The sequence below is a fragment of the Stenotrophomonas sp. 14P6.2.3 genome, assembly GCF_057799055.1.
The window spans coordinates 342,000-390,145 of the sequence record NZ_JBYOLA010000001.1 but is presented as its reverse complement, the minus strand read 5'-3'; the positions used below and the strand labels follow the sequence as shown (position 1 = coordinate 390,145).

Below are 48,146 nucleotides of genomic sequence, written 5' to 3'. Positions count from 1 at the left end.
ACGCGGTGCCGGCGTGCGCGTGGCGACCACGACTTCGGCTTCGTCGACCACGAAGATCGATACCGCCTCGCTGAGATGACCCGCCTGTTCTTCCATCGCCCGTGCGGCAGCAGTAGCTTCTTCCACCAGCGCGGCGTTCTGCTGGGTGGTTTCGTCCATCTGCACAACGGTCTGGTTGACCTGCTCGATGCCGGCGCTCTGCTCCTGCGAGGCAGCGGAGATCTCGGACATGATGTCGGTCACGCGCTGCACCGAGGCGACGATCTCGCCCATGGTGGCGCCGGCCTTGTGCACCAGCGCCGAACCATCATTGACCTTGCCGACCGAGTCGTCGATCAGGCCCTTGATTTCCTTGGCCGCGGCGGCCGAGCGCTGGGCGAGGGTGCGCACTTCGCTGGCGACCACCGCGAAACCACGACCCTGTTCGCCGGCACGGGCAGCTTCCACCGCGGCGTTCAGCGCCAGGATGTTGGTCTGGAAGGCGATGCCGTCGATGACCGAGATGATCTCCGCAATCTTCTTCGACGAGGCCTGGATGGCCGACATGGTGGTGACCACCTGGCCGACCACTTCACCGCCCTGCGAAGCCACGCCGTGCGCGCCGATGGCGAGCTGGTTGGCCTGGCGTGCGTGTTCGGCGTTCTGGCGCACGGTGGAGGTCAGTTCTTCCATCGAGGCGGCAGTTTCTTCCAGGTTGGCCGCCTGCTGCTCGGTACGGCGCGACAGGTCGCTGTTGCCCGAGGCGATTTCACCGGCGGCCGAGCTGATCGCGCGGCTGGACTGCTTGATGCGGGTGACGATCTCGCTCAGCTGTGCGGTGGTGGCGTTGGCATCGTCGCGCATGCGGGCGAACACGCCCTGGTAGTCACCGTGCATGCGCACGGTCAGGTCACCCTGCGACAGCGCGGCGAGCAGGCCGGAAATCTGTTCGATGCTGCCCGAGTTGGCGTCCAGCAGGCCATTGATCTGCTGGGCCAGCTGCAGGAAGAAGCCTTCCTTGTCGTTGGCATCGATGCGGCCGGACAGGTCACCGGCGGCGGCCTGGGCGATCACCCGTGCCACTTCGGCCTCGACCTGTGCTTCCTGGGTGCGGTCGCGCCATTCCACCACGTAGCCGACGGTGTCGCCGTCTTCGTTGCGGATGGTCGACACGACCTGGGCGAACTGGGCATCGCCGTACTGCATCGGGCGGCGGGCAACGCCATGCTGCTTGAGGTTGGCCAGCAGCGTGTTGTCCATCTCGCCACGGTGCTCGAGCACGGTGACCGGCTTGCCGACCAGCGAGGCGTGGGCGTCGAAGTCGGGCAGGTCGCGGCGCAGCTCGTCCTGGTACTGGACCAGGGTCTGCTGCAGGGCGCGGTTGCTGTAGACGATGGTGTTGCTGGGATCGGTCAGGTAGACGCCGGTCGAGCTGTAATCCAGCGCGGTGCGGATACGCAGGTTCTCGCGGGCGATGGCCTGGTCGGTTTCGGTGCGCTCGCGCAGGTCGCGCTGCATGCGCTGCATGGCCTGCATCAGTTCGCCCACTTCGTCCTGGCGGCTGACGTCGATATGGCCATCGAGCTTGCCACCGGCGACGTCGTTGGCAACCGAAACGGCGCCACGCACGCTGCCGACCAGGGCGCGGGCGAACAGCCACACCAGCACCAGGCCGAGTGCGGCGCCGCCGAGCAGGGCGATGACGGTCAGCACGGCCGAGGCGGAGTAGGTGGAGGCGGCTTCGTCGCGCGAGGCGCGGGCGAGGCGGTTGTCTTCGGCGATCAGCGCTTCAAGCGCGGCGCCAGCCTTGCGGTGCTTGGTACGGGTCTCGCCGACGAAGGTATCGATCGCGTCGTCGGGCAGGTCCAGCTCCAGCATCTCGGTGACGCTGTCATAGGAGGCCAGCGCGTCCTTCCAGTCCTTGGCGAAGGTATCGAACAGCTTCTTCTGCTGTGCGTTGTCGACCAGCTTCGGATAGTCCTTGATCGACGTGTCCATGCTGGTGCGCAGTTCGGCGGCCTGCTTGCGGGCGTCTGCCTTGACGTCGTCGCTGGCGCGGATCAGCTGCTGGTAGGCGCTGTTGCGATACTCGCCGAGCATGCCGCGCATCTCGCCGGCCATGCGGATGCTCTCCATGCGTGAACCGGCCAGTTCGGTGGTCACGTTGTTCAGCGAATGCAGGCCACGATAGGCGACGATGCCCTGCAGCAGCATCACCAGCAAGAGGACACCGAAGGTCAGCATGAGCTTCGGCATCAGTTTCAGGTTGTTGATCCACGGCATGGGCGTTGCGATCTCCTAAGGCAGACGCGGCCGGGCGCGGGGCCCGGTTGCAACAGCCACGCCGGCACGCTGGCCGGCGCGGTCTGACGGACAGCGGATTACTTGATGTTGGCCAGCTTCAGGCTGGACGGCGAGCTGACTTCGATTTCCGCACGCGACGCATCGCGCTGGATCTTGCCGATCACGCACACGGTCTTGCCTTCCAGGGTTTCCAGCGGGAAGGAGAACTTGCCGCGGTTCTCGCCGGCGATACGGGCCGAGAAGGTGTGGCGCGGGAAGGCGCCGCCCATGTACAGGAAAGTCGGCTGGCCTTCGGAACCTTCTGCGAAGCGGGCCTTTTCGACCTTGCCGCAGACCATGCCGTCCTTGCCGACGGCGCGCGGTGCCATCTCCGGCGGAATCATCTCGGCCGACTGCGCGAAGGCGGAGGAAGCGGTGGTGGCCAGGACGGCAGCCGAAACGAACGCAAGCAGGGACTTCATCGGGGTGATTCTCCGGGGATGGTGATGGTGGATCCGGCCTTGGCGCGTTCCTGCGCGACCGGCTTCTGTCCCCCTATCGGCGTGGATGGGGGGAACTGAAGGGCTGCGTAACAGAAACGTGAAGAAGGTCCGTTTGTTCAGGCGGCGGCGTCTTCGACGACGTGGGTCTGGCCCATGTCGGCGCTGTCGAGCAGGGTTTCGATATCGAGCAGGATCAACATGCGGTCATCGTGGGTCCCGATGCCGGAGATGAAGCGGGTGTCGACGGCGGCGCCGAATTCCGGGGTCGGGCGGATCTGCTCGGCCGACAGCGGGATCACATCGGAGACGCTGTCGACCACGATGCCGACCACGCGGTCTTCCACGTTGAGCACGATCATCACGGTGAAGGCGTCGTAGCGGGCATCTTCCAGGCGCAGCTTCAGGCGCAGGTCGATCACCGGCACGATGGTGCCGCGCAGGTTGATGACACCCTTGATGTAGTCCGGGGCATCGGGGACGCGGGTGACGGCGTCGTAGCCGCGGATTTCCTGCACCTTGAGGATGTCCACGCCGTAGTGCTCGGCACCGAGGGTGAAACTGAGGAATTCGCCATCGGCGCCGGCGGCGGAGCTGTTCTTGTCGTTCATCGAGGGGTCCTGGTTCTGCCGGAAGTGCCGGTGTCAGGCTCGATATCGGCCCCGTAGTGGGGGACTTTAGGCATCCATCCACGCGTGGCGTGGATCTACTGGGCCGGCATCCACGCGGCTCCGAGGTTGCCGTTGTGGGGATGTCAGAGCTCGCCGTTGCGGCGTGCCTTGCGCTGGCGGTCGATGCGGAAGATGTAGCGCTGGATGGCGCTGTCGCCACCGCGGGGCAGTTCGTCGAAGCGCATGCCGACGCGCTTGACCTCGGTTCCGTTGGGCAGGCGTTGCGGCAGCAGGTTGCAGACCACAAGGTCGATCTGCAGGTCCGGGCCATCGGGCATCGACAGCTGTGCCCGGTAGCGCTGCTGCAGGCTGAAGATCGCGCAATCGACGGGCACGGTCACCGCCAGGCCGCCGCCACTGATGTCCACCACCCGCATCGACAACGCTTCGGCGCGAGCCTCGCCCGGCGGCAGCAACAACTGCGGTGAATCGGTGATGGGGGTCTCCAGCCGGTACATTTCACGCCGCTGCAGGTGCACCAGCTCCTCGGGGAACGGTGCCCGGAAGGCGACGTGGCCTTCGTTGTCCACGCGCTGCAGGTCGTGCAGGCGGAAACGCACCATTACCCGTTCCAGCTGGGCGAAACAAAGCAGGTGGTCGGCCTGTTCGGCGGCGCGGTTGGAGGCTTCCTGCGGGCTGCCATCGAGCAGCAGGATGTCCTCGTCGTCGTCCAGTTCGAGCAGGGCGGTCGGGAAGGAGCGATCACGCCCGTCGATATGGGCGTTGATCAGTGATCGCTGCTCGATCAGGGAGCGCAGCAGCTGCCGCACCTGGCGCGGATTGCGGACCAGAAAGCGATCGTCGGCGGCGTCGGCCGCATGGACTTCGGGCGGTGCAGTGTCGTGGCCGTCGGACATGGAATCTGTGGTCAGGGGCGGGCGCCAACGCGTGTGGGCGCGTGGCTCGAAAGAAGTATCGGCTGCGGTGCGGATTTATGTAGCACCGGACGCGTTCGACGGCTTCGTTGTGCCATGCCGGAAGCCGCAGGGCAAGTTCGAGGCTGGGGCCGGGCATGGCCCGGCGCCACCTGTCCGCTGTCGGGGTGGCGCGGGGCCACCCCGATGCTGCTGTCAGAACTCCTGCCAGTCGCCGTCGCCGGCCAGTGCTGGCTGCGCAACGGGCTTGCGCACGCGCGATGGCGTCGCGATGGGGGCGGGCGCCGCTTTGCGCGGAGCACTGCCGGTCGTGGCCATCGCTGCACGCGGCAGCGCAGTGCCTGCACTCGGTGCGGCCAGGCGGAAGCGTGCAACGGCCTCGCCCAGCTGCGCGGCCTGGTCTTCCATCGCCCGCGCTGCAGCAGTGGCTTCTTCCACCAGCGCGGCATTCTGCTGGGTGGTTTCGTCCATCTGCACCACGGTCTGGTTGACCTGCTCGATGCCGGCCGACTGTTCCTGCGAGGCGGCAGAAATCTCGGCCATGATGTCGGTCACGCGCTGCACCGAGGCGACGATCTCGCCCATGGTGCTGCCGGCCTGGTGGACCAGGCTGGAGCCCTCGGCGACCTTGCCGACCGATTCGTCGATCAGGCCCTTGATTTCCTTGGCAGCGGCGGCCGAACGCTGAGCGAGGGTACGCACTTCGCTGGCGACCACGGCAAAACCACGGCCCTGTTCACCGGCACGGGCGGCTTCGACCGCAGCGTTCAGCGCCAGGATGTTGGTCTGGAAGGCGATGCCATCGATGACCGAAATGATCTCGGCGATCTTCTTCGAGGACGCCTCGATGGCCGACATGGTGGTGACCACCTGGCCCACCACTTCGCCGCCCTGCGAGGCCACGCCATGTGCACCGATGGCGAGCTGGTTGGCCTGGCGTGCGTGCTCGGCGTTCTGGCGCACGGTGGAGGTCAGCTCCTCCATCGACGCGGCGGTTTCTTCCAGATTGGCCGCCTGCTGTTCGGTGCGGCGCGACAGGTCGCTGTTGCCCGAGGCGATTTCGCCTGCGGCCAGGGTGATGCTGGAGGTGCTGGCCTGGATCTGGCTGACGATCTGGGTCAGCTGGGCGACCGTGGTGTTGGCATCATCGCGCATACGGGCGAACACGCCGTGGAACTGGCCGTCCATGCGTGCGGTCAGGTCGCCAGCGGCGATCGCCTGCAGCAGCTGCGACAGCTGGCCAAGGTTGCCGTCGGCGACCTGCATCATGCTGTTCAGCTGCTCGATCATCACGCGGAAATCGTGATCGAAGCGCTGTGCATCGCCACGCTGGCTGAAATCGCCGGCGGCAGCGGCCGACGCCAACTGCTGGATCTGCGTGTTGATCGCCAGCAGGCTGGCCTTGGCCGCATCCATCGATTCGTGCAGGATCGCGCGGCTGCCCGGCAGGCGGCGTGCGTCGGGGGCGAGGTTGCCGGTGGCGTACTGGTTGAGCACGTCGATGGCATCGCGGATCGCATCGAGGTGTTCGAAGATCACCGTGTTGATGCCGCCGGCAAGCTGCCCGTAGACGCCCGGGAAGTCTTCCGGAATGCGGTGGCTGATATCGGGGCCGGCATGCATCTGTGCCATCAGCTGGGTCTGCTCGGAGAAGCGACGCAGCATCGCGGTCATCTCCGCGGTGGCCGCCAGCATGCGGCCCGCTTCATCCTTGCCGGTGGCCTGGGTGGTGACGCTGAGGTCGCCGCGGGCGACGGCCTGGATGGCATGCACGGCCTTGCCCAGCGGACCGACCACGGCGCGCGAGATGACCGCGGCCAGGGTGGTGGCGACCACGACCAGCAGCACGATGGCAGCGATGATGGCCAGCATGCTGTTGCGGTGGGTGGCATTGGCGGCGTCGATCTTGCCCTGCATCAGCGAGCTGCTGTAGGCGCCCAGTGCCTTGAGGTCTTCGAAAGCCTTGCGGCGCAGCGGGCGAGACTGTTCGTCGGAGATCTGCCGGGCCACCTCACCATCGCCTGCGGTGGCAGCTTCGCGCAGCTTGGTGTTGGCGGCGAAGTAGCCATCGACGTCGGCCTGCACGGCCTGGTACAGCGCGCGCTCCTTGGCCCCGGCCGGCAGCGCGGCGTAGGCTGCCAGCTGTTCGCGCACCACCTTGGCGGTGTCGCTCATGCGCTTGTTGTAGTCGGCCACTTTCTCCGGCTGGTCCAGCATGCTCAGCTGGGCCAGTTCGTACGTGCGGAATTCACCCAGCTGCGAACGCACTTCGCCGAGGTACTGCACCGACGGAATATCGTTGGAGGCCATCGCGCTGAGCTGCGCATTGGCTTCGGACAGGCGGAGCAGGGCGAACGCACCCAGCACGACGGTCATCAGGGTGGTCAGGGTGAATCCCACAGCCAGCTTGCGGGCGATGGGCAGATCGTGGAACCACTTCATGCAGGGTGCTCCAAGGTGGGCAGAATACCGGCGGCGGCGCCGCGGGCAAAAAGGTCGTTGCAGGAGGGAACGGTCGTGCCGGGTGGGGGTTCGGTGACTGCCGTCATGTCGAGATAGCGGCGCCTGTGCGGTGGACTTTATGGACCTGTGTCACATTCGCTGGCGTAGGGAGATACAACGCAAAGCACGCCATGGCGGGGCTTTCGCATCGATATCGTGGTTTCAGGGGAAACCATGCGGACGATGGAGTTCACAGTGCGCGTTGACGGAGTTCACAGTGGATCGCGCGCACCCCTGTCAGGTCCAAGCGGGAACGCCGTTGTGCACGCGCGCAAACAAAAACCGCCGCCCCGGAGGGCGGCGGTCAGGCACAGCGCGTGGGGCGGCTCAGGCGGCCTGCGGCACCCGCAGCGAACGCACCAGGCCACCGATGTCGACGATCAAGGCGACGCGGCCGTCGCCGAGGATGGTGGCGCCGGACACACCGCCGATGCGGCGATAGTTGTTCTCGATGTTCTTCACCACGACCTGCTGCTGGCCGACCAGTTCGTCCACTTCCAGCGCGATCTTCTGGCCATCGCCTTCCACCACCACTACCAGCGATTCGCTGCCGGGGGCGCGCTGGCCATAGCCGTAGTATTCGCTCAGCGACAGGATCGGCAGGTATTCGCCACGCACGCGCAGCACGCGGCCTTCGCCGGCCATGCTGCGGATGTCGTCGGGCTGCGGCTGCAGTGCTTCAAGCACGTAGGCCAGCGGCAGGATCAGGGTTTCGCCGGCCACCGCCACGGTCATGCCGTCGAGGATGGCCAGGGTCAGTGGCAGCCGGATCAGCGTACGGGTGCCGGTGCCGAGGCCACTTTCAATCTGCACTTCGCCACCCAGCGCCTGGATGTTGCGGCGGACCACGTCCATGCCCACGCCACGGCCGGAGAGGTCGGTGACCGCATCGGCGGTGGAGAAGCCGGGCTGGAAGATCAGGTCCCAGACCTGCGAGTCGGTGGGGTTGTCCGGAACGGGCAGGCCGCGTTCGTGCGCCTTGGCCAGGATCTTCTCGCGGTTCAGGCCGCGGCCGTCGTCGCTGACTTCGATGACGATGTGGCCGCCCTGGTGCGAGGCCGCCAGGGTGATCGTGCCGGTCTCGTCCTTGCCGGCATCGCGACGCACGTCCGGCATTTCCAGGCCGTGGTCGATCGAGTTGCGGACCAGGTGCACCAGCGGATCGGCGATCTTCTCGATCAGGCCCTTGTCCAGTTCGGTACCTTCGCCGATCGTGCGCAGGCGCACGTGCTTGCCGAGGCGGCCGGACAGGTCGCGGACCAGGCGCGGGAAGCGGCGGAACACCGCATCGACCGGCAGCATGCGCACGCCGATCACCGCTTCCTGCAGGTCGCGGGTATTGCGTTCAAGCAGGTCCAGGCCAGCGAACAGGCTCTCGGCATGGACCGGGTCCAGCGCGTGCGAGACCTGCTTGAGCATGGCCTGGGTGATGACCAGTTCGCCGACCAGGTTGATCAGCGCATCGACCTTGTCGACGCTGACGCGGATGGAGGTTTCCGCTTCCTGGCTGGCGCCGGTGCTGGCCGTCGGTGCGGCAGCGGCGGGTGCGGCGGCGGCCACCGGCGCGGCAGCCGGTGCCTGCGTGGCCAGGCTTGGCGGTGCGGCCGGACGGATGTCCAGTTCGCAGTCGTCCAGCACCCAGGCGAAGGTATCTTCGATCTTGCTGCGCGGCACTTTGCCGACCAGGCCCAGATCCCACGCAAGGTGGGCTTCGAGCGGGTCGAGCTGGGCAAAGCCGGGCAGGCGATCCATGCGCGCGGCCACCTGCAGCGAACCCAGGTGTTCCAGTTCGCGGATGATGCGCAGCGGGTCGTTGCCGCTCATGAACAGCGACGGCGCCGGGGCGAAGCCGATCTGCCAGGCTTCCGGCGTGTCGTCGACCTGGCTGGCGGCAGCAGGTGCGGCGGCGGCGGGTGCCTGGCCGGACAGCACCGATTCCAGGCGCGCCTTCACCGCAGCAACCGCTGCGGGATCGGCGGGCTGGCCGTGCTCGGCTTCACGCAACAGGGCACGCAGCACGTCCACCGACGACAGCATCGCATCGACGGCGTTGCCTTCCAGTGCGCGCTTGCCGGCACGCAGCTCATCCAGCAGCGTCTCCAGCACGTGGGTCAACCCGGCGATGGCATCGAAGCCGAACGTGCCTGCGCCACCCTTGATGGAGTGGGCGGCACGGAACACCGAGTTGATGATCTCCGCGTCCTGTTGTCCCGATTCCAGGGCCAGCAGGCCAGCCTCCATGGCGTCGAGGCCTTCGCGGCTCTCCTCGAAGAAAGTGGCGTGGAAGCGTTGCAGGTCCATGCTCATGGCAGTGGCGATCCGGAAGCGAAGAGGGGGAGCAGTGCGGGGCGATCAGCCCAGCACTTTCTGCACGGTGGCGACCAGCTGTTCGGGATTGAACGGCTTGACCAGCCAGCCGGTGGCACCGGCGGCCTTGCCTTCGGACTTCTTGTCCGCGGCCGACTCGGTGGTCAACATCAGCATCGGCGTGAACTTGTAGTCGGGCAGCTGGCGCAGTTCGCGGATCAGCGCGATGCCGTCCATGTTCGGCATGTTGACGTCGGTGACCACCGCATTGAAGCGCTGGCCCTTGGCACGTCCGAGCGCGACCGCGCCGTCTTCAGCTTCTTCGACGGCAAAACCGGCCGAGGTGAGGGCGAAGGAAACCATCTGGCGCATCGACGCCGAATCGTCCACCACCAAGATACGTGCGCTCATGCAGCGTTCTCCACAGATTTCAGGTTGTCATGGGTTACGTCCAGGCCCAGGGCCTGGGTGACGCCCAACAGGCGTGCAGCGTCACGGAAGGTTGCAGTGCAACCGTGGAAGCCAGTGCCCAGGCCTGCCTCGCGGCGGGCCTGTACGAAGGCACACAGCACCTGCACGCTGGCGGTGTGGATGCGACCGACCTGGCTTGCATCCAGGGTCAGCTCGCCTGCTTCCGCCACCAAGGGCGAAAGGCGGTTCTTGAGCTCGGTGCTGCTCTCGATGCCGAGATCCTCACCCAGTTCGACAGTGCTCATCGTTGCTCCGGACAAACGGTTCCAGCATTCATAACGGCACCGCGGGGCGGTTCTTTAGGGTGGGTATCGGCGCTGAGCACCGATTCACCCCAGCAGCTGCGTGGCGTCGAGCAGGATCATCGGCCGCTGACTGATACGGGCCACGCCGCGGAACAGGTCATTGGAGATCTGGCAGATGCGGGCGGTATCGGGCGGTTCGATCTGCGAGTCGGTCAGGTTGGCGACGTCCTCCACGGCCGACACACGCAGGCCCAGGGTTTCGCCGTTCTCTTCGAGCACGACAATGCGGGTCTGCGCGTCATCCTCGGCGGACGCCGCGCCCAGGTGCAGGCCGAGATCCATCACCGGCACCACCTGGCCGCGCAGGTTCATGATGCCGAGCATTTCCGGTGCAGTGCCGCGCAATGGCAGCAACGGCACCGGCAGTACCACTTCCTGCACCTTCAGCAGCTCCAGCGCATAGGCCTGGGTGCCGCAGCGCAGGCGTAGCCAACGCGACGTGCGTTCGCCGGCGCGGCGGTTCTGCGGGTGCGGGCTGCTGGCGGGCTGATGTGCCTGCGCCTGCAGCTCCTGCCAGGTGCCGGGGCGGTTGCTGGATGGGGTGTCCACCGCGACCCGCGGCGGTGGTGCGACGGCGGCGCGGGCCATCGACGGCATCGGCGCAGGCGCGGGGCGCGCTGCGGCCTTGGCAGCTGCCGGCGCGGCGATGGCAGGAACCACCTCGCCCTCGGCGGCGGCTTCGAAAGCCGCCTGCAGTCCGGGGCTGTCGGTATGAGCGAGGCTGTCGGCGGCGTCAGTTTCGTAGATCACTTCGTCCGGCAGGTCATCCCAGGTGGGTTCCGGCGCGGGCGGTGCGGCTGGTGCAACGGCCACGGGCGCGGTTTCATGGACGACTTCAGCCGGCAGATCGTCCCAGGTCGGCTCGCGCTCGGCGTCGGCCGCAGGCGCGGTAGCGGCGTCGAAAGCGGCCTCGAGGGAGGCGTCGTCACTGGCAGGGGTGCCCGCGACGGTGTCGGTTTCGTAGATCACCTCGGCCGGCAGATCGTCCCAGGTCGGCTCGCGCTCGGTGTCGGCCGCAGGCGCGGTAGCGGCGTCGAAGGCGGCCTCCAGGGCCGCATCATCATTGGCAGGTGCGACCGCAACGGTGTCGGTTTCGTAGATCACTTCAGCAGGAAGGTCGTCCCAGGTGGGCTCGCGCTGTGCATCGGCCGCTGCACTCGTCGGGCGTGGCGTGGCATCTGCGGCGACCGGTGCGACCGGTGCCTCGGCAATGTCGCCGAGCAGCTCGTCCAGATAGTCATCCAGCATGCCGGTGGTGTTCATGCCGCCTGCTCCAGGGCACGTGCGTCCTCGCCGAGGATCCAGTTCAACGCGCGCCGATAGGCCGCCAGGCCACGGCCCGGGTAGTCCTCGCCGATGCTCGGCAGGGTCAGGCCCGCCGCATTGCTGATGCGGGTGTCGATCGGAATCGCATCTTCCCAGACGCGGCTTGCGTGGCGGTCCTGCATGGCGCGCAGCGATTCATTGCCGGTGCGGGTGCGGCGGTCGAACAGCGTCGGCAGGATCGAGATCGGCAGCGGGCGGCGGCGCGAACGCTCGACCATCTCGCCGGTGCGGACCATGCCATCCAGGCCGTGCAGGGCCAGCGGCTCGGCCTGGGTGGGGATGATCAGGCGATCAGCCGCCGCCAGCGCGTTGATCATCAGCAGGCCCAGGGTCGGTGCGCAGTCCAGCAGGATGTAGTCGTGCTGGCCCTGGTGGCGGGCGAGGGCATTCTGAAGTGCCAGGCCGAGGCCGGGCTGGTTGGCGCTGCGCCGTTCCAGCGTGGCCAGCGAGGCCTGCGCGCACACGTAATCGAGTCCGCCGATGTTGCTGGCGTGGCTGAGCGTGGACAGGTCGGCCGGTGGTGCGCCGAACAGTTCCAGCACGCCGGCCGGTGCCGGTTCGATCGGTACACCGAAGGCGCGGGTCAGCGAGGCATGCGGATCGAGATCGATCAGCAGCACGCGGTGGCCGAGCGCGGCCAGGCCGCGACCGAGGGCGAGGGTGGTGGTGGTCTTGCCGACTCCGCCCTTCTGGTTGGCGACTGCCCAGATGCGCATCGGATTACTCCTTCATTGCCGGGGGAACGGCGGCGCCGACACGGCTGCCAGCCGGCACCGGTGGCAACTGCACCGGTGCGATGGGGGAAGTGGAGGTGGTGGCCGGCGCTGCGGCGGCCTGTTCGCTCGCGTTGCGGGTGGCCCCGGTGGCGGCATTCAGGCGTTCGCCAAGCGGGTCGACCGAATGACTGGTGTCGGCCAGGATGATGACCATCACCCGCCGGTTGCGGTTGCGGCCCTGCGCGCTGTCGTTCTCTTCGCGTGGGCGGAACTGGCCGTAGCCCACCATCGCCAGCCGCGACGGCTGCACGCCCTGGTCGGCAAACAGATGCACGACGCTGGCCGCGCGACCGGCCGACAGTTCCCAGTTGGACGGGAAGGTGGCGGTGGCAATCGGCACGTTGTCGGTGTGGCCTTCCACGCGCACGCTGTTGGGCACGTCGCGCAGCACGCCGGCCAGGCTGGCCAGGGTGTCGCGCGCATGCACGTCCAGTGCTGCCGAGCCGGTCGGGAACAGGATGTCGCTGTTGATCTCGACTTCGATCCACAGCTCGGTGCGGCGCACGCTGATCATGCCGCGGTCGATCAGGGGTGCCAGCGCAGCGGTCAGGCGGTCGGCGATGCTGTTGAGCTGGCGCTCGGCACGCGCGATCTGCTCCTGGTTGTGCACCGACACCGGCATGCGCATCTGCGAGGCCATCGCCGGCAGCAGGGTGGGGTCGTGCGACGGCGCGGGAGCGGACGGCCCGATCTTGGTGCCGGACTTGATCACCGACGGGCTGTCCCAGCCGCCGCCCTGCACCTGCTTGTTGCCGACCTGCACCGGATTGATGGTGCGCGGCGCACCACCGAAGGCATCGGTGAGGGCGTCGGCCATGATCCGGTACTTGCCCTCGTTGACCGAGGAGATCGCGTACATGACCACGAAGAAGGCGAGCAGCAGCGTCATCAGGTCGGCATAGGGGATGGCCCATGCTTCGTGGTTGGCGTGCTCTTCGTGGTGCTTGCGGCGGGCCATGTCAGTGCAGGAAGCCGGAGAGGTTGGTTTCGATGTTGCGCGGGTTCTCGCCCTGGGCGATCGAGATCAGGCCTTCGATGACCATTTCGCGGTCGCGCGAGTTGTGGGCGATCACGCCCTTCAGCTTGGCGGCGATGGGCAGGAACAGCAGGTTGGCCGAGGCGATGCCGTAGATGGTGGCGGTGAACGCCGCGGCGATGCCGTGGCCGAGCTTGCTCGGGTCGGCGAGGTTCTTCATCACCGCGATCAGGCCGAGCACGGCGCCGATGATGCCCAGCGTAGGCGCATAGATGCCCATCGCCTCGAATACCTTGGCGCCGGCCTGATCCTGGTGTTCCTGGCTGCCGAGTTCGATTTCCAGCATGTGCCGGATCGATTCGGGTTCCACACCGTCCACCAGCAGTTGCAGGCCCTTGCGCAGGAACGGATCACGCTGCGCTTCCACCTGCGATTCCAGGCCCAGCAGGCCCTGGCGGCGGGCGATGTTGCTCCATTCCACGATCTGCTGGATCAGTTCACGACGGTCGCTGTGCGGCGGGCGCACGACCCAGCGCACGATCTTGAACGCATGCTTGAACACCGCCGGCGCGGTATGCAGCAGGATGGCGGCGATGGTGCCGACGATGACGATCACAAACGCCGCAGGCGACCACAACGACGCCAGGCCGGCGCCCTTGAGGATGCTGCCACCGACCAGCGAGGCCAGGGCGAGGAAAAGTCCAATGAGGCTGAGTCTATCCATGGGTCCGGTATCGGCTTGTATGAATGGGACTTGAGACACCGGGAGAATCTGGTGTAACGGAGTTCATAGTTTCCTGTGTCGCCGGGCTGGCCCGGCGCTATTGCGTGTCGCGTTCAGGAATCGGCTCAGTCGTGTGGGCTGCGCAGTCCGTCCACGTCCAGGATCAGGGCCATGCGACCATCGCCGATCAAGGTTGCACCGGCGTAACCGCGCAGGCCGCGCAGGGCCTTGGGCAGTGGCTTGATGACCACTTCCTCGCGCCCGCGCACCTGGTCCACCACCAGCCCGAAGCGTGCTTCACCGGCCTGCAGCACGACGATGGTCAGCAGCGGCGAGGCGGCCGGCGTCACATCCAGCCATTGCCGCAGGTCAACCAGCGCCAGCGTGTGCGAGCGGCGGTCAAGCACGGCGCGGCCGTCGAACCAGCCCAGCGAGGTGCGCGGTGCATGCAGCACTTCCATCACGCGGGCCAGCGGCAGCGCGTAGACGTCTTCGCCGGCCTGCACCAGCAGGGTCGGCAGGATCGCCAGGGTCAGTGGTACGCGGATCATGAAGCGGCTGCCGCGGCCCAGTTCCGACTGGATCTGGATCTGCCCGCTCAGCTCGCGGATGCGCGACTGCACCACGTCCATGCCGACGCCGCGGCCGGAAATGTCGGTGACCTGCTGCTTGGTCGAGAAGCCGGGCAGGAACACCAGGTGCAGGCATTCCTCGCTGCTCAGGCGGGCGGCGGCTTCCGGATCGATCAGGCCCTTCTCGCGTGCCTTGGCGCGCAGCTTTTCCGGATCGATGCCGGCACCGTCGTCCTGCACTTCGATGCTGACGTAGTCGCCTTCCTGCTGTGCCGACAGGCGCACATGGCCCATCCGTGGCTTGCCCTGTGCTTCGCGCAGTTCCGGCGTTTCCACGCCATGGTCGATGGCGTTGCGGACCAGGTGCACCAGCGGGTCGGCCAGCGCTTCGACCAGGTTGCGGTCAAGCTCGGTCTCGGCGCCGATCAGTTCCAGGTCCACTTCCTTCTTCAGCGAACGCGCAACGTCGCGCGCCACCTTCGGGAAGCGCGAGAACACCTTGCCGACCGGCTGCATGCGGGTGCGCATCACCGCCGACTGCAGGCGCGCAGTGGCGATGTCCAGCGTCGACACGGCGCGGTCCAGCTCTTCATCGCGCAGGCGTGCGCGCAGCGTCTTCAACCGGTTTCGTGACAGCACCAGTTCGCCGATCAGGTTGACGATGGCATCCAGGCGCTTGGTATCCACGCGCACGGTGTGTTCGGCTTCGGCGACGGGCTTGTTGGGCGCCGGCTTGCTGGCAGTTGGCGGGGCAGGCGAGGGCGCCGGTCGCGGTGCCGGTGCGGCGACAACCGCTGCGGTGGCGTTGCTGCCCGGGGCGGCGCCACCATGCAGCTGGTCGAGCAGCGCCTCGAACTCGTCTTCGCTGATCATGTCGTCGGCTTTCTTCGCCGCCGGTGCTACGGTCGTCGGCGCCTTGCCGCCGTGCAGCTGGTCGAGCAGGGCCTCGAATTCGTCGTCGGTGATCAGGTCTCCGCCGCCCGCATTCGGCGTCGCGGCCGAAGGCGCGGCTGTGCCACCGCCGTGTACATCGAACTGGGCGACCAGTTCGGGCGGGGCAAAGCCGGGCTCGGTACCCGATGACACCGCGTCAAGCATCGACTGCAGGTAGTCCAGTGACTGCTGGGCGGCATCGAAGTGATGTGCCTGCAATACGGCCTGGCCGGCACGCACGGCGCCCAGCGCTTCTTCGGCGGCGTGGCACAGTTCGACCATCGCGGTGATGCCGAGGAAACCTGCGCCGCCTTTCAGCGTGTGGTAGCCACGGAACACCGCGTTGAGCTGTTCATTGTCCTGCGGTGCCTGTTCCAGCGACACCAGCTGTTCGCCGAGGCGATCCAGGATTTCCTGGGCCTCGATGATGAAATCGGCAGTGATGTCGTCGGCTACCGCGCCCATGGTTACAGTCCCAGATCCGACAACAGGTCGTCGGCGTCGTTCTGCGAGACCGCATGGCGGTCCAGTCCCTTCAGTGCCGGCCCGGCCAGTTCCGGGTCGGTGCGATGCTGTTCCGGCGGCAGGCCGAGCGCGCCGAAGCCTTCGTGCACGCGGCGGACGATGCCGACCACGCGACGGATGATCTGCCCGGTAAGGTCCTGGTAGCTCTGGGTCAGGGCGATCTCGGTGAGGTTGTGGCGGATGCGGTCGAGCTGCACGTCCTGGCCCGGCTGCAGGCCATCGGCGCGCAGCTGTTCGGTCAGGCTGCGGCACTCTTCGGCCAGGTCCAGGGTGCGATGGGTGGCCTGTTCGGTCATCGCCACCACGTGATCCAGGCGTGCGCAGGCGTCGTCAAGCTCGCCGGCTTCATCGGGCACGGTCGGCAGTTCGCCCAGCGCCTGGCCCAGTTCGCGGGCCAGCCGCGAAAGGCCGCTCATCATCGGCTGGGTGCGGAGTGCGACCAAGCCGTCGATGCGCTGGCGCCACGCCGCTTCGTCGCCGGATTCCAGCGCGTCCAGGGCTTCCTGCAGGCGCAGGGCGAGGGCACTCTTGTCGACCGTGGTATCCATCAAGCGCTGGCCGCCAGGCGTTCGAAGATCTTGCCGAGCTTCTCTTCCAGCGTCTGTGCGGTGAACGGCTTGATGATGTAGCCGTTCACGCCGCTCTGCGCTGCCTCGATGATCTGCTCGCGCTTGGCTTCGGCGGTCACCATCAGCACCGGCAGGGTCTTCAGCTTGGCATCGGCACGGATCGCCTTGAGCAGTTCGATGCCGGTCATCACCGGCATGTTCCAGTCGGTGACCACGAAGTCGAACGGCTGGCTCTGCAGCAACGACAGCGCGGCATGCCCGTCCTCGGCTTCGGCGGTGTTGGTGAAGCCCAGATCGCCCAGCAGGTTCTTGACGATACGACGCATGGTCGAAAAATCGTCGACGATCAGGATGCGCATGTTCTTGTTCAAAGCAGAGTTCCTTTGTTGATCAGCTCTCGAGGCCGGCGTCGGCCGCCTCGAAAATCTTCAGTCGGCCACGCAGGCGCAGGACCGCCTGGCCGTGGATCTGGCAGACCCGCGACTCGCTCACGCCGAGCACTGCGCCGATCTCCTTCAAATTCAGTTCCTGCTCGTAGTAGAGCGACAGCACCAGCTGTTCGCGCTCGGGCAGGTGGCCGATGGCATTGCCCAGCTCGCGGCCGAACTCGCCGCGTTCCAGTACCTGCTGCGGGGTCGGGCCGCCCTGGGCGACGGTGTCCAGCTCGCCCTGGTCTTCAATGCGTGATTCCAGGCTCAGCACCTGCCCGCGCGAGGCGTCCTCCATCAGGCGCAGGTACTCGGGCAGCGGCATCTCCATCGCAGCGGCCACTTCGGTGGCGCTGGCGGCGCGGCCGGTGCTCTGCTCCAGGCGGCGGATGGTGGCAGCAGCATCGCGGGCACGGCGGTGCACCGAACGCGGCACCCAGTCGCCACGACGGATCTCATCGATCATCGAGCCGCGGATGCGGATCGAGGCGTAGGTCTCGAACGAGGCGCCCTGGTCGGCGTCGTAGCTGCGCGACGCTTCGATCAGGCCCATCATGCCGGCCTGGATCAGGTCGTCCACTTCAACGCTGGCCGGCAGGCGCGCGGCCAGATGGTGGGCGATGCGCCGCACCAGGTCCGAGTGCTGGGCGATGACCTCATTGGCCGCCGTGCGCTGGACCTCTCTGTACTGGGCGGCGCCTTTCATGCGGCCACCCCACGCTGCTTGATGATGCGCTCGAGGAAGAACTCGACGCCACCGCGCGGCTCGGTCGGTGCCTGCCAGCGGGCGGTGCGGCGGGCGATCTCGGTGATCGCCAGCGCCGACGGGCTGGACGGATAGGCCTTCACCACCGGCTGCTGGCGCTGCACCGACAGGCGCAGCCAATCGTCCTGCGGCACGCAGCCGAGGTAGTTCAGCGAGACATCGGCGAGGAATTTCTCGCAGACGCGGGTCAGCTTCTCGTACAGCACGCGGCCTTCGTTGGGGTCGCGCACCATGTTGGCCACCACCTGGATGCGGTCCACGCCACGTTCGCGCGACAGCACCTTGATCAGTGCGTACGCGTCGGTGATCGAGGCCGGTTCATCGCAGACCACCACCACGGTGTCCTGCGCGGCCTGGCAGAAGGTCAGCACGCCATCGGTGATGCCGGCGGCGGTGTCCACCACCATGATGTCCAGCTCGCGCTCCAGTTCGGAGAACACGTTGACCAGGCCCACATGCTCGGCCGGGGCCAGCTCGGCCATGTGCCGGCGGCCGGACGCGGCCGGGACCACCAGCACGCCGTTCGGGCCTTCGATGATCACGTCATCCAGGCTGCAACGGCCAGCGACCAGGTCGGCCAGGGTATTGGTGGGGCTCAGGCCGAGGATCACGTCGATGTTGGCCAGGCCGAGGTCGGCGTCCAGCAGCAGGGTGCGTTTACCCATGCCGGCAAGCGCTACGGCCAGGTTGGCCGACACGTTGGTCTTGCCGACGCCGCCCTTGCCGCCGGTCACGGCAATTGTGCGCACAGGGCCAAGCGGCTCGCTGCGGGTCGCCGTCAGCGGGAAGGTGGTGGTCAGCTTGGCGTACTCACGCGACGGCATGGTTCAACTCCGGGTTGCAGGGCATATCGGCCGCGCGGCGCAAATCTTCAAGGCGAAGTACAAGATTGGCTGCACTGGCCCGGTGCAGGTCGTCCGGGACGTCCTGGCCGTCGGTCACCCAGGTGATCGGCAGCTTGTGGTCCACCGCCACCGACAGGGCGTTGCCGAAGCGACCGGTCTCGTCCAGCTTGCTCAGCACCAGGCCCTGCAGGTTGGCCGCGCCGAAGCGGCGCACCACCTCGTCCATGTCACCGAAGCTGGTGTTGGCCGGCAGCACCAGCAGGGTGCGGACCTGGCGGGCAGCGCGCAGCCACTGCAGCTGGGCGGCCAGTGCACGGTCGCGCGGGCCCAGGCCGGCGGTGTCGATCAGCACCAGCTTGTAGTCCTTCAATCGCTCCAGCAGCTGGTCCAGGTCGGTGCCGCTGTTGGCCTCGTGCACCGCGATGCCGAGCTGGCGGCCGTAGCCGTACAGCTGTTCACGGGCGCCGATGCGCATCGTATCGGTAGTGACCAGGGCGACATCGCGGGCGGCATGGGCTTCAGCGAAGCGCGAGGCCAGCTTGGCGATGGTGGTGGTCTTGCCGGCGCCGGTCGGGCCGACCAGGGCGATCACACCGCCTTCCTCCATCGGGTCGACCGGAGCGATCGGCAGCTTGCGCGAGATCAGCCCCAGCATCAGGCCGCGGCCACGATGCGCTTCGGTTTCCAGCGGAATCTGCATGGCCACGTCGCGGGCGATGCCGGCGTCGAAGCCGTACTCGTCCATCAAATCCAGCGCGGTGGCGCGCACCGGGCAGCCGCGCAGGCGCTCATCGGTGAAGCGGTTCATTTCGCGCTCGATCACCTGGCGCATGCCGGCCACTTCCTGGCGCAGGTGGCGGATCTCGGCGTCGTCGGCAACCAGAGTGAGAGCGGGTGCCGGCGCCAGGGTCGGCAGCGGTGCCGGTGCGACTTCGGTCGGCTGCACGTCAACCGGTGCGTGGGCTGTGTCGTCTTCGAGGGCCGTGGTCGCCTGGAGGGCAACCGGCAACGGCGGCGGCGACGCTGCCGGCAGCTGCGTGCTGTCTTCCAGCGGCGGGTCGATCTGGAAGCGGGCGCGGTTCACCGGCGCGGCTGCGGCCGGCAAGGGCGCAACGATGGCGTCGGCAAACGGGGCGAAGATCTGTTCCGGCAGCGTCGATTCATTGACGGCGGCACGCGCCAGCGTAGCGGCGAAACCGGTGCTGCCACGGGTCGGCACGATTTCGTCGGCGCTGTCCAGGGTGCGGCCGGTCGCGCCGACGGCAGCGCGGGCGAGGGCGGCGACGGCGGAAGTGGTGGCTGCCACCGGCTCCGGTGCCGGGGTGCTGCTGCGGCGGCGGGTGACCGCGGCGATCACCGCGTCGGCGGCGGTACGCGGCTTCGGTGCGGGCGGCGGCGCCACGTCGCGACGCGACGCTTCCAGGGCGCGCTGCACGGCGCTCTCATCGTAGTTGGCGGCTGCCACGATCTCGATGCCTTCCTCGATCCGGCGGTTGGACAGGATCACGGCGTCAGGACCATGTTCCTTGCGCACCAGGTTCATGGCCGAGCGCATGTCGGCGGCGACGAATCGTTTGATTTTCATGCTGTGGTCACGGGACGAAGTCGGCGGAGTGGCGGTCGGAGAACGCGGGTGGTCGGTGGTCTGCACGGTTCGAGTTCCCCTTGGAATCTGTCTGTTGCGAGTGTTTGAAAGTGGTGTCTGTTTTCTGGCGCTTTGCAGGGCGGCGTCAGCTGATCGTTCCGACCAGCTTCAGGCGCTTGTCCTCCGGCACCTCGCTGTAAGCCAGGACCGACAGCGACGGAACGCTGTGGCGGACCAGGCGGGCCAGCGCGGCGCGCACCGGGCCTGGTACCAGCACCACCGCGGGCTCGTTGCGGGCTTCCTGCTTGCTGACACATTCGGCCAGGCTCTGGTGCAGTCGCTCAGCGAGTCCGGGTTCCAGCGCGGCGCCGTTGCCCTGCGTGGACTCCTGCAAGACACGTTCCAATTGCGGGTTGAGGGTGAACACCGGCAGCTCCGCCGACATTCCGGCGATCTCCTGCACGATGAAGCGGCCCAGCGCGGTGCGCACGGCGGCGGTCAGCGTGGCCGGGTCCTGGCTGTGCGGGGCATGTTCGACCAGGGCTTCGGCGATCTTGCGCAGCTGGCGGATCGGAATGCGTTCGATCAGCAGGTTCTGCAGCACGCGCACCACCGCCGACAGCGGCAGCGCCTTCGGCGTCAGATCTTCGACGAGCTTGGGCGCGCTCTTGGCGAGGTTGGCCAGCAGGTGCTGCACCTCCTCGTGGCCAAGCAGTTCCGGCGCGTGCTCGCGGATCAGGTGCGAAAGATGGGTGGCGACCACCGTTGCCGGGTCGACCACGGTGTAGCCCAGGGTTTCGGCCTGGGCGCGCTGGTGCGGCTGGATCCAGGTCGCATCCAGGCCGAAGGCGGGGTCCTTGCCGGCGATGCCTTCCAGCGGGCCGAGCGCACTGCCGGGGTCCAGTGCCAGTTCGCGGTCGGGATGGATTTCGGCGGTAGCCACCGGCACGCCATGCACCAGGACCCGGTAGCCGTTGGCCGGCAGTTCCAGGTTGTCGCGGATGTGCACCGACGGAATCAGGAAGCCGACATCCTGGGTCAGCTTGCGGCGTACGCCCTTGATGCGCGGCATCAGCTCGCCACCCTGGTTGCTGTCCACCAGTGAAATCAATCGATAGCCGACTTCCAGGCCCAGCGGATCGACCGGGCGAAGTTCGTCCCAGCTCAGTTCCGCCGTGGGTGCAGGGGCCGCGGGGCGGCCCAGCGCGTTCAGTGCGTTGGTTTCGCCTGCCGCGGTGTCGGCCTGCGCCGGTGCCAGGCCCTTGCGGTACACCTTCCAGGCGATGAAGCCGAGGATTGCCGCCAGCGTCAGGAAAGCGACGTTGGGCATGCCCGGCACCAGGCCGACCACGCCGAGGATGCCGGCGGTGATCGCCAGTGCACGGTACTGGCCGAACACCTGGCCGGTCATCGCCTGCGCCATGTCCTGCGAGCGCGACGCACGGGTAACCAGCATCGCCACCGCACTGGAGACCAGCAGCGCCGGCAGCTGCGCCACCAGGCCGTCACCGATCGACAGCAGGGTATAGGTGGCCGCGGCTTCACCGAACGGCATGCCATGCTGCAGCACGCCAACAGCCAGGCCGCCCAGCATGTTGATGAACAGGATCAGGATGCCGGCGATCGCATCGCCGCGGATGAATTTGCTGGCACCGTCCATCGCGCCGTAGAAGTCGGCTTCCTCGCGGACTTCCTCGCGGCGCAGCTTGGCTTCCTCGCGCGTCAGCAAACCGGCGTTGAGATCGGCATCGATTGCCATCTGCTTGCCGGGCATGGCGTCGAGGATGAAGCGCGCGGTCACTTCCGAGACGCGGCCGGCGCCCTTGGTGATGACCACGAAATTGATGATGGTCAGGATCGCGAACACCACGATGCCGACGGCGTAGTTGCCGCCGATCACGAATTCACCGAAGGCGGCGATCACCTTGCCGGCCGCTTCGTGGCCGTTCTGGCCATTGAGCAGGATCACGCGGGTCGAGGCCACGTTCAGCGCCAGCCGCAGCATGGTGGTGATCAGCAGCACGATCGGGAAGATGGTGAAGTCCAGCGGGCGCTTCACGTAGACCACCGCCAGCAGCACCATCAGCGAGATGGCGATGTTGAAGGTGAACAACGCATCGAGCACCGGCGCGGCCAGCGGCACCACGACCATGGCCAGCAGGGCCAGCACGATCAGCGGCGCGCCCAGACCCTGGCGGATCATCTCAAGCGCGCGGCGGGTATTGAAGCTGGAGGCCTGGGCGCTCATGGACGGCCCCCGTTGCCGAACTCATCAACCTGGATGTGCGGCGTGGACGGCATCGGGCCGGTCCGCCAGCTGCGCAGCTGGTAGACGTAAGAGAGGACCTGGGCGACGGCTGAATACAGTCTCACGGGGATTTCCTTGCCGAGTTGGCCTTCCCGATACAAGGCGCGTGCCAAAGGCGGGGCAGAGACGATGGCGACCTTGTTGCCGTCGGCCACTTCACGGATGCGCAGGGCTGTTTCATCCACGCCCAGGGCGACCACGGTGGGCGCATTCATGGCCCCGCCTTCGTACTTCAGGGCCACCGCATAGTGGGTCGGGTTGACCACCACCACGTCGGCGGTGGGTACCGCCTCCATCATCCGGCGGTTGGCCATCTGCTGCTGCAGCTGGCGGATGCGGCCCTTCACTTCCGGGCTGCCCTCGCTTTCCTTCATCTCCCGGCGCAGCTCTTCGCGGGTCATCTTCAGCTTGCGCATCCAGTTCCAGCGCTGGTACGGCGCGTCGATGGCGGCCAGTACCAGCATTGCGCCGGCGGTGGCCAGCAGCAGCCGCAGGGTGAAGCCCAGGCCGTCGCCGATGGCGGTTTCCAGCGGCTGGTGGATCAGCCCGCGCAGGGTGTTGAAGCTGGTCCACACGACCATGCCGGCGGCGACGCCGACGAAGGCCACGCGCAGCAGCGACTTGATGAACTCGGCCACGGCTTCGGGGCCGTACAGGCGCTTGAGCCCGCTCATCGGGTTCATGCGGTTGATGTCGGGCATCATCGCCTTGGCCGACCAGCGCAGGCCGCCCATCACCACCGGCGCCAGGAAACTTGCCAACAGGCAGACCAGCACCAGCGGCGCGATCACCCACATCAGCTGCAGCAGCAGGTCGCCGAAGTGGCCGAACAGGGCCTTGGGGTGCTGGCGCAGGCTCTGTTCGGGGCTGAGCGCATGGCGCATCCAGGCACTGGCGCCGCTGGCCATCGAGCCACTCATGGCCATCACTGCGATCACCCCGGCGCCGAACACGGCGGCCGTGCCCAGTTCACGCGAGCGTGGCAGGTTGCCCTGTTCGCGGGCGTCACGCAGGCGTTTTTCTGTCGGTTGTTCGGTTTTTTCGCCGGCGGATTCGTTCTCGGACATCACAGGCACTGCAGCAGGGGATGCCGGGGTGCGTGCAAGAATCGTTCCGTGACGGGTGCATGTGCCAACCGAAGTTGGCGCCTGCCGGAGCAGGTACCGGTAGCGCCGGGCCATGCCCGGCGAGCGGGCAGCCTGGATCATTGCATCCGCCGGGCATGGCCCGGCGCTACCCCGGGGGCTGGTCCTGCGGGCTCTGCGCCAGTTCCACCCGTGGCCGCGGCAGGTCGTGCAGCTGCATGAAGCGGGCCGCGTCCACCGGCCGGCCCAGCAGGAAGCCCTGCAGGTAGTCGCAGCCCAGGCGCTCCAGGTAGGCGCGCTGCGCGGCGGTCTCCACGCCCTCGGCCACGATATCCATGTCCAGTGCATGGCCCAGCGCAACAATGGCCGACACGATCACCACGTCTTCGGCGCTGTGTTCCAGGTCGCGCACGAATGCATGGTCGATCTTGATCTCGGTGGCCGGCAGGCGCTTCAGGTACAGCAGGCTGGAGTAGCCGGTGCCGAAATCATCGATGGAGATGCCCACGCCCAGGGCGGAGAAGCTCTGCAGCAGGCGCAGGCTGGTATCGGTATCGCGCATCACCGTGCTTTCGGTGATCTCCAGTACCAGGTTGCGCGGGGCGATCGCGTAGCGCTCGATCACTTCGCGTACGTCCTGCAGCAGATGTGGCGAACTGAACTGCACCGGTGACAGGTTCACCGACATCGTCCAGCTGTCGTGGCCGGCATCGTGCCAGTGCCGCAGCTGCTGGCAGGCCTGGTCCAGCGCCCAGCGGCCGATCTCGTTGATCGCACCGCTGCGCTCGGCCAGGCGGATGAAGCGGTCCGGCGGAATCAGGCCCTGTTCCGGGTGGCGCCAGCGGATCAGCGCTTCGGCGCCGGCCACCTTCTGCGTGGCCACACGGATCTTCGGCTGGTAATGCAGGAACAGTTGCTCGCTGCCGATCGCCCGACGCAGGTCGGCCAGCAGGCGGAACTGCTGCTCGGCGCTGTCGTTCATCCAGTCGGCGAACAGCACGAACGCATTGCGGCCCGACTCCTTGGCCTGGTACATGGCTGCGTCGGCGAAGGCCATCAGCTGGCGTTCGCTGGCGGCGTGGTCGGGGCAGATCGCGATGCCGATGCTGGCGGTCACCTGCAGTTCGTTGTCCGGCAGCAGCGGGCCGCTGCCCACCGCCTGCAGGATGCGCCGGGCCAGGGTCGGCAGGTCCTCGTCGTGCTCGATGCGCACCACCAGCACGAATTCGTCGCCGCCCAGCCGTGCCAGCAGGTCGTGCGGACGCAGCAGCTGGCGGGTGCGTTCGGCCACCGCCACCAGCAGCGCGTCGCCGGCCTGGTGGCCATAGGCATCGTTGACCTGCTTGAAGCCATCCAGGTCCATGAACATCACCGCGAAGCGGCTGCCACCCTGTTCGGCCTCTGCCAGTGCCTGGACGATGCGCCGCTGCAGCAGCAACCGGTTCGGCAGGCGGGTGAGCGGGTCGTGCAGCGCGGCCTGGGTCAGTTCCTGCTGGGCGTCGGTCAACGAGGTGCTGAGCAGTGAATTGCGCAGGCGCAACAGCTGTGCCTCCACCCGCTGGTCCAGCCAGGACACCACCAGCACCACCGCCAGGATCGCCACGGTCAGCACCACCACCAGCATCGCCAGCCAGTTGTTCTGCAGGCCATCGCCCACCGCGGCGCCGCAGATGCTGCCTTCGGGGAAACGGGCGGCGGCCATGCCGGTGTAGTGCATGCCGACGATGGCCAGGCCGAGCAGGCCGGCGGCGGCCAGGCGGTCGCCGATGCGGGTGTGCTGCGCGCGCAGGCGGAAGGCCACGTACAGCGCGGTCCACGACGCGGCCACCGCAACCAGCAGTGACAGCAGCAGCCACACCGGCTGGTAGTCGATGCCTGGCTGCATGCGCATCGCGGCCATGCCCACGTAATGCATGCTGGCGATGCCGCTGCCCATCAGCAGGGCACCACCGGCCAGGCGCGGATGGGGCAGGGTGCGCAGCGATACCAGCCACAGCGCGAACACCGACGAGCCGATCGCCAGTGCCAGCGACAGCAGGGTGATGGGCAGGTCGTAGCCCAGCGGGATGGGCAGGTCGAAGGCGAGCATGCCGATGAAGTGCATCGACCAGATGCCCAGCCCCATCGCAAAGCCGCCGCCGAGGCGCCACCACCAGGTCGCGCCCTTGCCAGGCGCGGTGACGGTGCGCCCGGCCATCGCCAGCGCGGTATAGGACGCCATCACTGCAACCAGCAATGAGGTCGCCACCAGCCACGGGTTGTACGTGCCTTCCAGCATTCGTCAGTCTCCCGGACCTGCCTGTCAACGGAAAAACTACGGTGGGGCATGCGTAAGGCGGGCGACCAGAGGCCGCCGGTTGCAGCGTCCCCCCGGTCGCTGCCCATTCACTCTAACGCGGGCACCGGGGGGGACGGCAAGCAGCAAAACGTGATGACCGCGTCAGCGGGTCACGGCACCCGCAGCCTCGAAGGCGGCATCGAACAGGCGCTGCACCGGCGGGCCCATTTCACCGACCAGCAGGGTCAGCAGGAACAGGCCCAGCAGCAGCGAGACCGGCAGGCCCAGCTGGATCGGATTCAGCGCCGGCGCCGCGCGGGCCAGTACGCCGAAGGCCAGGTTCACCGCCAGCATCGCCACGGTCAGCGGGATGGCCAGGGTCAGCGCCCCTCGCAGCACGGTCAGCAGGAAGGTCGGGGCGATGCTGAAGAAGGCGTGCGGGTCGGGCAGGGGCGCCCCGATCGGCAGGGCGCGGTAGCTGTCCACCACCAGCGAGATCAGCGCCAGATGGCCGTTGGCGGTGAAGAACAGCAGGCCGAACAGCAGATAGAACCATTGGCCGATGACACCGGAGGTGCCGCCGCGCAGCGGGTCGCTCATCTGCGCAAACGCCAGGCCGGTGCCCTGGGCGACCAGTTCGCCGGCCATCGCGCCCGCCTCGAACACCAGCCGCAGCATGAAACCGATGGCCACGCCGATCGCCAGCTCGCGCGCGATGGTCAGCACGGTGGCGGCGTCGAAGCCGGTCCAGTCCGGTACCGGCGGCAGCAGGGGCGCCAACGCAATGGCCAGGGTACCGGCCAGCATCACCCGCACCCGGCCGGGCACGGCGCGGGTACCGATCATCGGCATCGCCATGGCCACCGCGCCGATGCGCAGCATGGTCCACAGCACGGTGCCGATCATGCCGAAGGCATTCAGGCCGTCGGCAGCCATCTGGGTGGCGGCGTCCATCTGCGTGCGCGTCCGTCTAGCCGATCAGGTGCGGAATGCGCTGGAACAGCAGCGTAGTGAATTCGACCAGATGGCCGATCAGCAGGCTGCCCAGTGCGAACAACACCGCAGTGAGCGCTGCGGCCTTGGCAACGAAGGCGATGGTGGGTTCGTTGAGCTGGGTCGCGGCCTGCACCACGCCCACCACAACGCCGACCACCAGGACGGTCAGCAGCAGCGGGCCGGCCACCCACAGCACGGTAATCAGGCCGCCACGCAGTTCGGTCAGGGCAAGTTCGGGAGACATCATGGTTCCATCGGTAGCGCCGGGCCACGCCCGGCGGTGGTCAATGCGGCGGCCGGCACTGCCCGGCGTCGCCGCTGTAGAGCCGAGCCATGCTCGGCTGACCTTCGGATCAGGCCGGATTGAAGCTCGCCGCCAGCGTGCCGACGGTCAGCACCCAGCCGTCCACCAGCACGAACAGCAGGATCTTGAACGGCGCCGAGACCAGCATCGGCGACAACATCATCATGCCCATCGACATCAGCACACTGGCCACGACCAGGTCGATGATCACGAACGGAATGAAGATCAGGAAGCCGATCTCGAAGGCGGTTTTCAGTTCACTGGTGACGAACGATGCGACCAGCACCGGGAACGGAATCGCATCGGGGCTGGCGTAGGTGCCGTGCCCGGCGATGCCGGCAAAGGTCATCAGGTCGGTCTCGCGGATCTGCGCCAGCATGAAGGCGCGCAGCGGCGTGGTGGTCAGCGTCCAGGCGGTCTGGAAGTCGATCTCGCCATTGAGGTACGGCGCCATGCCGGTGCTCCAGGCCTTGTCCCAGGTCGGCAACATGATCATCGAGGTGAGGAACAGGGCCAGGCCCAGCAGCACCTGGTTGGACGGTGTCTGGCCGGTGCCCAGTGCCTGCCGCAGCAGGCCCAGCACGATGATGATGCGGGTGAACGAGGTCAGCACCAGCAGCATCGACGGGATCAGGGTGATCGCCGTCATCAGCAGCAGGGTCTGCAGCGGCAGGCTGACCGGCGCACCGCCGATCTTGCCGACGTTGATGTCCGGCAGCGGCGTGGTCGGTGCGCCCGGGGCGGCGAACGCCAGCGCAGGCAGCAGGCACAGGGCGATCAGGGTCAGCCACGGCAGCAGGGCGGCGAGACGGGAACGGGTCACACGCATGTCAGGGGTCCTTGCGCAGCCGCTGTTGCAGCAGCTGGGCGAAATTCGGCAGGTTCTTCAGATCGGGTACGCGTACCGGCGCAGGCGGCGGCAGTGGTTCGGGCAGGGTGTGCAGGGCATTGATGCCGCCGGCGGTCACGCCCAGCAGCAGCTGCTGGCCGTTGACCTCGACCACCACCACGCGCTCCTTGGCGCCAACATTCAGGCTCGCCACCAGCTTCATGCCCTCGGCCGGGCGGAAGCCGCTGCCGGGCAGACGCTTGAGCAGCCAGCCCAGGCCGATGACCAGGGCCAGCACTGCCAACAGGGCCAGCACCGCACCGAACAGGCTCGGTGCGGCCGGCGCATGCTGGCCGATCTGCGGGGCCGTCTTGGCGACGGCCAGCGCGGTGGCGGCGAGCAGGTTCAACGCAGTCTCCGGATCCGCTCGCTGGGGCTGACCACATCGGTCAGGCGCACGCCGAAGCGGTCGTTGATCACCACCACTTCGCCATGGGCGATCAGCGTGCCGTTGACGAACACGTCCAGCGATTCGCCGGCACCACGCTCCAGCTCCACCACCGAACCCTGGTTGAGCTGCAGCAGGTTGCGGATCGGCAGGCGGGCGCGACCGACTTCCAGCGACAACGTCACCGGCACGTCGAGGATCACGTCCAGGTTCAAATCCGGGCCGGTCGCCTCATCGGCCTGCAGGCTGGTGAACTGTGCCGGGGTCGGTTCGAGGGCGTCGATATCGTTCATTGCGGGTCTTCCTGGATGACGGGTACGCGCGGACGGGTGCCCGGCGGATGGGTAGCGGTGATCTTTACGGCGTTCATGCCGTTGGCGACGCCGAACTCACCGGTGAACACCGGGATGTTCTCCACGCACAGCGGCACCTGCGGGCTGAGGTCGATCGGCAGGATGTCGCCGACCTTCAGCCGGGTCAGGTCGCGCAGGGTCATGCGCTTGCTGGCCAGCACGCTGGACAGGGTGACTTCGGCCACGTTGAGCTGCTCGCGCAGGGTGCGGCCCCAGCTCTCGTCGCGGTCGTTGCGGTCGCTCTGGATGCCGGCGTCGAGCAGTTCGCGGATCGGCTCCAGCATCGAGTAGGGCAGGGTCACGTGGATGTCGCCGCCACCGCCGTCGAGTTCGACATGCAGGCGGCACACCACCACGTATTCGCGCGGCGTCACGATGTTGGCGAAGTGCGGGTTGATTTCCGAGTTGATGTACTCGAATTCCACGTCCATCACCGGCGCCCACGCTTCACGCAGGTCGGCGAAGGTCTGCTTCAACAGCAGGTGGATCACCCGCATTTCGGTGGCGGTGAACTCGCGGCCTTCGATGCGCGTCGGGTAACGCCCGTCGCCACCGAAGAAGTTGTCGACGATGGCGAACACCAGGGTCGGTTCGAACACGATCAGGCCGGTACCGCGCAGTGGCTTGAAGCGGATCAGGTTCAGGTTGGTCGGCACATACAGCGAGTGCATGTAATCGTTGAACTTGATCAGCTCGATGCCGCGCACGGACAGTTCGGCCGAGCGCCGGATCAGGTTGAACAGGCCGATCCGCCACAGGCGCGCGAAGCGCTCGTGGACCATTTCCAGGGTCGGCATGCGACCGCGGATGATGCGGTCCTGGCTGGCGAAATCGTAGGAGCGTGCTTCGCCACTGGGGGCGTCCGGCTCGGTTTCGACCGCGCCACTGTCCACGCCATGCAACAGGGCATCGATCTCATCCTGGGACAGCAGGTCATTCATCGGGGAGCCCTTACTGGGTCACGAAGCTGGTGAACAACAGGTCGTCGGCACCGTTGCTGCCGGTCTCGGCCTTCAGCACCTTCTGCACTTCGGCCAGCGAATCGGCCTGCAGCTTCTGCTTGCCGGCGATGTCGGCGATCTGCTGCGGGCTGACCTGCGAGAACAGCATCAACAGGCGTGCGCGGATGGCCGGGGCATGGGTCTTGATCGCTTCCAGCGCGGCCGGATCGCGGGTCATCAGCTGCACTTCCACCTGCAGGTAGCGCGGGCCGTCGATCGAGCCGTTGAGGTTGACCACGAACGCCGGTTCCAGTGCGAAGTACTGGGCCGGGGCCGGGGTGGTGGTCTTCTTCGGCGCCTGCGCGGTCTTGTCTTCGTGCTTGGACTGGGTGAAGAACCACACCCCGCCACCGGCGGCGCCGGCGGCCAGTACGGCGACCAGGGCGGTGATCAGGATCGGACTACGCGGCTTGGCGGTCTTGTCCTTCTCGGCGGTCTTCTTGGTTTTGTCAGCGGCTGCGGCCACGGGGTGAAGCTCCTGAGGGTTGCTTCACCGGGATATGCAAGGGGTGTGCCGGAGTGGCCGGCGAGGGGTGCGACGGAATTCTGTCGGGTGTTCAAATCGGTAGCGCCGGGCCATGCCCGGCGGAATGTCGGGAATCCGCCGGGCATGGCCCGGCGCAACCGTGTTCTGGTGGGGGCCGACCGTCCCGCTCTTGGTAGGTGCCAACCTCGGTTGGCACGCCTGTCAGGCGTACGCGTCCAACAACCCGCGCTGGCGGATCAGCTGCGATGCCGACACCGTGGTGTCGCCCAGTGACGGTTCTCCGTCACCACCGCGACCGCCGCCAGTCTGGCTGCCCGGATTGCCGTCGCCACTGTGCTGCTGGCCGACATCGGCATGGGCCAACTGGAAGCCCTGCTCGCCGAGCAGTTCACGCAGGCGCGGCAGGCTGCTTTCCAGCGCCTGGCGAACATCGACGTGCGGGCTGCTGAAGCTGGCATGCACCTTGTCACCGTTCATCTGCAGACGCACGTCCACCGGCCCCAGGTCTTCCGGATTGAGGCGGATGTGGGCATGACCGATCTTCTGGTCAGCCAGCCAGCCGATGCGCGCGCCGATGGCCTGGTCGAAGCCATCGTCGCCCAGTACCGGCTTCGGTGTGGGTTCGCCGTTGAAGACAGCATTGCTGGCCAGTGCGGCCTTAAGGTCCTGCAGGGCGGCGGGCAGCGGGGGCTGCAGCGGCGCCGGCGGCGCGCGGTCGCCGATCTGCAGGCTGTCGCCATCCTCGGCCCGATCCAGCGCCTTGCCACCCAGCACCAGTTCGGGCAACGGCAGGCCGCTGGCCTCACCGTCGCCGGCAGCGGATGCCGATGCGCTGACCGCGGCTGGTGCCACTGCGGCGGGAAGTGCCGGTGCAGCCAAGGGCAGTGCACCGCCGTCGGCATCGCTGGCCGTCGGCGGCGGCACAACAGGCACCGGATCGACGCCGGTGGGCACGGCCAGCACCAGACCGGCCAACCCCAGCGGCGGCCAGGGCGCGTCGTCCGTGCTGGTCGGGGAGTCCTTGTCATCGGCAGCTGCAGACGTTGCCTGTGCAGCGGGTGTCGATGTCGCGGGGTCAGTGGCGGCGGTTTCGCCGTCGCCCGGCCGTGGCGTCGTCTTGCCCGGATTGCCATCGGAAGCCGATGGAGCGGTGGTAGGTTTCGCCGGGCTGCTGGCGGTGGCCGCAGCACCGGTAGTGCCGGTCGACGCGCTGCCACCCTGCAGCATCTGGCCGAAATCCTTGCCCGAATCACTGCTCGAGGTGCGTGCACTGCTGGCATTGCCGCTGCCGCCGGGCGTCGGTGCGCTGGCTTTGCTGCTCAGGGGGGAGGGCATCACGATCGGCCTCCCTGCTCGCCATCATCCTGGTCTTCGGTCTGCGCCAGGCGCGCGCGACGTGCGCCGATGTCATCCATCTCGCGCTGGTCGCGGCGGTCGGTCACCACCTTTTCCTGCGCGCGGTAGCTGGCGGCCAGCTGTTCCAGCACCGCCTTGTCACGGCTGGCCAGGATCAGGCGTGCGCGCTCGGCTTCGACCTTCTCGCGGTTGCCGTTGACGGTCTGCTGCTGCTGTTCCACCGCGCTGTCCAGCCGGTCCAGGAAGGCGCGCCGGTTCAACAGCTGCGCCGGACTGGTCGCGGCCATCTGCGCGTCGGCCATCTGTTGCGACGCATATTCCTCGGCATAGCGACGCAGTTCGTCCAGGCGCGACAGATGGGTGTCGAGCACGGTCTGGCGCTCGGCCAGGTCGCGGGCGACCGCATCCTCATGTTCCTGGGCCCGCTTCAGCAGCGGATCGATGCGCTTGGACTGGATCATGTCAGCCTCTCATTCTCTTGTTCCACCAGGCGCTGCAACGCCGCCTGGCTGTGCGGTAGATCTGCGGCCTTGGCGACATCCTGGCCGAGGAATTCCATGATTTCCGGCCAGCGCTCAAGGGCTTCATCGGTCGCGGCGTCGTTGCCGCGCTGATAGGCGCCGATGGCGATCAGGTCGCGGTTGGCCGAGTAGGCCGAGACCAGCCGTTTCAGCTTGCGGATGCGCAGGCGCCACGGTTCGTCGGCGATTTCCGTGACCACGCGGCTGACCGACGATTCCACGTCGATGGCCGGGTACAGGCCGCTGTCGGCAACCCGGCGCGAGAGCAGGATGTGGCCGTCGAGAATCGCGCGCGCTGCATCGGCGATCGGATCCTGCGGATCGTCGCCCTCGGTCAGCACGGTGTAGAAGGCGGTGATCGAACCGCGGCCCTTGGCACCATTGCCTGCACGTTCAACCAGTGCCGGCAGCTTGGCGAACACCGATGGTGGGTAGCCACGTGTAGTGGGGGGCTCGCCCACCGAAAGACCGATCTCGCGCTGCGCCTGGGCGAAGCGGGTCAGCGAATCCATCAGCAGCAGAACGTTCAGGCCCTGGTCGCGGAACCACTCGGCGATGGCGGTCGCACGGTAGGCGCCATGCAGGCGGGCCAGCGGCGGTCGGTCGGCCGGGCTGGCCACCACCACCGCGCGGCGCAGGCCTTCCTCGCCCAGGGTGCTTTCAACGAAATCGCGCACTTCGCGGCCACGCTCACCGATCAGGCCGACCACGATCACGTCGGCGGCGGTGTAGCGGGTCATCATTCCCAGCAGCGTCGACTTGCCGACGCCGGAGCCGGCGAACAGGCCGACACGCTGGCCACGGCCGATCGGCAGCAGCGCATTGATCGCGCGCACGCCCACATCCAGGGGCTGGGTGATCGGTTCGCGTGCGAGCGGATTGATCGATACGCCGGCCATGCCGACGTGGCCTTCCGCGCGGATCGGACCCTTGCCGTCCAGCGGCACGCCATCGCTGTCGATGACGCGGCCAAGCAGGCCTTCGCCCACTTCCACGCCGCCACGGCGGGCCGATGGCACCACCCGCGCATTCGGCAGCAGGCCATGCAGTTCGGCGCTGGGCATCAGGTAGGTGCGTTCGCCGGCGAAGCCAACCACTTCGGCATCGACCCAGCCGCCGTCGACCACTTCCACCTTGCAGCTGGCGCCCAGCGGTGCTTCGCAGCCGACCGCCTCAAGTGTCAGGCCGACCGCCCGGCGCAGCACGCCCTCGCGGATCAGCCCGCGGCCGTGCGCGGTGTCGACCTTCAGGCCGTCGAGACGGTTGGCCAGGCGCAGGTTGCGGGGAATGGTCCAGTCGGCCGGCGGAGACGACGGCGATGCGGTGTCGGTGTTCATGCGATGGCTCCGGTCTGGCGGATCACGGCATCCAGGGCGCCGCGCAGGCGCGCTTCCAGCGTGCCGTCGATGCGCACCGCTTCGGCATGCACGCGCAGATCGCCACGGCTCAGGCTGGTGTCGGGCACAAGGCGCTGCTGCGGCGACAGGGTCAACAACGGGGCGAGGGCGGTGATGTCATCCGGATGCAGGCGCACTTCCACCTCACGGTTGCTGCCGCCTACGGCGTCAATCGCCTCGCCGACCAGTTGCCCCAGCAGCGCCGGGTCGGCCTCGTAGGCACGGCCGACCAGCGCACCGGCGATGCGTACCGCCAGTTCGCCGAGCGCGCCGACCACTTCATTTTCCAGACGCGCCAGCGGCCGCCCGAAGTTGTCGAGGATGCCCTCGATCTGTGCGACCAGTCGGCGCACCTCGGCCTGGCCCTGGCTGAAACCATCGGCATGGCCGTGGTCGAAACCTTCCTTCTCGGCGCTGTCCTGGATCGCCTGGATTTCTTCCAGGGTAGGCAGCTGCAGCGGCGGTTCCGGCTCATGCTCCGGGTCCGGCTCGGTGAGTTCGAAGGCATCGTCGTGGTCCAGCACCGGTTCGGGCTGGGCCAGCAGGTCTGGGGCAAGCCAGCGCACGACGTTGCTCACAGCATCGCCTCCGCGCTGCCACCGATGGTGACGGTGCCCTCATCGGCCATGCGCTTGACGATGGCCAGGATCTCGCGCTGCGCCACTTCCACGTCGGACAGGCGCACCGGGCCGCGCGCTTCCATGTCTTCCAGCAGGATTTCGGCCGCGCGCTGGGACATGTTGCGGGTGATCTTGTCGCGCACCTTGATGTCGGCGCCGCGCAGGGCCAGGCCCAGCCGCTCGCCGCTGACTTCGCGCAGCACCAGCTGCATCTCGCGGTCGTCCAGGTCCACCAGGTCGTCGAACACGAACATCAGGTCCTGGATGCGGCCACTCAGCGGCGCATCGATGCGTGCGATCTCGCCCAGGATCGCCTGATCCTGTCCGCTGTCCATGAAGTTGAGGATGTTGGCCGCGCACTGCACGCCGCCGATGTTGGACGACTTCAGGTTCTGGTTGCCGGCGAACTGGCGTTCCATGATCTCGTTGAGTTCGTTCAGCGCATTGGGCGGAATGCCGTCGAGGGTGGCGATGCGCAGCAACACGTCCACACGGGTGCGGTCGGGCAGCAGCTTCAGCGCGTCGGCAGCCTGGTCGGTTTCCAGGTGTGCCATCACGATGGCGATGATCTGCGGGTGCTCGTTGCGCACCAGGTCGGCCACCGCACGCGGGTCCATCCACTTCAGTGCATCCAGACCGGTGGTGTTGCGGCCCAGCAGGATGCGGTCGATCAGGTTGCCGGCCTTTTCGCTGCCCAGCGCCTGCACCAGCATGTTGCGGATGTAGTCGTCCGAGCCCACGCCCAGCGAGGTCTTCGAGCCCAGCTCACTGCTGAACTGGTCCATCACCCGTTCCACCTGTTCGCGGGTGATGTCGGACATGGTGGCCATGGCGATGCCGATCTTCTGCACCTCCTTCGGTTCCATGTGGCGCAGCACTTCGGCCGCGTCCAGTTCACCCAGCGACAGCAGCAGGACGGCGGCGCGCTGCACGCCGGTCAGGGGGGCGACCTCAGTCATTGGCCACCCAGCCCTTGACCACCTGGGCCACGCGCTTGGAGTCGGTCTTCACGGCTTCACGCGCCATCCGCAGTCGTTCCTCATAAGAATCCACCGGCAGGGCCAATGCTTCCGGCCCGCCCAGGCTTGCCCGGTCGGCGCCGAGCGCCGGCAGCGGGGTGCCATCGTCATCGACCAGCTGCACGTCCGCGGTATGCGGTTCCAGCGCCAGTTCTTCGTTCCTGCGGTTCTGCCCGGTGATGCCGCGCAGTGCCGGGCGCAGCACGCCGAACAGCAGCGCCATCACCACCAGCGCACCCAGCAGCATGCGGCCGGCATCGTGCACCCACGGCAGTTCCCACCAGGCTGGGCCTTCCACCGGCGTGGTATCACGCACGAACGGGGCATTCATCACCGACACGGTGTCGCCGCGCTCGGCACTGAAGCCGACGGCCTGCTTGACCAGTGCCTCGACCCGGGTCAGTTCTGCCGCCGACAGCGGCTGCGGCGCAACCTTGCCGTTGGCACCGGCGCGCGGCACGTTGTCCACCAGCACCGCCACCGAAACGCGCTTGATGCGGCCGGCCGGCTGCCGGGTGTGCTGCAGGGTACGGTCCAGCTCGTAGTTGCGGGTCGCGTTCTTGCTGCTTTCGGTCGGTGCCTGCGCGGTGGCCGGTGCGGCGGCCTGGCCCGGCGGGCTGTTGCTGGTGGCACCCGGTACGCCCTGCGGGCCCGGCGTGCTGCTGCTGTTCTCGCTCATCTGCTCGCTGCGCAGTTTCTGCGGCTCGCCGTTGTAGAGCTCGCGCGCTTCTTCGGTCACCGAGAAGTCCATGTCCACGCTGACTTCCGGGTTGACCCGGCCGGGACCGGTCATCGGTTCCAGCAGTTCGCGGATGCGCTGGTTGAAGGAGGTTTCCTGGCGGCGCACCTGTTCGAACTGGGCAGCGTTGACCGCCGCTTCGCTGTTCGGGTCGCTGACGCTGAGCATGCGACCGCTCTGGTCGACCACGGTGACGCGTTCCGGCGCCAGATCGGGGATGGCGGCAGCCACCATGTGCACGATCGCATCGACCTGGCTGCGTTCCAGCTGCTGGCCGCCGCGCAGTTCCAGGGTGACCGAGGCACTGGCCACGTCACGCTGGCGGGTGAACGCGCTGGGCTTGGGAATGGCCAGATGCACGCGCGAATCGCGCACCGGGCGCAGCGTATTGATGGTGCGCGACAGCTCGGTTTCCAGCGCGTGCTGGTAGCGCGCGCTTTCCACGAACTGGCTGACACCGAAACCGGGGTCGCGCTCCATCAGCTCGAAGCCGAGCTTGCCGCTGTCGGTCAGGCCCGAGCCCGCCAGTTTCAGGCGGGCATCGTGCAGGTTCTTTTCCGGCACGGTGATGCCACCGGTGGCCGGGTCCAGCTGGAACGGAATCTGTGCGGCACGCAGCAGGTCGGTCGCTTCAGCGGTGGCCTTCTGGTCCAGGCCGGTGTACAGCGGCACCATGCCCGGCTTCTGCGACCAGAAGAACACGAACAGGCCTGCCGCCACGGCCACGGCGATCATCGCCATCAGTCCGAGCCGACGGGTGATCTGCAGGCTTTGCAGCCGGTCGAACCACTGGCCCGCCTTTTCGGCGTTCAGGGATTCCTTGGAGAGCGACAGGGCCATGCGTTTCTATCCTTACAGCGGCATGTTCATCACGTCCTGGTAAGCCTGGACGAGACGGTTACGGACTTCCACGGTGGCGCGGAAGGCGATCTGGGACTGCTGCGAGGCGACCATCACCTTGGCCAGGTCGGCGCCGGGTTCACCCAGTTCGAAGGCTTTGGCGAGGGCGCCGGATTTCTGTTGCGCATCGTTGACGCCGGCGATGGCGCCGCGCAGGGTTTCGGTGAAGCTGGCAGGCTGGACCTGCGGCGCATCCAGCACCGTGCCCGGCAGGGCATTGCTACGCGGCGCTTCGGCCAGCGGGTTGAGCGCGGGCTGTCCCACCTGGGTCTGGTAGGAGCGGATCTGGGAAAGGATCGAAGTGACGGAGTGGGACATCTGCAACGGTTCCAGAAACAGGGATGGGGGTGTCTGCTGGAGCTAGTGCAAGTGCCGTGCCGAAATCGCTGATCGGTTCAGTGACGTGAGGGTTGGGGGGTGTTCGGCAGGGCTGCGCCCTGCACCTGCCGAAGCAACGGCAAAGGCCGGAGCAACAGCAGAAGCTGGCTATCCGTGGGATGGCGGGGTGGGTCCGGTTGCGGGGGACGCCGTGAACCCGTCCTTGGGGGCTTGGCCGCGGCATCCATGCCGCGGACACCCCCGCAACCGGACCCACCCCGCCTTCGACAATTTCCCGCGATGTGTCTGGGCGGCGTTCTGTGCTGCTGGTGGGTGTCGACCTTGGTCAACACAGTAGATCCACGCCATGCGTGGATGAAGCGTTCCTGCCGGCGTGACGCGTCATGGAACCGGCGTCGGTTTTTTGGCCTATGGCTGCATGGAGCGGCGCAGACCATCAACAGATATATGTGTCGACAGATACTCCGCGTGTTTCGGAGCCGGCTCGACGCTACATGGCGCGAACCTTCCGTCACAAGGAAACCGTCGGAGGCGTGGGCGGGTCAGGTTGCGGGGGCGTGAGCGCCATGGATGGCGCGACCGAGCTTACATGGACGTACTTGCAGCGTCCCCCGCAACCTGACCCGCCCGCGCATCGCGCAGGAAGCCAGCTGTTGCCGTTGCTTCAGTTGTTGCCTCTGCGGGTGCCGGGCGGGAGCCCGGCAACAACACCCCCATAAACACCAACGCCCGGGCAAGCCCAGGCGTTCGTGCCCCCTTCATGCTGGCAACGCGGGTCAGCTGGCCAGTTCGGCCGGCTCGCGTTCGATGCCGTACTTGCGCAGCTTTTCCACCAGCGTGGTGCGGCGCAGGCCGAGCAGCTGGGCGGCGTGGGCGACCACGCCCTGGGTGCGTTCCAGTGCTTCGTTGATCAGGCCCAGTTCGATGTTGGCCATGTGGTTGCGCAGGTCCAGGCCGTCGTCCGGCAACGCGGCGGGCGCTGCGGTGCGGTTGACCGCGATGCCGTGTTCGAGCGACGGCTGGTTGCCGCTGCCCGGGGTGTGGAACGAGAAGCTGCGCAGGTCCAGGCGCTCTTCGCTGGCAACCACCGGCGGCGCTGCGGCAACTGCCACGGCGGCCAGTGCGGCATCGCCGCGATAGCGTGCCGGCAGGTCCTGCACGCGCACCGAGCCACCCGGGTGCAGCACCGCCAGGCGTTCGACCAGGTTGGTCAGCTCGCGCACGTTGCCAGGCCACTCATAGCTGGCCAGCGCCTGCAGCGCTTCCGGCGTAAAGCGCACTTCGCCGCGGCCGGTGCGCGCCAGCTGGGTGGCGATGGTTTCCACCAGCGCCGGCAGGTCTTCGCGACGCTCGCGCAGGGCCGGCACGTCGATCGGGAAGACGTTGAGGCGGTAGAAAAGATCCTCGCGGAACTTGCCATCGGCAATCCGGCTTTCCAGGTCGCGATGGGTCGCGGCGATCACCCGCACGTTGCAGCGGATGGTCTGGTTGCCGCCAACACGCTCGAAGCTGCGCTCCTGCAGCACGCGCAGCAGCTTGACCTGCATCGGCAGGCTCATGTCGCCGATCTCATCGAGCAGCAGGGTGCCGCCCTCGGCCATTTCGAAACGGCCCTTGCGCGCGGTCAGCGCGCCGGTAAAGGCGCCTTTCTCGTGACCGAACAGTTCGCTTTCCAGCAGTTCCGCCGGAATCGCGCCGCAGTTGATTGCCACGAACGGACCATCGCGGCGCGGCGAGCGCTGGTGGATGCTGCGCGATACCACTTCCTTGCCGGTGCCCGATTCGCCGAGCACCAGCACGGTGGTGTCGAACGCGGCGACCTGCTCGATCATCGTGCGCAGTGCGCTGACCGCCGGACCGTTGCCGGTCGGGCCCTGGTCCTGCACGGCACCGGCCTGGTGTTCGGCATCCAGGCGCTTGAGGCTTGCGCGACGCAGCAGGGCTTCCATCTGCGCATGGCGCAGCGGCGCTTCCAGCGGCCAGATGTTGGCTTCATGCAGGCCATGCCGGTGGGCGAACGCAGTGGCATCACCGTCGGCCAGCAGCACCGGCGGCGGCAGGCTGCTGCCGCCCAGCCAGGCGTACAGCGCGGTGCTGGCGGCACTGTCGTCCAGGTTGCCGACGATCACCGCCATCCAGTCGTTCTGACGCTGGCGGGCCAGATCGAAATCGGCGGCGTCGGACACCCAGCGCGGGTTGAAGTCCATGAATTCCAGCAGGGCGACGGTGCGCTCGGCACGCACCGCATCGTTGTCCAGTACCAGGATGCGCGATTCGCTCACGACCGATCCTCCCTGAGGCCTTCCAGGATCGGCATGACTTCCTGGATGTAGGACAGCTTGCTGACGAAGTTGTCGGCGCCGGCGCGCAGCGCGTGTTCGCGGTGCTCGACGTCGTCGAAGTGGCTGGCAATCACGATGTACGGTGCATCGTCCTGCGACTTGATCAGGCGGGTGGCCTGCAGGCCGCCCATTTCCGGCATCGCCAGATCCATCAGCACCACCTGCGGGCGCAGGCTTTCCGAACGTTCGATCGCTTCCAGGCCGTTGCCGGCGCTGCCGACGATCTGCAGCCAGTCGATCTTGCGGAAGTGGCGCATCGCCGCGTTGATGAAGCCCTCGTGGTCATCGACCAGCAGAACTGTGAGCTTGTTCATGTCCAACATCCTTTTCAGCCCACCCGGGCCAGCTGCGGTTGCCTGGCGTTGACCCGGCGCCGTTCGCGGGCCGGGGCGATATCCAGTTGTTCGCGGTATTTTGCGACGGTTCGTCGGGCAATGTTCACCCCCTGGCGGGACAGCAGGCCAGCGATGGCCTCGTCCGCCAACGGGCGACCGGCGGGCTCGGCGTCGATCAGGCGGCGGACCATGGCCTTGACCGCCTGGCCGGACACGCTGGCGCCTTCCAGGCGCACGGCGAAGAAGTGCTTGAGCTCGAAGGTGCCGCGCGGGGTCTGCAGGTACTTGCCGGTGGTGATGCGCGAAACGGTGGATTCGTGCATGCCGATTTCCTCGGCCACTTCCTTCAGGGTCAACGGTGCCATGGCTTCCTCGCCACGCACCAGGAAGGCCGCCTGCCGCTCGACGATCACCCGCGCGGTGCGCAGCAGGGTGTCGTAGCGCATCGACAGGCCGCGGCTGAACCAGCGCGCCTCCTGCAGCATCTCGCGCAGTGCCGGCGCCGCCTCGCCACTGTCGGCCAGGGCCAGTTCGTACTGGCTGTTGATCGACACCCGGCGGCTGGTGGCCGGGTTCAGTGCCACCTTCCATTGTTCGTCGGCGTGCCAGGCGACCACGTCCGGCACCACCACCGCATTGCGCTCGGGCAGCAGGCTGTCGCCCGGGCGCGGCTGCAGCGACAGGATCAGGCGAACGGCTTCGCGCACGTCGTCGATCTCGGCATCGTGCTGGCGGGCGAGGGCGGGGTAGTCGTGGGCGGCCAGGGCATCGAGCGCGCCCTCGAGAATGCGCGCGGCCAGATGCCGGGCCGGCACCACGCCGTGCAGGCTGCACAGCTGGGCCAGCAGCGATTCGCGCAGGTCCTGCGCGGCCATGCCGGCCGGCTCGCCCTGCAGCAGGTGCTGGCGGATGGCTTCAACGCCGTTTGCATCGATGTCGAACTGGGCGCTGGCCAGCAGCTGCAACTGTGCCAGCGGTGCCTGCAGGTAGCCGGCATCATCGCAGTGTTCAAGCCAGAAGGCGGCCACGGCCAGTTCGCGCTCGTCCAGGTCCAGCGCCAGGCGCTGCAGCACGCGCAGCTGCGGATCGCTCGATTCGCCAGCGGCGATGCGTGCCATGCGGTCGTCGTCGCCGTCCTGCCAGTTGGCGCCGGACACATCCCACATCGAGGATTCGGGCAGCTCGTCGAAGGCGGCCGTATCGACCGTAGTGCTGGCTGCATCGGTGGCTTCAGCGACGGGCGCTTCGGCGTCTTCGATTTCCAGCAGCGGATTGGAATCCAGCAGGCGCTGGATTTCCTGCTCCAGGTGCAGGCCGTCGAGCTGCAGCAGCCGGATCGACTGCAGCAACTGCGGGGTGAGGTGAAGCTGTTGGCCCAGCTGGGTCGAAAGTGAAGCCTTCATTGCAGTTCCCCGGCGCCGCTCCCCGACGCCTTGTGGAACACATCTTGCTTTTGATCCGGCAGGCGCGGAATCGGGGGGTTCCTGAGGGTGCTGGTGGTATTCCCGACAGCGTGTAAGGAAATCCCCTACACAAACGCGGGATTTTGACGATTCCGGTCGCTAACTCGTTGATTCGTGGTCGGTCGCCCTGCTGCTCGCCCGCGCCTGTTGTACGGAATTCCGTCGGGACTCGTGTGGGTGACGGTATTTCGTCGCTGACCCCGTGGACGTCATTCCAGCTCGTGCTGGTGGCGCGCAGCCAGCAGCAGCAGATCGTTGGCGCGACGGCAGCCCAGTGATTCCATCATGCGCGCGCGATGGGTCTCCACCGTCTTGACGCTGATGCCAAGGTCGGCGGCGATTTCCTTGTTGCTCTCGCCCTTGCCGATGCGGCGAAGGATCTCGCGCTGGCGCGGCGACAGTGCGGCAATACCAGTCGGCTTCTCGCGCCCGAGCATCGGTGCCAGCATCTTGGCCGAGATCTGCGGGCTCAGGAACACCTGGCCAGCATGCGCGGCACGCAGCGCCAGTTCCAGTTCCTGCGGCGCGGCATCCTTCACCACGAAACCGACGGCACCCCGATCGAGCGCATCGCGCACGTGGGCGGCGTCATCGTGCATGGTCATCATCACGATGCGCGTGCCGGGTGCGCGCAGGCGGATGTCGCTCAGTGCTTCCAGGCCGGTACGGCCGGGCAGCGACAGGTCCATCAGCACCACGTCCGGTGCGTGCAGCAGGGCCATCTGCAGTGCCTGTTCGGCATTGCTGGCCTCGGCGACGAGCTGCACGTCGGCAAACCCCTGCAGCAGCCGCGCCAGGCCGGCGCGAACCAGGGTGTGATCGTCGACGATGAGAACTCGCACAGGCACGCTGGAGGTTGGGGAGGGGGGTCCACCTTAACTTAGCTGAACGGGCACGCCAAGGGCCGTCTGTCTGCCTGCATGGTGGCAGATTTCAGCGTGCGCGGCGGGCCTCGGCCACCTGCCGCCGATGCAGCCGGAACAGATGCCGTTCCATCGCCATTTCCAGGCCATCGCCAAGGCGATGGAAGCGCAGCCACAGATAGTGGCCACCGCCGCCATCGGCCGCTTCAGCGATGACTTCCACTGGCAGGTCGATATGGTCGGGCAGCCAGTCGCTGGGTTGCAGGCGGACCACGCCGGCCTGGCCGGGCAGGCTGCCACTGCGCGGGCCCAGCTGCAGGCGGATGCCGCGGCGTGACCAGCGCACCGGGCGCAGCGTCGGTTCCTGGCCCTGCTGGCGGATCAGGCGGCCGAGCAGGACCATGGTCAGGTCCACCTTGGCTTCCAGGCGCTGCAGCTGCAGGCTGGCTTCACTGCGTTCTTCGTGCTCGTCGATGCGACTGTCTTCGACCAGCGCCAGGCTGCGCAGCAGGCCTTCGGCACTGCTGGTCCGGCCTACCGCGCTACCAGCCTGGAACTCGGCGGGCAGGGCCAGTTCGCAGCTGAGCGTTTCGTCGAACAGCTCGCTTTCAGCCGGGTGATGCAGGGACGTGGTCGGCAGGACGGTCATGCCAGCGATTCTGCCTGCAGGTAGGCATGCGCGGCGCGAAGGGAGCGGCGGCCGTCCTGGATCTGCACGGAGACGGCATCGCGACGCTGGCGCAGCAGGCCAAGCAGGCTCTGCTGGCGTTCCAGCAGCGCGGACAACGGTGCGTGGTCGGCGCTGCCCAGCGGTTGGCTCAGCAGTGCATGCAGGGTGCTGTCATGGCCATCGAGCAGGCTGTCGGCCTGTTCGAACGCCTCTTCGTCGAGGGCCTTCTCGAAGGCATCCAGCTGCGCATTGAGTTCAAGCAGGCTCATGGCGCCACCGCCGCGGGACGGCGCTGTTCGTGCGGAATGGCATTCCAGGCACCGTCGATCTCGCCCAGCAGCTGCAGCGATTCGTCCAGTGCAGCGCGGTCGTTGTGCAGGTTGGCCTCGGTCAGGCGCTGCAGCAGATAGTCATACAGCGCCGACAGGTTGCCGGCGATCTCGCCGCCGGCTTCATGGTCCAGCGAGCCGTTGAGGTGGGCGACGATCGCGCATGCTTCGCCGATCGCCTTGCCCTTGCCGGCCTGGTCGCCCTGCTCGAGGGTGGCCTGTGCACGGCGCACGCGCTCCAGTGCGCCGGACAGCAGCAGCGCCACCAGTTTGTGCGGATCGGCATCGGCGACCGCACTGGTCACACCCACCTGGCGGTATTGCTCGGCGTACTGACGGCTGGAACCGTACATTCGTGATTCTCCCTTGCGCGGGGTGCCGGGGTGCGGTCGAAGGGACCGTTGACGCCGGCACTGCGATGATTGCTGTTGCGTCCGTTATCGGTGCGTACGGCGCCAAACTTGAGCGCCGCGCGTGTTTCCTCAGCGGTTCAACTGGGCCAGCTGCTGCTGCAGGGCGGTGTTGCTCTGCTGCAGCTTGCCCATCAGGCTGTCCAATGCCACGAACTGCTTCTTGTAACGGGCTTCGACACCGACCATGCGCGCGTCCAGGTCCTTGCGGCGCTTGTCGATGTTGTCCAGCGTGGTGTTCAGTCCCTTGGTGCGGGCGACGAACGCGCCTTCCTTGCCGACCGTGGTGCTGACGTAGCCGTCCACCAGTGAATACAGCCGGCCGGCACCACCGGTATCGCCGGTGACCGCCTGGCGGATCTTCTCCGGCTGGGCGGCGAGGGCGGCGGCGAACTTGGTGCTGTCCAGCACCAGGGTGCCATCGGCGTTGGGGTAGCCGCGGGTCTGCAGGCCCAGCGCCTTGGCGTCCAGCTGGTCGCCTGCCAGATCCTTGAGCACGCCGGACATCGTCGAACGCAGCTGCGCGATCGCACCACGCATCTGTGCGTCGCCGGTCAGTGCAGCCGCTTCCTTGGTCTTCGGGTCGTACTTGGTTTCGGTGTTGATCGCCGCGACGGCCGCGTTGTAGGCGGTCACGAACTCCTGCATCACCTTGGTCGCGGCAGTAGTGTCGGTGCTGATGACCACCGTGCTCTTGCCCTGTTCCTTCAGGTTCAGGGTCAGGCCTGGCACGGCATCGGCCACGGTGTTGCTGGCACTCACTACTTCCACACCATCAATGGTCAGCAGCGCATCCTTGGCGGGGCTGTTTTCCTTCAGGCTGCCGACCAGCGCGCCCAGCTTCGGATCGCTGCCGGCGTACTCCAGCTTGATGGCGCTGGCTGCACCGGTCTTTTCCTGGGCGATGGACAGGTACTGGTTGTCGCCGGAGCTGATCAGTGTCGCCTGCACGCCTTCCTTGCGGCCAGCGGCGTCGATCTTGTTGCGGACGGTGGTAAGGGTGTCGCCTTCCTCCACCTGCACGTTCATCGTCTTGGCCTTGTCGCCCACGCCGACGGTCAGCGTCAAGGTTCCGGCACCGAAGGTGTCGGTCTTGGGCACCGAGGTGTCGGCGATCAGCTTGTGCGCCGATGCCAGGTTCTTCACCTCGATCAGATGGGTGCCGTTGGACGCGGCGGCCTTGCTGGTGCCGACGTCGTACAGCGCTACCGACGCGGTCAGCACATCGTTGGCGTTGTTGGGGCCGGCTTTGCCGGTGGCGGTGACGGTGCGGGTGTCGAAGGCAGTGGTGGCCTTCAGCGCGGTCAGGGCGGTCTTCAGCTTGTCGAAGGCCGAGGTGACCGTGCCGAGCGACGACAGCTGCATCTTGGTCTTGGACTGCTGCAGGTTCAGCGCGTTGTCGGCCGGCTTGCGGTCCGCTGCGACCAGCTGGTTGACGATGCTGGAGATGTCCAGCCCTGAGCCAATGCCACCGTATCCAAAGTCTGCCACGTCGTTTCTCCTGGTATACGGGCCTGGCCGTCGTGCGGCGGCCCGTCGTCAACGAAAATAGCGGCCTGCGCCGCTGGGTCTTGAGGACTTCGTTGATGCATGCGCCGTGCCACTGGCCGGAAGGGCAGTTCTGGCACGCCGGTTGCAGGAGGTCTGGGGCAGGGTGCGGGTGGGTTCACCGCGGGCTGCCGGGGGTCTGTAAAAAACCCTCCCCCAATGCAGGGGAGGGATCAGGCTACTGACAATCGGGGGGAGACGAAGCCGCCCGGTACGTACAGTCAAAATGCACAACGCTGAAAGAGAGGTCCGCAGGGGCGGGCGATGCCAAGCCGGTTCGGGACGCTTCCCGGGCCGGGCATGGCCCGCATCTGTGTACGCCGTGGCTGTCGGGTTGCCGCTACCGTCGGTTCAATCCGACGGTAGCGGCGCCTTCTTGCCGTGGATCAGCGCAGCAGGCTGAGCACGCCCTGCGGCACCTGGTTGGCCTGGGCCAGCATGGCCGTACCGGCCTGCTGCAGGATCTGGGTGCGGGTCAGCTCGGCGGTTTCCTTGGCGAAGTCGGTGTCCTTGATGCGGCTACGCGACGAGGACAGGTTTTCCGACGAGGTCTGCAGGTTGGCTACGACCGAGGTGAAGCGGTTCTGGATCGCACCGAGGTCGGCGCGGGTGCTGTTGATCGCACCCAGGGCCTTGTCGACCACTTCCAGCGACTGCTGGGCGCCGAGCACGGTGCTCACATCCAGCTTCTGCACGTTGGCGGCGGTGTCGGTGCCGGCGGTGTAGGCGCCGGCTGCAGCCTTCGCGCCCCACACGCCGGTACCGGCGTTCAGGTCGCTGCGCTCCAGGGCGATGTCGGCGGCCACGATGGCCTTGCCTTCCTTCACCGAGCTCAGCTTCATCGTGCCGTCGGCATTGGCTTCGGCGTAGATGCCGGCCTCACCGATCTTGGCGTTGATCGCGGTCGCGACCGCCTTCGAAGCGTCTGCGGTGGTGGCGCCGGCCTTCAGTTCGACCGTACCGATGTCCACACCCATCACCTTGCCGGTGATGCGTGCGCCGTCGGTGCTGGCAACCAGGGCGTCAGTTGCGCCGTTGGCGAAGGTCGCGGTGCCCAGCGAGCCGGCCTTGGCGTCGATGGTCTTGTCGATGGCGATCGACTGGCCGGCGTTGGCGCCCACCTGGAACAGCTGGCTGGAGAACGAGCCGTCCAGCAGCTTGGTGCCGTTGAAGTCCGACTGCTTGGCGACGCGGTCGATTTCCGAAACCAGCTGGGTCACTTCGGCCTGCAGCGCCTTGCGGTCGCTGGCCGAGTTGGTGGCGTTGGAGGCCTGCACCGACAGCTCGCGGACGCGCTGCAGGTTGTTGCCGATTTCAGTCAGCGAACCTTCGGCGACCTGGGCCAGCGAAATGCCGTCGTTGGCATTGCGGATGGCGACGTCGGTGCCACGGATCTGGGTGCCGAAGCGCTCGGAGATTGCCAGACCGGCCGCATCGTCCTTGGCGCTGTTGATGCGCGAACCGGAGGACAGGCGCTGGATGGTGGTGGCCAGCGAGCTGCCACTGGTGCTCAGGTTGCGCTGAGCATTCAGGGACATGGTATTGGTGTTGATGACTTGTGCCATGGTGCTTTTCCTTTGGCGAAGGTGGAACGTGTTTCAGGATCCGGGCGCCGCGTCATGCAGCGCCCGGAGGTCGATCAGAGAGCAGATCAGCGCAGCAGGCTGAGCACGCCCTGCGGCACCTGGTTGGCCTGGGCCAGCATGGCCGTACCGGCCTGCTGCAGGATCTGGGTGCGGGTCAGCTCGGCGGTTTCCTTGGCGAAGTCGGTGTCCTTGATGCGGCTGCGCGACGAGGACAGGTTTTCCGACGAGGTCTGCAGGTTGGCCACGACCGAGGTGAAGCGGTTCTGGATCGCACCGAGGTCAGCGCGGGTGCTGTTGATCGCACCCAGGGCCTTGTCGACGATTTCCATCGCCTGCTGGGCGCCCTTCACGGTGCTGACGTCCAGGTTGCTGGCGTACTTCGCTGCCGGGGCCGCAGCAGCGGCAGTGGCGGTGAAGGTGGCCTGCGTGTTGCCTGCCCAGGTGCCCGGAGTGGCAGTGATGGCCTTGAACGAGCCATCGGCATTGGCGCTGTCCTTGACCGAAGTCAGGGTCACGCCGGCGGTGCCGTTCACTTCGGCGTAAACGCCGGTTTCACCGATCTTGGCGTTGATGGCGGTCACCAGCGCTTCACGCGACGCCTTGCCGGTGGCAGCGGCGTCGGCGCCCTGCTTGACCGAGACATCGGCGATGGCCACACCGTTGATCGACAGGCCGGTGGTGGTGAAGTCCGCGTTGGTGCCCGGGTCGGCCAGGACCAGCGCGTTGGTGTCGAACTTGGCGCCACCCAGGGCATTGGCCTTGGCATCGATGGTCTTGTCGATGGCGATGGCCTGGCCGGCGTTGGCGCCGACCTGGAACAGCTGGCTGGAGAACGAGCCGTCCAGCAGCTTGGTGCCGTTGAAGTCCGACTGCTTGGCGACGCGGTCGATTTCCGAGACCAGCTGGGTCACTTCGGCCTGCAGCGCCTTGCGGTCGCTGGCCGAGTTGGTGGCGTTGGAGGCCTGCACCGACAGCTCGCGGACGCGCTGCAGGTTGTTGCCGATTTCGGTCAGCGAACCTTCGGCGACCTGGGCCAGCGAGATGCCGTCGTTGGCATTGCGGATGGCAACGTCGGTACCGCGGATCTGCGTGCCGAAGCGCTCGGAGATGGCCAGACCGGCCGCATCGTCCTTGGCACTGTTGATGCGCGAACCGGAGGACAGGCGCTGGATGGTGGTGGCCAGCGAGCTGCCGCTGGTGCTCAGGTTACGCTGAGCATTCAACGACATCGTGTTGGTGTTGATTACTTGTGCCATGAGGAGAGGTCCTTGAGCGGTTGCACGTGAGTTGGGTTAGACGCCCCCGACGTGCCCCGGGGGCGGCTCATGTCAGCGCTGCAACAGGCTGAGCACGTTCTGCGGTACCTGGTTGGCCTGGGCCAGCATGGCCGTACCGGCCTGCTGCAGGATCTGGGTGCGGGTCAGCTCGGCGGTTTCCTTGGCGAAGTCGGTATCGCGGATGCGGCTGCGCGATGCGGACAGATTCTCCGAGGAGGTCTGCAGGTTGGCGACCACCGAGGTGAAGCGGTTCTGGATCGCGCCGAGGTCGGCGCGCACGCTGTTGACCGATTCGAGGGCCTTGTCGACGATCGACATCGCCTTCTGCGCGCCCTCGGCCGTGGTGACGTTCAGGTCCTTGACGAAGCTGGCCGTTGCGCCGGTCAGCGTGCCGCCGTTGGTGCTGGTCTCGGTCAGGCCCAGGC

The 48,146-nt window shown here is 67.2% G+C and carries 46 protein-coding genes (1 of these 46 only partly in view); all 46 read right to left on the bottom strand.

All coding sequences use genetic code 11. The annotated features are described in order from the left end of the window. A partial coding sequence (locus AC27VL_RS01700) for a methyl-accepting chemotaxis protein (RefSeq protein ID WP_488765392.1) occupies positions 1–2,262 on the bottom strand: 2,262 nt, incomplete at its 3' end. 98 nt (positions 2,263–2,360) lie between these two features. Further along, entirely contained in the window at positions 2,361–2,744 is a 384-nt protein-coding gene (locus tag AC27VL_RS01695) for a hypothetical protein (RefSeq protein WP_025878966.1), read from the bottom strand. A gap of 137 nt (positions 2,745–2,881) precedes the next feature. Next, the gene (locus AC27VL_RS01690) at positions 2,882–3,373 is read right to left on the bottom strand and encodes a chemotaxis protein CheW (protein ID WP_099818377.1); all 492 of its coding nucleotides are present in this window, start codon (positions 3,371–3,373) and stop codon (positions 2,882–2,884) included. Between the two features lie 143 nt (positions 3,374–3,516). Then, on the bottom strand, positions 3,517–4,290 hold the full coding sequence (locus AC27VL_RS01685) for a flagellar brake protein (RefSeq protein ID WP_100552461.1): 774 nt from the start codon (positions 4,288–4,290) through the stop codon (positions 3,517–3,519). Positions 4,291–4,503: 213 nt separating this feature from the next. Continuing rightward, entirely contained in the window at positions 4,504–6,750 is a 2,247-nt protein-coding gene (locus tag AC27VL_RS01680) for a methyl-accepting chemotaxis protein (protein WP_488765390.1), read from the bottom strand. 387 nt (positions 6,751–7,137) lie between these two features. Next, positions 7,138–9,117, bottom strand: coding sequence for a chemotaxis protein CheA (locus AC27VL_RS01675; protein WP_100552463.1), 1,980 nt, complete (start codon positions 9,115–9,117; stop codon positions 7,138–7,140). Positions 9,118–9,162: 45 nt separating this feature from the next. After that, on the bottom strand, positions 9,163–9,528 hold the full coding sequence (locus tag AC27VL_RS01670) for a response regulator (protein WP_025878971.1): 366 nt from the start codon (positions 9,526–9,528) through the stop codon (positions 9,163–9,165). Then, a complete protein-coding gene (locus AC27VL_RS01665; RefSeq protein ID WP_100465280.1) occupies positions 9,525–9,833 on the bottom strand; it encodes an STAS domain-containing protein in 309 nt (102 codons plus the stop codon). The genes AC27VL_RS01670 and AC27VL_RS01665 overlap by 4 nt, the downstream gene beginning before the upstream one ends. An 84-nt stretch (positions 9,834–9,917) precedes the next feature. Then, on the bottom strand, positions 9,918–11,156 hold the full coding sequence (locus AC27VL_RS01660; protein WP_488765389.1) for a chemotaxis protein CheW: 1,239 nt from the start codon (positions 11,154–11,156) through the stop codon (positions 9,918–9,920). Continuing rightward, complete coding sequence (locus AC27VL_RS01655; RefSeq protein ID WP_025878974.1) at positions 11,153–11,935, bottom strand: ParA family protein; 783 nt, start codon at positions 11,933–11,935, stop codon at positions 11,153–11,155. The genes AC27VL_RS01660 and AC27VL_RS01655 overlap by 4 nt, the downstream gene beginning before the upstream one ends. A gap of 4 nt (positions 11,936–11,939) precedes the next feature. Continuing rightward, complete coding sequence (gene motD / locus AC27VL_RS01650) at positions 11,940–12,953, bottom strand: flagellar motor protein MotD (protein ID WP_488765388.1); 1,014 nt, start codon at positions 12,951–12,953, stop codon at positions 11,940–11,942. A 1-nt stretch (position 12,954) separates the two neighbouring features. Next, a complete protein-coding gene (locus AC27VL_RS01645; RefSeq protein WP_089240989.1) occupies positions 12,955–13,695 on the bottom strand; it encodes a flagellar motor protein in 741 nt (246 codons plus the stop codon). Between the two features lie 125 nt (positions 13,696–13,820). Next, positions 13,821–15,665, bottom strand: a complete 1,845-nt coding sequence (locus tag AC27VL_RS01640) for a chemotaxis protein CheA (protein WP_191078655.1) — start codon at positions 15,663–15,665, stop codon at positions 13,821–13,823. 2 nt (positions 15,666–15,667) lie between these two features. Beyond that, positions 15,668–16,273: a protein phosphatase CheZ gene (locus AC27VL_RS01635; RefSeq protein ID WP_025878978.1), complete on the bottom strand. Its 606-nt coding sequence runs from the start codon at positions 16,271–16,273 to the stop codon at positions 15,668–15,670. Continuing rightward, positions 16,273–16,665, bottom strand: a complete 393-nt coding sequence (gene cheY, locus AC27VL_RS01630; RefSeq protein WP_006365466.1) for a chemotaxis response regulator CheY — start codon at positions 16,663–16,665, stop codon at positions 16,273–16,275. Before cheY ends, AC27VL_RS01635 begins: the two co-directional genes overlap by 1 nt. A 19-nt stretch (positions 16,666–16,684) precedes the next feature. Continuing rightward, a complete protein-coding gene (locus AC27VL_RS01625; RefSeq protein WP_025878979.1) occupies positions 16,685–17,428 on the bottom strand; it encodes an RNA polymerase sigma factor FliA in 744 nt (247 codons plus the stop codon). Next, positions 17,425–18,312, bottom strand: coding sequence for a MinD/ParA family ATP-binding protein (locus tag AC27VL_RS01620; protein ID WP_025878980.1), 888 nt, complete (start codon positions 18,310–18,312; stop codon positions 17,425–17,427). Before AC27VL_RS01620 ends, AC27VL_RS01625 begins: the two co-directional genes overlap by 4 nt. Then, positions 18,299–19,918: a flagellar biosynthesis GTPase FlhF gene (flhF, locus tag AC27VL_RS01615; protein ID WP_488765386.1), complete on the bottom strand. Its 1,620-nt coding sequence runs from the start codon at positions 19,916–19,918 to the stop codon at positions 18,299–18,301. Before flhF ends, AC27VL_RS01620 begins: the two co-directional genes overlap by 14 nt. Before the next feature lie 145 nt (positions 19,919–20,063). Continuing rightward, entirely contained in the window at positions 20,064–22,166 is a 2,103-nt protein-coding gene (flhA, locus tag AC27VL_RS01610; protein WP_488765385.1) for a flagellar biosynthesis protein FlhA, read from the bottom strand. Then, positions 22,163–23,293 (bottom strand): flagellar biosynthesis protein FlhB, encoded by a 1,131-nt coding sequence (gene flhB / locus AC27VL_RS01605; protein WP_089240997.1) that lies wholly within the window; start codon positions 23,291–23,293, stop codon positions 22,163–22,165. Before flhB ends, flhA begins: the two co-directional genes overlap by 4 nt. 166 nt (positions 23,294–23,459) lie before the next feature. Beyond that, positions 23,460–25,589: a putative bifunctional diguanylate cyclase/phosphodiesterase gene (locus AC27VL_RS01600; RefSeq protein WP_488765384.1), complete on the bottom strand. Its 2,130-nt coding sequence runs from the start codon at positions 25,587–25,589 to the stop codon at positions 23,460–23,462. A 162-nt stretch (positions 25,590–25,751) separates the two neighbouring features. Beyond that, complete coding sequence (fliR, locus tag AC27VL_RS01595; protein ID WP_089241001.1) at positions 25,752–26,543, bottom strand: flagellar biosynthetic protein FliR; 792 nt, start codon at positions 26,541–26,543, stop codon at positions 25,752–25,754. A gap of 16 nt (positions 26,544–26,559) precedes the next feature. Then, positions 26,560–26,829 (bottom strand): flagellar biosynthetic protein FliQ, encoded by a 270-nt coding sequence (locus tag AC27VL_RS01590; protein WP_005413254.1) that lies wholly within the window; start codon positions 26,827–26,829, stop codon positions 26,560–26,562. A gap of 109 nt (positions 26,830–26,938) precedes the next feature. Then, positions 26,939–27,718, bottom strand: coding sequence for a flagellar type III secretion system pore protein FliP (gene fliP, locus AC27VL_RS01585; RefSeq protein ID WP_100552470.1), 780 nt, complete (start codon positions 27,716–27,718; stop codon positions 26,939–26,941). 1 nt (position 27,719) lies between these two features. Next, positions 27,720–28,127 carry a flagellar biosynthetic protein FliO gene (gene fliO / locus AC27VL_RS01580; RefSeq protein ID WP_100552471.1) on the bottom strand — a complete coding sequence of 136 codons (408 nt, stop codon included), beginning with the start codon at positions 28,125–28,127 and terminating at the stop codon, positions 27,720–27,722. Beyond that, positions 28,124–28,459: a flagellar motor switch protein FliN gene (fliN, locus tag AC27VL_RS01575; RefSeq protein WP_165377068.1), complete on the bottom strand. Its 336-nt coding sequence runs from the start codon at positions 28,457–28,459 to the stop codon at positions 28,124–28,126. The genes fliO and fliN overlap by 4 nt, the downstream gene beginning before the upstream one ends. Next, positions 28,456–29,460 (bottom strand): flagellar motor switch protein FliM, encoded by a 1,005-nt coding sequence (gene fliM / locus AC27VL_RS01570; protein ID WP_025878989.1) that lies wholly within the window; start codon positions 29,458–29,460, stop codon positions 28,456–28,458. Before fliM ends, fliN begins: the two co-directional genes overlap by 4 nt. A gap of 10 nt (positions 29,461–29,470) precedes the next feature. Beyond that, complete coding sequence (locus AC27VL_RS01565; RefSeq protein ID WP_165377069.1) at positions 29,471–29,986, bottom strand: flagellar basal body-associated FliL family protein; 516 nt, start codon at positions 29,984–29,986, stop codon at positions 29,471–29,473. A 222-nt stretch (positions 29,987–30,208) separates the two neighbouring features. Next, positions 30,209–31,342: a flagellar hook-length control protein FliK gene (locus AC27VL_RS01560; RefSeq protein WP_488765382.1), complete on the bottom strand. Its 1,134-nt coding sequence runs from the start codon at positions 31,340–31,342 to the stop codon at positions 30,209–30,211. Next, a complete protein-coding gene (fliJ, locus tag AC27VL_RS01555; RefSeq protein ID WP_089241011.1) occupies positions 31,342–31,824 on the bottom strand; it encodes a flagellar export protein FliJ in 483 nt (160 codons plus the stop codon). Before fliJ ends, AC27VL_RS01560 begins: the two co-directional genes overlap by 1 nt. Further along, the gene (locus AC27VL_RS01550) at positions 31,821–33,221 is read right to left on the bottom strand and encodes a FliI/YscN family ATPase (protein ID WP_089241013.1); all 1,401 of its coding nucleotides are present in this window, start codon (positions 33,219–33,221) and stop codon (positions 31,821–31,823) included. Before AC27VL_RS01550 ends, fliJ begins: the two co-directional genes overlap by 4 nt. Then, positions 33,218–33,859: a FliH/SctL family protein gene (locus AC27VL_RS01545; protein WP_099818397.1), complete on the bottom strand. Its 642-nt coding sequence runs from the start codon at positions 33,857–33,859 to the stop codon at positions 33,218–33,220. Before AC27VL_RS01545 ends, AC27VL_RS01550 begins: the two co-directional genes overlap by 4 nt. Beyond that, positions 33,856–34,842 (bottom strand): flagellar motor switch protein FliG, encoded by a 987-nt coding sequence (gene fliG, locus AC27VL_RS01540; RefSeq protein ID WP_089241304.1) that lies wholly within the window; start codon positions 34,840–34,842, stop codon positions 33,856–33,858. The genes AC27VL_RS01545 and fliG overlap by 4 nt, the downstream gene beginning before the upstream one ends. A gap of 10 nt (positions 34,843–34,852) precedes the next feature. Then, positions 34,853–36,499 carry a flagellar basal-body MS-ring/collar protein FliF gene (fliF, locus tag AC27VL_RS01535; protein WP_100552475.1) on the bottom strand — a complete coding sequence of 549 codons (1,647 nt, stop codon included), beginning with the start codon at positions 36,497–36,499 and terminating at the stop codon, positions 34,853–34,855. 12 nt (positions 36,500–36,511) lie between these two features. Beyond that, positions 36,512–36,877 (bottom strand): flagellar hook-basal body complex protein FliE, encoded by a 366-nt coding sequence (gene fliE / locus AC27VL_RS01530; RefSeq protein WP_025878997.1) that lies wholly within the window; start codon positions 36,875–36,877, stop codon positions 36,512–36,514. 797 nt (positions 36,878–37,674) lie between these two features. Continuing rightward, complete coding sequence (locus AC27VL_RS01525) at positions 37,675–39,180, bottom strand: sigma-54 dependent transcriptional regulator (protein ID WP_100552476.1); 1,506 nt, start codon at positions 39,178–39,180, stop codon at positions 37,675–37,677. Beyond that, a complete protein-coding gene (locus tag AC27VL_RS01520) occupies positions 39,177–39,554 on the bottom strand; it encodes a response regulator (protein WP_049460600.1) in 378 nt (125 codons plus the stop codon). The genes AC27VL_RS01525 and AC27VL_RS01520 overlap by 4 nt, the downstream gene beginning before the upstream one ends. A 14-nt stretch (positions 39,555–39,568) precedes the next feature. Beyond that, a complete protein-coding gene (rpoN, locus tag AC27VL_RS01515) occupies positions 39,569–40,978 on the bottom strand; it encodes an RNA polymerase factor sigma-54 (RefSeq protein ID WP_100552477.1) in 1,410 nt (469 codons plus the stop codon). A gap of 269 nt (positions 40,979–41,247) precedes the next feature. Next, positions 41,248–41,880, bottom strand: a complete 633-nt coding sequence (locus tag AC27VL_RS01510; RefSeq protein WP_089241023.1) for a response regulator — start codon at positions 41,878–41,880, stop codon at positions 41,248–41,250. A gap of 91 nt (positions 41,881–41,971) precedes the next feature. Further along, entirely contained in the window at positions 41,972–42,550 is a 579-nt protein-coding gene (locus AC27VL_RS01505) for a PilZ domain-containing protein (protein WP_089241025.1), read from the bottom strand. Next, positions 42,547–42,840, bottom strand: a complete 294-nt coding sequence (locus tag AC27VL_RS01500; protein ID WP_100552478.1) for a hypothetical protein — start codon at positions 42,838–42,840, stop codon at positions 42,547–42,549. Before AC27VL_RS01500 ends, AC27VL_RS01505 begins: the two co-directional genes overlap by 4 nt. Beyond that, a complete protein-coding gene (gene fliS / locus AC27VL_RS01495) occupies positions 42,837–43,253 on the bottom strand; it encodes a flagellar export chaperone FliS (RefSeq protein WP_089241027.1) in 417 nt (138 codons plus the stop codon). Before fliS ends, AC27VL_RS01500 begins: the two co-directional genes overlap by 4 nt. 129 nt (positions 43,254–43,382) lie before the next feature. Continuing rightward, on the bottom strand, positions 43,383–44,801 hold the full coding sequence (gene fliD / locus AC27VL_RS01490; RefSeq protein WP_099818403.1) for a flagellar filament capping protein FliD: 1,419 nt from the start codon (positions 44,799–44,801) through the stop codon (positions 43,383–43,385). 443 nt (positions 44,802–45,244) lie between these two features. Then, complete coding sequence (locus AC27VL_RS01485) at positions 45,245–46,423, bottom strand: flagellin (protein WP_100552480.1); 1,179 nt, start codon at positions 46,421–46,423, stop codon at positions 45,245–45,247. Positions 46,424–46,509: 86 nt separating this feature from the next. Further along, positions 46,510–47,700 carry a flagellin gene (locus AC27VL_RS01480; RefSeq protein WP_100552481.1) on the bottom strand — a complete coding sequence of 397 codons (1,191 nt, stop codon included), beginning with the start codon at positions 47,698–47,700 and terminating at the stop codon, positions 46,510–46,512. A 72-nt stretch (positions 47,701–47,772) separates the two neighbouring features. Further along, positions 47,773–48,146 carry the end of a flagellin gene (locus tag AC27VL_RS01475; protein ID WP_100552482.1) on the bottom strand. Its footprint extends 844 nt past the window's final position, so 374 of the gene's 1,218 nt are visible here — the last part of the coding sequence; its start codon lies beyond the right edge, outside the window; the stop codon is at positions 47,773–47,775.

Coding starts and splice junctions, on each gene's coding strand:
- rpoN (WP_100552477.1), bottom strand. CDS start 40,978: ATGAAGGCTTCACTTTCGACCCAGCTGGGCCAACAGCTTCACCTCACC.
- AC27VL_RS01625 (WP_025878979.1), bottom strand. CDS start 17,428: ATGAAAGGCGCCGCCCAGTACAGAGAGGTCCAGCGCACGGCGGCCAAT.
- AC27VL_RS01505 (WP_089241025.1), bottom strand. CDS start 42,550: ATGACCGTCCTGCCGACCACGTCCCTGCATCACCCGGCTGAAAGCGAG.
- fliS (WP_089241027.1), bottom strand. CDS start 43,253: ATGTACGGTTCCAGCCGTCAGTACGCCGAGCAATACCGCCAGGTGGGT.
- AC27VL_RS01560 (WP_488765382.1), bottom strand. CDS start 31,342: ATGCCCTCCCCCCTGAGCAGCAAAGCCAGCGCACCGACGCCCGGCGGC.
- flhB (WP_089240997.1), bottom strand. CDS start 23,293: ATGTCCGAGAACGAATCCGCCGGCGAAAAAACCGAACAACCGACAGAA.
- AC27VL_RS01695 (WP_025878966.1), bottom strand. CDS start 2,744: ATGAAGTCCCTGCTTGCGTTCGTTTCGGCTGCCGTCCTGGCCACCACC.
- AC27VL_RS01645 (WP_089240989.1), bottom strand. CDS start 13,695: ATGGATAGACTCAGCCTCATTGGACTTTTCCTCGCCCTGGCCTCGCTG.
- fliJ (WP_089241011.1), bottom strand. CDS start 31,824: ATGATCCAGTCCAAGCGCATCGATCCGCTGCTGAAGCGGGCCCAGGAA.
- fliN (WP_165377068.1), bottom strand. CDS start 28,459: ATGAACGATATCGACGCCCTCGAACCGACCCCGGCACAGTTCACCAGC.
- AC27VL_RS01690 (WP_099818377.1), bottom strand. CDS start 3,373: ATGAACGACAAGAACAGCTCCGCCGCCGGCGCCGATGGCGAATTCCTC.
- AC27VL_RS01680 (WP_488765390.1), bottom strand. CDS start 6,750: ATGAAGTGGTTCCACGATCTGCCCATCGCCCGCAAGCTGGCTGTGGGA.
- fliF (WP_100552475.1), bottom strand. CDS start 36,499: ATGGCCCTGTCGCTCTCCAAGGAATCCCTGAACGCCGAAAAGGCGGGC.
- fliE (WP_025878997.1), bottom strand. CDS start 36,877: ATGTCCCACTCCGTCACTTCGATCCTTTCCCAGATCCGCTCCTACCAG.
- AC27VL_RS01480 (WP_100552481.1), bottom strand. CDS start 47,700: ATGGCACAAGTAATCAACACCAACACGATGTCGTTGAATGCTCAGCGT.
- AC27VL_RS01520 (WP_049460600.1), bottom strand. CDS start 39,554: ATGAACAAGCTCACAGTTCTGCTGGTCGATGACCACGAGGGCTTCATC.
- fliR (WP_089241001.1), bottom strand. CDS start 26,543: ATGGACGCCGCCACCCAGATGGCTGCCGACGGCCTGAATGCCTTCGGC.
- AC27VL_RS01620 (WP_025878980.1), bottom strand. CDS start 18,312: ATGCCGTCGCGTGAGTACGCCAAGCTGACCACCACCTTCCCGCTGACG.
- AC27VL_RS01550 (WP_089241013.1), bottom strand. CDS start 33,221: ATGAACACCGACACCGCATCGCCGTCGTCTCCGCCGGCCGACTGGACC.
- AC27VL_RS01590 (WP_005413254.1), bottom strand. CDS start 26,829: ATGTCTCCCGAACTTGCCCTGACCGAACTGCGTGGCGGCCTGATTACC.
- fliP (WP_100552470.1), bottom strand. CDS start 27,718: ATGCGTGTGACCCGTTCCCGTCTCGCCGCCCTGCTGCCGTGGCTGACC.
- AC27VL_RS01640 (WP_191078655.1), bottom strand. CDS start 15,665: ATGGGCGCGGTAGCCGACGACATCACTGCCGATTTCATCATCGAGGCC.
- AC27VL_RS01500 (WP_100552478.1), bottom strand. CDS start 42,840: ATGAGCCTGCTTGAACTCAATGCGCAGCTGGATGCCTTCGAGAAGGCC.
- AC27VL_RS01670 (WP_025878971.1), bottom strand. CDS start 9,528: ATGAGCGCACGTATCTTGGTGGTGGACGATTCGGCGTCGATGCGCCAG.
- AC27VL_RS01635 (WP_025878978.1), bottom strand. CDS start 16,273: ATGGATACCACGGTCGACAAGAGTGCCCTCGCCCTGCGCCTGCAGGAA.
- AC27VL_RS01665 (WP_100465280.1), bottom strand. CDS start 9,833: ATGAGCACTGTCGAACTGGGTGAGGATCTCGGCATCGAGAGCAGCACC.
- AC27VL_RS01485 (WP_100552480.1), bottom strand. CDS start 46,423: ATGGCACAAGTCATCAACACCAATACCATGTCCCTGAATGCTCAGCGC.
- fliM (WP_025878989.1), bottom strand. CDS start 29,460: ATGAATGACCTGCTGTCCCAGGATGAGATCGATGCCCTGTTGCATGGC.
- AC27VL_RS01600 (WP_488765384.1), bottom strand. CDS start 25,589: ATGCTGGAAGGCACGTACAACCCGTGGCTGGTGGCGACCTCATTGCTG.
- motD (WP_488765388.1), bottom strand. CDS start 12,953: ATGGCCCGCCGCAAGCACCACGAAGAGCACGCCAACCACGAAGCATGG.
- AC27VL_RS01660 (WP_488765389.1), bottom strand. CDS start 11,156: ATGAACACCACCGGCATGCTGGATGACTATCTGGACGAGCTGCTCGGC.
- AC27VL_RS01675 (WP_100552463.1), bottom strand. CDS start 9,117: ATGAGCATGGACCTGCAACGCTTCCACGCCACTTTCTTCGAGGAGAGC.
- flhF (WP_488765386.1), bottom strand. CDS start 19,918: ATGAAAATCAAACGATTCGTCGCCGCCGACATGCGCTCGGCCATGAAC.
- AC27VL_RS01685 (WP_100552461.1), bottom strand. CDS start 4,290: ATGTCCGACGGCCACGACACTGCACCGCCCGAAGTCCATGCGGCCGAC.
- flhA (WP_488765385.1), bottom strand. CDS start 22,166: ATGAGCGCCCAGGCCTCCAGCTTCAATACCCGCCGCGCGCTTGAGATG.
- AC27VL_RS01655 (WP_025878974.1), bottom strand. CDS start 11,935: ATGCGCATCTGGGCAGTCGCCAACCAGAAGGGCGGAGTCGGCAAGACC.